General features: G+C 40.6%; 53 protein-coding genes (2 of these 53 only partly in view). 32 read left to right on the top strand and 21 right to left on the bottom strand.

The window, feature by feature from the left end; translation table 11 throughout:
• A protein-coding gene (locus COJ96_RS03695; RefSeq protein ID WP_098571638.1) for an Lrp/AsnC family transcriptional regulator crosses the window boundary here: on the top strand, positions 1 to 324 show its 3' portion. 93 nt of this gene lie to the left of the window's left edge; 324 of the gene's 417 nt are visible here — the last part of the coding sequence; its start codon lies off the left edge, out of view; its stop codon occupies positions 322 to 324.
• Positions 325 to 564: 240 nt separating this feature from the next.
• On the opposite strand, the gene COJ96_RS03690 is transcribed toward COJ96_RS03695, so the two are convergent.
• From COJ96_RS03690 to COJ96_RS03680, 3 genes are all read right to left on the bottom strand, one after another.
• Positions 565 to 1044: a PAS domain-containing protein gene (locus COJ96_RS03690; RefSeq protein ID WP_098571637.1), complete on the bottom strand. Its 480-nt coding sequence runs from the start codon at positions 1042 to 1044 to the stop codon at positions 565 to 567.
• 271 nt (positions 1045 to 1315) lie between these two features.
• Positions 1316 to 1933, bottom strand: a complete 618-nt coding sequence (locus COJ96_RS03685; protein WP_098571636.1) for an NAD(P)-dependent oxidoreductase — start codon at positions 1931 to 1933, stop codon at positions 1316 to 1318.
• A gap of 126 nt (positions 1934 to 2059) precedes the next feature.
• Positions 2060 to 2506 carry a hypothetical protein gene (locus COJ96_RS03680; protein ID WP_251459680.1) on the bottom strand — a complete coding sequence of 149 codons (447 nt, stop codon included), beginning with the start codon at positions 2504 to 2506 and terminating at the stop codon, positions 2060 to 2062.
• On the opposite strand from COJ96_RS03680, the gene COJ96_RS03675 reads away from it, so the two are divergent.
• Complete coding sequence (locus COJ96_RS03675) at positions 2481 to 2720, top strand: TetR-like C-terminal domain-containing protein (protein WP_098571635.1); 240 nt, start codon at positions 2481 to 2483, stop codon at positions 2718 to 2720. The genes COJ96_RS03680 and COJ96_RS03675 overlap by 26 nt on opposite strands.
• Positions 2721 to 2830: 110 nt before the next feature.
• Here COJ96_RS03675 and COJ96_RS03670 read toward each other — a convergent pair whose 3' ends face one another.
• The 6 genes from COJ96_RS03670 to COJ96_RS03645 form a co-directional block, all read right to left on the bottom strand.
• Positions 2831 to 3142, bottom strand: coding sequence for a heme oxygenase (locus COJ96_RS03670; protein WP_098571634.1), 312 nt, complete (start codon positions 3140 to 3142; stop codon positions 2831 to 2833).
• Positions 3143 to 3154: 12 nt separating this feature from the next.
• Positions 3155 to 3859 (bottom strand): ABC transporter ATP-binding protein, encoded by a 705-nt coding sequence (locus COJ96_RS03665; RefSeq protein WP_098571633.1) that lies wholly within the window; start codon positions 3857 to 3859, stop codon positions 3155 to 3157.
• Positions 3859 to 4944, bottom strand: a complete 1086-nt coding sequence (locus tag COJ96_RS03660; protein ID WP_098571632.1) for an ABC transporter permease — start codon at positions 4942 to 4944, stop codon at positions 3859 to 3861. Before COJ96_RS03660 ends, COJ96_RS03665 begins: the two co-directional genes overlap by 1 nt.
• 17 nt (positions 4945 to 4961) lie before the next feature.
• Positions 4962 to 5483, bottom strand: coding sequence for a PadR family transcriptional regulator (locus COJ96_RS03655; protein WP_098571631.1), 522 nt, complete (start codon positions 5481 to 5483; stop codon positions 4962 to 4964).
• Between the two features lie 128 nt (positions 5484 to 5611).
• Positions 5612 to 7027, bottom strand: coding sequence for an FMN-binding glutamate synthase family protein (locus tag COJ96_RS03650; protein ID WP_098571630.1), 1416 nt, complete (start codon positions 7025 to 7027; stop codon positions 5612 to 5614).
• A gap of 2 nt (positions 7028 to 7029) precedes the next feature.
• Positions 7030 to 8442 carry an FMN-binding glutamate synthase family protein gene (locus COJ96_RS03645; protein ID WP_098571629.1) on the bottom strand — a complete coding sequence of 471 codons (1413 nt, stop codon included), beginning with the start codon at positions 8440 to 8442 and terminating at the stop codon, positions 7030 to 7032.
• Positions 8443 to 8603: 161 nt separating this feature from the next.
• Between COJ96_RS03645 and COJ96_RS03640 the strand changes: the two genes are divergently transcribed.
• Both COJ96_RS03640 and COJ96_RS03635 read left to right on the top strand, forming a co-directional pair.
• Positions 8604 to 9350 carry a YqjF family protein gene (locus COJ96_RS03640; protein ID WP_098571628.1) on the top strand — a complete coding sequence of 249 codons (747 nt, stop codon included), beginning with the start codon at positions 8604 to 8606 and terminating at the stop codon, positions 9348 to 9350.
• A gap of 114 nt (positions 9351 to 9464) precedes the next feature.
• Positions 9465 to 9974 carry a hypothetical protein gene (locus COJ96_RS03635; protein ID WP_098571627.1) on the top strand — a complete coding sequence of 170 codons (510 nt, stop codon included), beginning with the start codon at positions 9465 to 9467 and terminating at the stop codon, positions 9972 to 9974.
• Positions 9975 to 10035: 61 nt separating this feature from the next.
• On the opposite strand, the gene COJ96_RS28430 is transcribed toward COJ96_RS03635, so the two are convergent.
• The gene (locus COJ96_RS28430) at positions 10036 to 10194 is read right to left on the bottom strand and encodes a hypothetical protein (protein ID WP_180229969.1); all 159 of its coding nucleotides are present in this window, start codon (positions 10192 to 10194) and stop codon (positions 10036 to 10038) included.
• Positions 10195 to 10568: 374 nt separating this feature from the next.
• On the opposite strand from COJ96_RS28430, the gene COJ96_RS03630 reads away from it, so the two are divergent.
• From COJ96_RS03630 to COJ96_RS03620, 3 genes are all read left to right on the top strand, one after another.
• Positions 10569 to 11756: an amidohydrolase gene (locus tag COJ96_RS03630; RefSeq protein ID WP_098571626.1), complete on the top strand. Its 1188-nt coding sequence runs from the start codon at positions 10569 to 10571 to the stop codon at positions 11754 to 11756.
• Positions 11757 to 11878: 122 nt separating this feature from the next.
• Positions 11879 to 12814 carry an HPr(Ser) kinase/phosphatase gene (gene hprK, locus COJ96_RS03625; protein WP_098571625.1) on the top strand — a complete coding sequence of 312 codons (936 nt, stop codon included), beginning with the start codon at positions 11879 to 11881 and terminating at the stop codon, positions 12812 to 12814.
• 110 nt (positions 12815 to 12924) lie between these two features.
• Positions 12925 to 14067: a glycerate kinase gene (locus COJ96_RS03620; RefSeq protein WP_098571624.1), complete on the top strand. Its 1143-nt coding sequence runs from the start codon at positions 12925 to 12927 to the stop codon at positions 14065 to 14067.
• A gap of 130 nt (positions 14068 to 14197) precedes the next feature.
• On the opposite strand, the gene COJ96_RS03615 is transcribed toward COJ96_RS03620, so the two are convergent.
• The 3 genes from COJ96_RS03615 to COJ96_RS03605 form a co-directional block, all read right to left on the bottom strand.
• The gene (locus COJ96_RS03615) at positions 14198 to 14989 is read right to left on the bottom strand and encodes a 3D domain-containing protein (RefSeq protein ID WP_098571623.1); all 792 of its coding nucleotides are present in this window, start codon (positions 14987 to 14989) and stop codon (positions 14198 to 14200) included.
• A 216-nt stretch (positions 14990 to 15205) separates the two neighbouring features.
• A complete protein-coding gene (locus tag COJ96_RS03610) occupies positions 15206 to 15796 on the bottom strand; it encodes a 3D domain-containing protein (protein WP_098571622.1) in 591 nt (196 codons plus the stop codon).
• A 363-nt stretch (positions 15797 to 16159) separates the two neighbouring features.
• Positions 16160 to 17077, bottom strand: a complete 918-nt coding sequence (locus COJ96_RS03605) for an aldo/keto reductase (protein ID WP_098571621.1) — start codon at positions 17075 to 17077, stop codon at positions 16160 to 16162.
• A gap of 324 nt (positions 17078 to 17401) precedes the next feature.
• On the opposite strand from COJ96_RS03605, the gene COJ96_RS03600 reads away from it, so the two are divergent.
• Positions 17402 to 18946 (top strand): flavin monoamine oxidase family protein, encoded by a 1545-nt coding sequence (locus COJ96_RS03600; protein WP_098571620.1) that lies wholly within the window; start codon positions 17402 to 17404, stop codon positions 18944 to 18946.
• 81 nt (positions 18947 to 19027) lie between these two features.
• Here the strand turns inward: COJ96_RS03600 and COJ96_RS03595 are convergent, their stop codons facing one another.
• Both COJ96_RS03595 and rluF read right to left on the bottom strand, forming a co-directional pair.
• Positions 19028 to 19567, bottom strand: coding sequence for a helix-turn-helix domain-containing protein (locus COJ96_RS03595; RefSeq protein WP_098571619.1), 540 nt, complete (start codon positions 19565 to 19567; stop codon positions 19028 to 19030).
• 32 nt (positions 19568 to 19599) lie between these two features.
• Positions 19600 to 20307, bottom strand: coding sequence for a 23S rRNA pseudouridine(2604) synthase RluF (gene rluF, locus COJ96_RS03590; protein ID WP_098571618.1), 708 nt, complete (start codon positions 20305 to 20307; stop codon positions 19600 to 19602).
• 264 nt (positions 20308 to 20571) lie between these two features.
• On the opposite strand from rluF, the gene COJ96_RS03585 reads away from it, so the two are divergent.
• The 3 genes from COJ96_RS03585 (at position 20572) to COJ96_RS03570 (ending at position 24976) form a co-directional block, all read left to right on the top strand.
• Positions 20572 to 21759 (top strand): L,D-transpeptidase family protein, encoded by a 1188-nt coding sequence (locus COJ96_RS03585; RefSeq protein ID WP_098571617.1) that lies wholly within the window; start codon positions 20572 to 20574, stop codon positions 21757 to 21759.
• Positions 21760 to 23177: 1418 nt separating this feature from the next.
• Entirely contained in the window at positions 23178 to 24359 is a 1182-nt protein-coding gene (locus tag COJ96_RS03575; RefSeq protein WP_098571615.1) for a ParM/StbA family protein, read from the top strand.
• An 11-nt stretch (positions 24360 to 24370) separates the two neighbouring features.
• Positions 24371 to 24976 (top strand): hypothetical protein, encoded by a 606-nt coding sequence (locus COJ96_RS03570; protein WP_098571614.1) that lies wholly within the window; start codon positions 24371 to 24373, stop codon positions 24974 to 24976.
• Positions 24977 to 25214: 238 nt separating this feature from the next.
• On the opposite strand, the gene COJ96_RS03565 is transcribed toward COJ96_RS03570, so the two are convergent.
• On the bottom strand, positions 25215 to 25340 hold the full coding sequence (locus COJ96_RS03565; protein WP_098571613.1) for a DUF4023 domain-containing protein: 126 nt from the start codon (positions 25338 to 25340) through the stop codon (positions 25215 to 25217).
• A 158-nt stretch (positions 25341 to 25498) separates the two neighbouring features.
• On the opposite strand from COJ96_RS03565, the gene COJ96_RS03560 reads away from it, so the two are divergent.
• Positions 25499 to 26440 carry a phosphotransferase family protein gene (locus COJ96_RS03560; RefSeq protein WP_098571612.1) on the top strand — a complete coding sequence of 314 codons (942 nt, stop codon included), beginning with the start codon at positions 25499 to 25501 and terminating at the stop codon, positions 26438 to 26440.
• A 41-nt stretch (positions 26441 to 26481) separates the two neighbouring features.
• Here COJ96_RS03560 and pepT read toward each other — a convergent pair whose 3' ends face one another.
• Together pepT and COJ96_RS03550 are read right to left on the bottom strand one after the other, a co-directional pair.
• Complete coding sequence (pepT, locus tag COJ96_RS03555; protein ID WP_098571660.1) at positions 26482 to 27714, bottom strand: peptidase T; 1233 nt, start codon at positions 27712 to 27714, stop codon at positions 26482 to 26484.
• Between the two features lie 249 nt (positions 27715 to 27963).
• Positions 27964 to 28950 (bottom strand): nuclease-related domain-containing protein, encoded by a 987-nt coding sequence (locus COJ96_RS03550; protein ID WP_098571611.1) that lies wholly within the window; start codon positions 28948 to 28950, stop codon positions 27964 to 27966.
• 196 nt (positions 28951 to 29146) lie between these two features.
• Between COJ96_RS03550 and COJ96_RS03545 the strand changes: the two genes are divergently transcribed.
• The 5 genes from COJ96_RS03545 (at position 29147) to COJ96_RS03525 (ending at position 37123) form a co-directional block, all read left to right on the top strand.
• Positions 29147 to 29773, top strand: a complete 627-nt coding sequence (locus COJ96_RS03545; RefSeq protein WP_098571610.1) for a TetR/AcrR family transcriptional regulator — start codon at positions 29147 to 29149, stop codon at positions 29771 to 29773.
• A gap of 12 nt (positions 29774 to 29785) precedes the next feature.
• Positions 29786 to 30670 carry an ABC transporter ATP-binding protein gene (locus tag COJ96_RS03540; protein WP_098571609.1) on the top strand — a complete coding sequence of 295 codons (885 nt, stop codon included), beginning with the start codon at positions 29786 to 29788 and terminating at the stop codon, positions 30668 to 30670.
• Between the two features lie 6 nt (positions 30671 to 30676).
• Complete coding sequence (locus COJ96_RS03535; protein WP_098571608.1) at positions 30677 to 31474, top strand: ABC transporter permease subunit; 798 nt, start codon at positions 30677 to 30679, stop codon at positions 31472 to 31474.
• Positions 31475 to 31496: 22 nt separating this feature from the next.
• Positions 31497 to 32297 carry an ABC transporter permease subunit gene (locus COJ96_RS03530; protein ID WP_098571607.1) on the top strand — a complete coding sequence of 267 codons (801 nt, stop codon included), beginning with the start codon at positions 31497 to 31499 and terminating at the stop codon, positions 32295 to 32297.
• Positions 32298 to 32545: 248 nt separating this feature from the next.
• Positions 32546 to 37123 carry a S8 family serine peptidase gene (locus COJ96_RS03525; protein WP_098571606.1) on the top strand — a complete coding sequence of 1526 codons (4578 nt, stop codon included), beginning with the start codon at positions 32546 to 32548 and terminating at the stop codon, positions 37121 to 37123.
• Positions 37124 to 37178: 55 nt separating this feature from the next.
• Here COJ96_RS03525 and COJ96_RS03520 read toward each other — a convergent pair whose 3' ends face one another.
• The gene (locus COJ96_RS03520; RefSeq protein ID WP_098571605.1) at positions 37179 to 37889 is read right to left on the bottom strand and encodes a hypothetical protein; all 711 of its coding nucleotides are present in this window, start codon (positions 37887 to 37889) and stop codon (positions 37179 to 37181) included.
• 125 nt (positions 37890 to 38014) lie between these two features.
• Here COJ96_RS03520 and COJ96_RS03515 point away from each other — a divergent pair, with 125 nt between their 5' ends.
• The 11 genes from COJ96_RS03515 to COJ96_RS03465 all read left to right on the top strand — a co-directional run bounded on the left by COJ96_RS03515 (position 38015) and on the right by COJ96_RS03465 (position 51478).
• Positions 38015 to 38755, top strand: coding sequence for a gluconate 2-dehydrogenase subunit 3 family protein (locus COJ96_RS03515; RefSeq protein ID WP_098571604.1), 741 nt, complete (start codon positions 38015 to 38017; stop codon positions 38753 to 38755).
• A 225-nt stretch (positions 38756 to 38980) separates the two neighbouring features.
• Entirely contained in the window at positions 38981 to 40696 is a 1716-nt protein-coding gene (locus COJ96_RS03510; protein ID WP_098571603.1) for a GMC family oxidoreductase, read from the top strand.
• A 76-nt stretch (positions 40697 to 40772) separates the two neighbouring features.
• Positions 40773 to 41123, top strand: a complete 351-nt coding sequence (locus COJ96_RS03505) for an ASCH domain-containing protein (protein ID WP_098571602.1) — start codon at positions 40773 to 40775, stop codon at positions 41121 to 41123.
• A gap of 145 nt (positions 41124 to 41268) precedes the next feature.
• Positions 41269 to 42999: an ABC transporter ATP-binding protein gene (locus COJ96_RS03500; protein WP_098571601.1), complete on the top strand. Its 1731-nt coding sequence runs from the start codon at positions 41269 to 41271 to the stop codon at positions 42997 to 42999.
• A complete protein-coding gene (locus tag COJ96_RS03495; protein ID WP_098571600.1) occupies positions 42999 to 44852 on the top strand; it encodes an ABC transporter ATP-binding protein in 1854 nt (617 codons plus the stop codon). Before COJ96_RS03500 ends, COJ96_RS03495 begins: the two co-directional genes overlap by 1 nt.
• A gap of 270 nt (positions 44853 to 45122) precedes the next feature.
• Positions 45123 to 46328 (top strand): MFS transporter, encoded by a 1206-nt coding sequence (locus COJ96_RS03490; RefSeq protein ID WP_098571599.1) that lies wholly within the window; start codon positions 45123 to 45125, stop codon positions 46326 to 46328.
• A gap of 318 nt (positions 46329 to 46646) precedes the next feature.
• On the top strand, positions 46647 to 47819 hold the full coding sequence (locus COJ96_RS03485) for an ABC transporter substrate-binding protein (RefSeq protein ID WP_098571598.1): 1173 nt from the start codon (positions 46647 to 46649) through the stop codon (positions 47817 to 47819).
• Between the two features lie 329 nt (positions 47820 to 48148).
• On the top strand, positions 48149 to 49027 hold the full coding sequence (locus COJ96_RS03480) for a branched-chain amino acid ABC transporter permease (RefSeq protein ID WP_098571597.1): 879 nt from the start codon (positions 48149 to 48151) through the stop codon (positions 49025 to 49027).
• Between the two features lie 15 nt (positions 49028 to 49042).
• A complete protein-coding gene (locus COJ96_RS03475; RefSeq protein WP_098571596.1) occupies positions 49043 to 50017 on the top strand; it encodes a branched-chain amino acid ABC transporter permease in 975 nt (324 codons plus the stop codon).
• Positions 49992 to 50771 (top strand): ABC transporter ATP-binding protein, encoded by a 780-nt coding sequence (locus COJ96_RS03470; RefSeq protein ID WP_098571595.1) that lies wholly within the window; start codon positions 49992 to 49994, stop codon positions 50769 to 50771. The genes COJ96_RS03475 and COJ96_RS03470 overlap by 26 nt, the downstream gene beginning before the upstream one ends.
• Positions 50771 to 51478 carry an ABC transporter ATP-binding protein gene (locus COJ96_RS03465; protein ID WP_098571594.1) on the top strand — a complete coding sequence of 236 codons (708 nt, stop codon included), beginning with the start codon at positions 50771 to 50773 and terminating at the stop codon, positions 51476 to 51478. Before COJ96_RS03470 ends, COJ96_RS03465 begins: the two co-directional genes overlap by 1 nt.
• Before the next feature lie 48 nt (positions 51479 to 51526).
• On the opposite strand, the gene COJ96_RS03460 is transcribed toward COJ96_RS03465, so the two are convergent.
• The gene (locus tag COJ96_RS03460) at positions 51527 to 53335 is read right to left on the bottom strand and encodes a TIGR04190 family B12-binding domain/radical SAM domain protein (RefSeq protein WP_098571593.1); all 1809 of its coding nucleotides are present in this window, start codon (positions 53333 to 53335) and stop codon (positions 51527 to 51529) included.
• A gap of 273 nt (positions 53336 to 53608) precedes the next feature.
• Here COJ96_RS03460 and ybaK point away from each other — a divergent pair, with 273 nt between their 5' ends.
• Positions 53609 to 54085: a Cys-tRNA(Pro) deacylase gene (gene ybaK, locus COJ96_RS03455; RefSeq protein ID WP_218936493.1), complete on the top strand. Its 477-nt coding sequence runs from the start codon at positions 53609 to 53611 to the stop codon at positions 54083 to 54085.
• Between the two features lie 94 nt (positions 54086 to 54179).
• Positions 54180 to 55283, top strand: coding sequence for a PRK06851 family protein (locus COJ96_RS03450; protein ID WP_098571591.1), 1104 nt, complete (start codon positions 54180 to 54182; stop codon positions 55281 to 55283).
• A 576-nt stretch (positions 55284 to 55859) separates the two neighbouring features.
• Here the strand turns inward: COJ96_RS03450 and COJ96_RS28425 are convergent.
• Complete coding sequence (locus tag COJ96_RS28425) at positions 55860 to 56018, bottom strand: hypothetical protein (protein WP_180229949.1); 159 nt, start codon at positions 56016 to 56018, stop codon at positions 55860 to 55862.
• A 119-nt stretch (positions 56019 to 56137) separates the two neighbouring features.
• On the opposite strand from COJ96_RS28425, the gene COJ96_RS03440 reads away from it, so the two are divergent.
• Both COJ96_RS03440 and COJ96_RS03435 read left to right on the top strand, forming a co-directional pair.
• On the top strand, positions 56138 to 56806 hold the full coding sequence (locus COJ96_RS03440; protein ID WP_098571590.1) for a DNA alkylation repair protein: 669 nt from the start codon (positions 56138 to 56140) through the stop codon (positions 56804 to 56806).
• Positions 56807 to 56877: 71 nt separating this feature from the next.
• On the top strand, positions 56878 to 57671 hold the 5' portion of the coding sequence (locus tag COJ96_RS03435) for a Cof-type HAD-IIB family hydrolase (protein WP_098571589.1). The gene runs 61 nt beyond the window's last position; only the first 794 of its 855 coding nucleotides appear in the window; the start codon lies at positions 56878 to 56880; its stop codon lies off the right edge, out of view.

Genomic DNA, 57671 nt, shown 5'->3' with positions numbered 1-57671 from the left:
ACAGGCCAGGCGGTCGGCAATAGAATTCGCAGGATGGAAGAGGAAGGAATTATTGAGCAGTACACCATTTCAGTTAATGAATTAAAGATTGGAAAGAGTATTCAGCCATTTATTATGGTCTTTTTAAAATCCAACCGTCATCTTGAATTTCAAAATTACCTAAAGGAAAATTCAGATATAACAGAAGTCCACCGTATAAGTGGTGAAGGCTGCTATATGATTAAAGCCAGCATTTCAGATCAAGTGGCTTTAAATAAGACACTTGATGATATACTCAAATATGCTAACTACCGAATTAATATTTCGATTGGAAAAATAAAATAAAAGACGAATAGTGGAGTCTTTAATTCGCTCTGTATTTAAACAGCGGTTTAGGCCTATAGGTAAAAAACTGCCCCTTAAACAAGTGTGTGATGAACCGTATTAAATTGAGGAAAAAGTTGGAGGGGAATAATTGTTCTATTGTTTTACATAGGTAACACCCAATACTTCTATCATAAAGAAAAACACATTGAATGGGGGATTCAATGTGTTTTTCAACAGCTTCTTAAATGAAAAGGTTTTTTACTCAGGCTTAACAGCTATAAATTCCTCAATAGTTTCAGGGGTGTTTTTCCCTTCTTTTCCTTGGAAAAGGTCGATATTAACGGTCACATCCATACAGCCAAGGTATGTTCCATCTTTATCACGTACCGCCATAAATTTTTGGTAAATTTGGCCCTTTTCTTCACCAGAGCGTTTTGGAAACCAAAATTCCCATTCGTCGCGTGCTCCTGAGCGAAAATCATTCAACAATTTTTCAACGTGATGATCCACTTTTGGGTGAAGCTCAAGCACAGGGCGACCAATTGCTTCTTTACGACGACCATGGACACGGTTTGGATTATTTGAATACCAGCGGAAAATATCGTTAGCATCGCAAAAACCCATTTCAAATGGTAAAAGGTTGATAATTGAATCCAGAGTGCTTGCTTTAATTGCACCAGTTTCAAAATTAATAACAGCTTCAGGACTAATTAATTCAGACAATTTATTTTCAGACATATAAAACCCTCCTATATACAATCTCCGGTTATGAGAAGAATAAAATAGTACAAATATTAGCGAGGGCAAGATCGGCTACTTCTAGGTGATTATTATCTAACCCCATTAATAATGATAGCATTATTAATGGGAGACAAATGTGATTTATTACACAGTGCCTGTCAACAACTGCAATTGTTCAATTAATTGACAATAATTAGAGATTATAGGTTTTTTTGTGGGCACTTCGGACAAGGGAATTGATTAGCAAACAACTAGTGGAAGCTACACTTTATTTTGCTATACCGATAGATAAGTTTTCGTATTGTTTATCGCTTAATGCCTTTACAATAAAATGTGCTACATCAGCGCGTGGAATCGTTCTTGATTTAGCTGGTACGCCCGTTTCTGATTCCCTGTACTTTCCTGTTAGGGCATCATTCGTTAATCCCATTGGTCTAATGATTGTGAAATTCAATCCATGAGTTTTAATATAATCAACGGCATTGCGATGATCCGCCAGAGGATTTTTTAACATTTTCATAACTAATTTCCCGCTAATCCCTGGAATTTCTTTGTTAATTCCTGCGGATGCTGTATAGACGATTCGTTTGACATTCTGTGCCTGCATTCCAGCTACAATATTTTTCGTCATCTCTTCAAGCTCCGTTGATTTTTTCATCGCTTGATTTGAACCTAAACATGACACGACGGCATCATGCCCTGCAATCGCTGCAGCGACTTCTTCTTTATTGAAGGCATCGCCCTGCACAATATGTAACTGCTCATGTGCCAATTCTATCTTTGATGGGGTGCGTACAAATGCAGTTACCTCACCCCCTTTTTCTAACGCTTGCTTCACGACATATTGGCCCACTCCGCCAGTTGCACCAAATACAATAATTTTCATAACGCTCCTCCTTTTTTCTACTTACAGTAAAACATCCACAAGGGGAAATTCTCTTTAGACCGTTACTCTTTATCTAACCAAAAGGTTACTTTGCAACTAAGGCAAAATAACCCTTTGTTTTTTTATTTAGCTTTCCTGCCCACGTACTGGTTTGAAAGTAGATAGCAGGTAAATAATTAAGCCTGCAATACCAATTCCTAAAATCGTGTTGAATGAACCACCAGTATAAAAGCCGCTGCCGAAGTAGAAAATCTCCCGTAACCCTTCAGATGCAAAGCGAAGGGGGACCCATGGACGAATAAAGTTTACGAAGAAGCTTGGAAGCATTTCTTGCGGTGTCATAAGAACACCCATACCTAATAGCATCACCACCATGAATAACGTAATGGCTGGTTTACCAATCCACGCTGTAATGGCTGATACCAATAAGAAGAAACAGAATGCAGCGAACGATACGAAGAATGCCACTAGTAAATAACTTGGCATATTAATCCCAGCTAGTGAAGCAAGTGTTGCAACAGTAAAGCCTGAGAATAGTGCAATAATAATGCCGAATAATACTTGGCCGCCCATTAGAGATGCATTTACAGAAAAGGTGCGTTTTAATTTAGAGAAAAATGAGAACTTCGATGGAAAGTTAAAAGCCCCAATGGAATACTTTTTGTCCTTTATTACGTCTGCTTTTTTAGGATTAATTGAACAATGGATTCAAAATGGCTTAGATAAAACTCCTCAAGAAATGACCAGCCTATATATTGAAATTATTTCCTTTATTCAAAAGAGATAAAGTCGTAGAGGCTAAACAAGATATCTTTATAATAATCTTGTTTAGCCTGCTGATTTTATTTAGATTTCAAGGTATTTGACCAAAAGGTTACAAAAAATATGGTCAAGTAGTTATTCTAAAGTGGAGGCAACCTCAGAGATAATGATGTCACTTCCCAAGATAGGCGAATCTTCAACAGTGTTAGAGGGACTTTTATGGGCTTCTTTGAAGGCATCGCTATTTTTCCATTGGGTAAAGTCTTCCATCGTGTTCCAATACATATTTACATTCAGCTCATCATATTCTGAAAGATTTTTAGTAATTAATACTTCGACTTTGACAAAACCCGGCATGGTTTGTAAGGCTCCTGGTCTTGTGAACATTGGAGCCATTTTTGCAGCAAAACCTAATTTTGTTTTAATTCTGTTTGTTACGATGATCATTTTTTATTCCTCCTATTTATCATTTGCAACTTTTTTTTGAAATTCGGACTGCATCAGTTTACCATCTTCCATTCGATACACTTTGTCACAGTATTCCAACATTCGTTCGTCATGAGTTACCATAATGGCGGCCTTATTTCTAGATTTGACCTCTCTTGAGATAAGCTGCACGACCTCATGGGCTCGTTGTGTATCAAGACTTGCTGTTGGTTCATCTGCCAAGATAATCGAAGGATCATTCATCAAGGCACGAGCAATAGCCGTTCGCTGACGTTCTCCACCGGATAAATGTTCTGGAAATTTCTTGATTTTCGATTCTAACCCCAGATGTTGAAGTAACTCTTTGGCATTTTCTTTATCTTTATTTGTCACTTTACCCGCCATTTTTTTTACAACCAGTAATTGGTCGAGAACATTTAAGTAGGGCACAAGATTGCTAGTTTGTAAGATGAATCCTATTTCTTCTAGGCGTACTTTTGATAAATCTTTCGCTTTTAAATCCCCGATTACTTTTCCATTTAGGGTTACCTCTCCTTCAGAGGCTTGCAGTAAGGCCCCTGCGATAGAGAGAAACGTACTTTTCCCAGAGCCTGAGGGACCAACGACGGCAATAAATTCTCCTTGGCTGACGGAAAGGGAAACATCACTAAGCGCAACCACTTGATTTTCCCCTTGCTGATAAACCTTAGATACATGATTAAACGTTATTCCTGACATTACTCTATCCTCCCAATCGCTTGAAGTGGATCTATTTTTGTAATTTTACGGATGGAAATCAATGAACTTAATATGGATATCACGAGCAATAAAATAGCATAAATGACAACAAGCTTAATATCTAGTGTAAACGGCATTCCCTCTGGGAGAATGAGTGCGGTTCCATAGCTTAAGAGTATTCCAACAACGATACTAGTAAGTGAAAGTAAAAATACTTGTGATACGATCGCTTTCCCTAAGAATCCATTACTTGCACCAATTGCTTTTAAAATGCCAAATTGATTGGACTTCTGCAAGGTAAGTACATAAAAGAAGACAGCTAGTACAAAGGCAGAGATGGCTAAAAGGAAGGCAAGCATCATCATAATTGTCCCGTTTTCCTCTTTGTATCCAGGCATGCCTTGGATGGCGTCAGCCTTTGTGACGATTTCCGTATTATCGAAAACATCATTTAATTTCTGCGGATCAATATTTTCTCCCTGAAGCATAATCCCATTTACTGGATTCTTAATGCCATTATCAGCACCAGGTGCTGCAAATTGAATCGAGCGCCATTTATCTAGTGTGGTAAAAATAGCAGGTAAATGATTATACGTTTCATTTTCTACAAATCCGATAATTTCCATTTCCTCTAATGACCCTTCGATGGTGAGCGTATCCCCAATTTTAAAGCCCTTGTCCTTTAGGGTGTCATTAGCGATAACTCCTAGGGATTTATCCTTATTAAGAGGATTTCCTTCAATTATAGTTGGTTCTAAAAAACTCCCAGGAGTGATGCCTAGTATCGTAATATCTACTTTTTCACTTTCATTGGAAGGAGTTGTTTTTAAAACGGTAGCCATTGTGGCCCCCATCGGTGCTGCTGATGTAACATAATCTTGCTTTTCTAGTTCGTCCACAAGTGATTCAGGTATTAGTGAACGGCTCATAGAGGATCTGGAACCTTCTTCAAAAGTAACGTAGTCAGCTTTCATATTTTTAAATGTGGCAGCACTAAGGGTGGATAGTCCGTTTCCTAGACCTGAAAGAATAAAGACTATATAGGAAAAGGAAACCCCATAACAAGGTTTCCTTGGATGTAGCATTACTTATAGAGGGAGAATTATTCCAAATGAGTGGCAAGCTTTCCTATCGACTTTTCAAGGAAGGCAACCTCTGCTTCTAACATTGCCATTTTGTGTTCTACCGCAAGATTGACTCCCGATCTTTCTCCGTGAGATGGGGTTTGTTTGATGAGTTCTAATAACTTCTTATTATTGTTTAATCGTTCCTCCAACGCAGGTATTGTTTTTTCTAAAGGGAGAAAATCAATAAACATTAACCCAATATCTCCATGATAATTCACACTTTCGGCTGAAGATAAATTATTCAATAATAATTCGTAAAAATATTCTTTACCACTATCATTGATAGAGTACACTTTTCGCGTCGGTCTGTTTCCTTCTTGCTCCAACTGAATGTCAATATATCCGTTATGACTGAGTTTATCTAAAGTGGCGTAAGCAGTAGGTTTTTTCATATCTGTAACTGCACTTAAGTTTCTCTCTATAAATTCATTGATTTGGTATCCATGTTGACTTTGGCTCATGAGCAATCCAAGCAAAATAAGCGTGCGTTGTTCCATTGAGATACCCCTTTCTGCTGTCATCTCTTGGAATATATTTTCTCGTATATTTTATTGATAGTCAATTGAGTGCTTACCAAAACTATTCTCTTGAAATAAACCGATTTGCGCCTAGTCTTATTTCTCGTCTATTGCTCAAGTTGTGTGTCTTCCCATGGCCTAAAGGAAAAGGGAATTCCAACCATTTTAGCTGTTAATTCATCATAGGATACTAAGTCTTTTTTGGATAATTCTTTTAAGGATCGTTTTCCTATTGCTCTTAATGCCATTTTCATTTCTTCTACACTCGCGGTTAAGAATTTTTCCGCTGTCTTTTCCCCTTCTTCGGTTTTAAATTGATCCTTGAATTTGCCATCATACCATATAGCTTGTGTAGGAGGTTCAAATGGGAGGGCATTCAATACTTGATCATGAGCAAGAGCAAACAACATGGCAGAGCCTAAATATACAGCGTCAGCTCCGAGTGCAAGCACTTTTAAGAAATGACCGGGTACTAAAAGTCCTCCTGAAACGATTAAACTAATCTTTCCCTTCATTTTTCTTTTTTCTAGATGATTCACAGCTCTAACTACCGCATGTAAGGTCGGGATTCCAAAGTCATCAAATAATATAGGCGGTGCCCCATGCATGGCTGCTTGGCCGCCGTCAATGGCTATAAAATCAATTCCCATTAAGATTAAATGATCAATGTCTTCTTCAATTTTTCCACCTGCGCCAATTTTGACCCCTATCGGAACACCGCCTGATCTTACACGAAGCTCCTCCACAAGTAGCTTTATGTCTATTAACGTTTGATTTTCATAAAAGTTTTCATAAATGACCGCTTCCTCATTTTCCTTAAGTCCCATTACTTTACGGGCACGACCTGTTAAATTCTGCGGAGCGATTTTCTTCCCCATTCCCGCTATTGCACCTTGGCCTAATTTAATTTCTATCATGTCTGCCCGGTTAAATAAATGTTCCTCTTTTGCCCAGTCTGTTTTAGAAAATTGTAAAATATACTTTCCGGCAGCGTCTAATTCTTCGGGTAAGATTCCACCTTGCCCTGAATTGATCGCCGTTCCGGTCTTTTTAGCTGCCTTTGCTAAAGACAACCTTGCCTGTTCAGTAAGTGAAACCCCGTAACCCATGCCACTAATCATAAGCGGAATTTTTATATCCATTGGCTTTTTTGCCTTTGGACCAATGGTAACAGATATATCTACATCTTCCTCACCATCAACCGGAAATGGTGATGTCTGTGCAGGGATAAACGTAATAGGATCCAAATTTGGCCATTTTTTAGAAGAGCCGCCAAGAGGACGATCCAGGACAGTCCCTGTTTCTGCCCGCAGGCTATTTTCTATCATATTTTGAACGCCCATATGCCGGAGACCTGGCATCAACTCCATCACATTTTCTTGATAACTGTCGGATAAAATAATTTTTCCGGCCTTTTTCACCATGAGTTTCATGATCCAGCGCCAGCAGATGAGCATGAATATCAACACGACAAATAAAAGAGTAACCATTGTGAAAGTCAGATAAAATAATAGGTTCGGCATAGTCATTTCTCCAATTGTTTGTCTTCCCATGGTTCAAAGGAAAATGGAATTCCAGCCATTTTGGCAGTCAATTCATCGTAAGAAACCAAATCCCTTCTCGATAACTCTTTTAAAGAGCGTTTTCCCATTGCCCTTAATGCCATTTTTATTTCCTCAATACTTGCTGTTAGAAATTTCTCCGCCGATTTTACTCCTTCTTCAATCTTAAATTGATCCTTGAATTTCCCTTGATTCCAAACCACTTGTGTAGGCGGTTCAAACGGAAGTGCCTTTAATGATTGAGGGTGCGAGACGGTAAACAACATAGCTGATCCTACATAGACTGCATCGGCTCCGAGGGCGAGCACTTTTAAAAAATGGCCGGGTACTAGCAGCCCGCCAGAGGCAATTAAACTAATTTTTCCCTTCATGCCTCGCTTTTCTAAATGATTAGCAGCCCTGACAATTGCATGAAGTGTTGGAATTCCGACGTCATCAGATAAAATAGGAGCGGCGCCGAGTGTTGCTGCTTGTCCTCCATCAACCGCAATATAGTCAACACCAATGTAGATTAAATGATCAATATCTTCTTCAATTTTTCCGCCGGCCCCTATTTTTGCCCCAATGGGAACACCACCTGTAATGCTCCGAAGCTCATCAGCAAGTTCTTTCAAATCATCCAGCGTTTGGTCTTCAACAAAATTATCATAAATGACGGCATCTTCATTTTCCTTTAACCCCATCAGTTCACGGGCACGACCCGTTAAATTTTTCGGAGATATTTTCCCGCCTGTCCCCAATAGTGCCCCTTGTCCCAGCTTAATCTCAATCATATCGGCCCGCTTAAGTAGATCTTCTTCCTTTGCCCAGTTTGTTTTGGAGAACTGTAAAACATATTTTCCGCCTATATTTATTTCCTCAGGCAGGACGGCCCCTTCACCGGAATTAATGGCGGTTCCAACATTATTCGCAGCATTAGCTAAGGAGAGTCTCACCTCTTCACTAAGTGCGATTCCATAGGCCATTCCGCTGATCATTAACGGGATTTTTATTTTCATTGGCTTTTTAGCCTGCGGCCCAATGGTTACTTGCACATCTACATCATCTTCACCGTCAATTGGAAATGGTGATGTTTGGGCAGGGATAAAAGTAATTGGATCTAAATGCGGCCATTTTTTTGAGGACCCCATCGGGCGATGGAGGATATCGCCTGTTTCTGCCCGCAGACTATTTTCAAGCATATTTTGTATGCCCATATGTCTGAGTCCCGGCATCAACTCCATCACATTTTCTTGATAACTGTCAGATAAAATAATTTTTCCCATATGCTTCACCATCAGCTTCATGAACCAACGCCATCCAAAAAGCATGAATATAAAGGTGATAAAAATAATCGCTACCATTCCAAAAGTTAAGTAATAAAGGATAATCTCCATAGTTATTGCTCCATATTCCACAAAAGTTAATAATAAAACCAATTATTCTTAGTATAGTCAAAAAAAGGAAAATATTATAAATCAAGATAGTATTTTTAAAATCGTATGAAATTATCAAATTACTCCAAACTATATACATATAAAAACAGGGGGATTATTGGATGAATATAATGAATGATATTGGTCACCGAGCTTGGCCATTACCATCAAAAAACTGGATTATGCGACAAACTTGGAGAAATCTATTGTTTTTACATTGGCCCATTCCACTTCATTTACTACGGCCGCATATTCCTTCTTCTTTACAAATTGATACTTTTAATGGCTCCGCATGGATAGGTGTCATTGTATTTGTATTGGAGGGGATCTTTCCCCGTGGATTATCTTCTATTTCTCTTACGCCCAAATTTCCAGAAGTTAATGTAAGGACCTATGTTACATGCGATGGAAAACCTGGTATTTATTTTTTATCTATTGATGTTGAGAACTGGGCTTCATTAAAGATTGCAAAAAGGTGGTATCATTTACCTTATTATTCCGCACGAATTTCTCTTCGAAAAGAAGGACAATCCTTTCATTTTCATACCAGTCGGAATGGTAACGTTGATACTCCTATTTCATTTAAGGGGAAGTATGAACCGGTATCGGAGATTTATTCTCCAATGGAAGGAACGCTGGACCATTGGCTCACTGAGCGGTATTGTCTCTATAGTTCGAATAATGGAGTCAACGTTTATTGTGGTGAAATACACCATCTGCCTTGGCCTTTGCAAAAAGCAGAAATAGAGATAGTTGAGAATAGCCTTTTTTCTCCATTTCAGTTTGAACTTTCTCAAGTTCCTCCGATCGCTCATTTCTCCACAGGGGTTGATTCGTTAGTGTGGAATATTAAGAAAAAACGAATCTAGTAAAACAAAACGCAAAAGGAAAAAATATTTAATTATGTATATTTTGGCCAATTGGGATAAATTATATATTTGTGGTAATTATTACTGAAAAGTATCAATTTGAGGGGGAACCCAATGGTTAAGCATAAAACAAAAGTTGCATTCTCTTTAGCCACATTAATACTTCCGTGGCTCACCGTTCCGTTTATGGGGAAAAGAAGTTTTTTTAGATTTTTACCTGTGGCAAGTTTTGTCAATTTAGTTATAAGTGCATTTAGTCTAATTTGTTATAGAAAAAAATGGTGGGTCACGAAAAATCCTATCTCTCCTGGTCCGATCGATTTCACCTATATATTGGGTCCTTATTTTGTAGCTACATTGTGGATTTTTAAATTAACATTCGGAAATTTCCCCAAGTACTTACTTACAAATATGGTATTGGATGTCATTAATGCTTTTCCTTTACCTTACATAGGGGGAAAGTTTGGAATTATCAAATTCATTAAGATGAAACATACTGCCTGGTATTTTATTTGTGTTTTCTTAGCGATCATTATTTATGGCTTTCAGTATATGGTAGAACAATCAATTAAGAAGGCGGGCATTTTTTCTGGAAGAAGGCATAGCGGTCTAGACAATAGATAAAAAAAGGACAAGTCGTTAGCAGGTCAATTGACAACTAACGGCTTGTCCATTTTTACATATGTTAAGCTACTCCCTGCTGGAAACAAGGATCATTGTAGTAAATTACTTCAGATAGAATTTTACTACCCTTCATATATTTGAGAGCCTCTCTTGCTGCCTCTTCCGTTTCATATTCAAACATGGAAATATTCGAGTCTAAGTAACGAGTGATGATCCACATAGTAATTCCTCCTATTTAATAAATAATTTCTGTCCAACAGACAGATGTCTAAAACCTGGCTAAAGATATATAAGATATGTTTAACCTCAAGGATGATTTAGCATGATGAAATTAGCACTCTAAAATTTAATGAAGTAACTATTCCTTTCCTCACACCAATAATAAAGCAAAAGTATAAAAAAATAAAATGCTATAAAATTATAATAACAAATAAAAAAAACTTATATGGAAAAATATAGAAATTTAGTGCCTGACACCTAATTGCAAACAAAGAGCCCTTCCATTTGTTGTATAAATTTCCTGAGTGAATCTTACCATAAAGAGAGGTAGTTTTACTTTGGTAGATAGGTCATAAGATGGGAAGGGAATATTTCATGAAGAAACAATTAATGGAGATGCTAGAAGCGCGGAAAGATGAAATGATTCAAATTCGCCGTTATCTGCATGAAAATCCTGAAGTTTCATTTAAAGAAGAAAAAACGGCGCAATATATTTTAGACTTTTATAAGGGAAAGAATGTTGAATTTCAGTCCAATGTTGGGAATGGTCATGGGATTATCATCACAATTAAGGGTGGAAAGCCAGGGAAAACGATTGCCCTTCGTGCTGATTTTGATGCCCTTCCGATTCTAGAGGAAACAGGACTGCCCTTCAAATCTAAGAATGAAGGTGTCATGCATGCCTGCGCACATGATGGGCATACCGCCTATTTAATGATTCTTGCGGATTGCCTTATTCAATTAAAAGATAAAATACCAGGCACCATCAAAATTATTCACCAGCACGCTGAGGAAGTGCCGCCGGGCGGTGCCAAAAGTATCGTTGATTCCGGAGGGCTTGCTGATGTTGAAAACATTTTTGGGATCCACTTACTTCCCATGGCTCCTGCTGGTCATGTAGGCTATCACAGTGGTTTTTCTATGGCGGGAAGATCCTATTTTAAACTGAAGATTCAAGGAGTTGGCGGCCACGGCTCTTCCCCACACGCAGCAAATGATGCTATCGTCGCTGGCGCTTATTTTGTTACGGCGGTGCAAACGATTATCAGCCGCCGCCTAAATCCATTTGATATGGGGGTTATTACCATTGGTTCCTTTGATGGAAAGGGTACCTTCAATGTCATAAGGGATTGTGTTGAATTAGAAGGTGATATCCGCTACATGACTGGGGAAACAAAGGAAATCATTGAGAAGGAATTACGCAGGATTGTTAAAGGAATTGAAACCGAATTTGGTGTACAATGCGAGTTAACCTATACCTCTGATTATCCGCCCCTTTATAATAGCCCAGAGGTAACTTCAGCAGTGAAAGAAAGCTTGGAAAATGCGAATGATCCCGATATTAAGCAAGTTGCCCCATTCCCTATGATGTCACCATCTGATGACTTCGCTTATTATTTAGAAAAAATCCCTGGATGTTATTTTTATATCGGATGTACGCCAAAAGGTGTGGAAAAGCCATATTTCAATCATAATCCAAAATTTGATATTGATGAAGATGCACTGATCGTAGCTGCTAAATCCGTAGGCTATGTAGTTTGCGGGTACTATGGGTTAGAATGATTTCCCTAGTGGAAGGTGTTGGATTTAATCCTGACTTTCAGGAATTCATTCATAAATGGATGACTGTTCTATTATTCTTCAGTATAATTCAACTATAGGAAGATATTAGGACGGTGAATAGGGTGAAAAAAATAACAGTTGAAAACTTGGTTCGGAAGTTTTCATTGAAAGTACTGGCCGGTGAAGATCAACTGCAAAAAATGATAACGCAATCACGGGTTCATCGCCCAGGCTTGGAATTTGTTGGCCATTTTGATTTTTTTCCAACAGAACGAGTTCAAATTTTAGGGAAAAAGGAAATTACTTATTTACATAAGTTAAGTAAAGAGGAACGTAGAATACGAATTGGAAATATTGTTCATTATCATCCACCATGTTTTATCGTTACAGCTGGCGAAGAAGGACTTACCTATTTAACCCATCATTGTGTTGAACAAGGTATTCCTTTGTTATTGACGAATAAACCAGAGATAACATCAGAATTTATTACCAAATTAGATGCATTTTTAGTAAAGGAATTAGCACCAGAAATCTCTGTGCATGGAGTTTGTATGAATGTGTCTGGTATTGGAATCTTACTTCGCGGAAATTCAGGGGTAGGAAAAAGTGAGACGGCCCACACGTTAATTCGCCGGGGACATCGGCTTGTTTCGGATGATATTATTGTCCTAAAGAAGCTTAGTCCGCAAACGATTCTGGGCACTCATGATGGGAAAACCAAGGAGTTTTTGGCTCTTCGAAGTATTGGCTTGTTAAATGTGGTTCGCCTATACGGCCGTAAGGCGTTTCAAGATGAAACCCGTATTGCTCTTGATATTCATTTAACTAAATGGGAAAAGGATGCCTTATATAATGATCTGGATCAGGAGTTCCACTTTACAGACTATATGGGTGTTAAGATTCCCTCAATGGAAATTCAGCTCCAGCCTGGACGTGATGTGGCGGGGTTAATTGAAGCAGCAGCAAATAACTGGTATTTGAAGCAGCAAGGTTACAGTGCAGCTGAAGAGTTCATGAGCAGGATTGAGGCCGATATTGTAAACTCTGGTATGGAATAACGATTGAAATATTAGTTTGATAGAGAACCGTTGTTTAAGAGAGTTGGTCATCATCGCCATGATGATGGCCAACTCTCTTACATCATATAAAACGTAAAGGACAGATTATTATGAAGTTTGTGTTAGCGCCCGATTCATTTAAAGAAAGCATGACGGCGAAGAAGGCTGCCCTTGCAATGGAAAAAGGGGTGAAAGCTGTTTTCCCTGACGCAGAATGCGTCATTGTACCCATGGCCGATGGCGGGGAAGGAACAGTAGAGTCCCTCGTAAGTATGACCAACGGAGAAATGATAAAGACAGAAGTCATTGGTCCATTAGGAGAAAAAGTGATTGCGGAATATGGCCTTTTAGGTGAAGGACAAACGGCCGTGATTGAGATGGCCAGTGCAAGTGGTCTTGAATTAATCAAACCAAAAGAAAGAAACCCGTTACTGACAACAACCTATGGAACAGGTCAATTAATCAAACATGCTTTAGACAAAGGTGTAAGGCGCTTCTTAATTGGAATTGGCGGAAGTGCCACCAATGATGGCGGGACAGGAATGCTGCAAGCGCTGGGAGTTTCATTTAAGGATCAGGCTGGAAATGAACTGCCTTTTGGCGGGGGAGCATTACAGCAACTGCATTCCATTGATATGAGTGGATTAGATGAACGGATTAAAATGGTTCATATCGATGTCGCTTGTGATGTCACCAATCCACTAATTGGTGACTATGGCGCCTCAGCTATTTTTGGTCCTCAAAAAGGAGCAACTCCGGAAATGGTAAGAGTTCTTGACCAAAATTTGGCACATTTTGCTGATGTGATTAAAAAACAATTAGGTGAAGATATTGCCCAGTTGGATGGTGCTGGAGCTGCAGGCGGACTTGGTGCGGGGCTAGTGGCTTTTTTAAATGCCCAGCTAAAAAAAGGAATTGATCTGGTCATTGAATATACAGGCCTCGAGGTGCAAGTCAAGGAAGCAGACTATGTTTTTACAGGGGAAGGCAGCATTGATGGCCAGACCTTGTTTGGTAAAACACCTTATGGCGTGGCTGCGATCGCTGAAAAATATTCCGTTCCGGTGATTGCGTTTGCCGGCCGAATTGGCGATGGAGTAGAGTCCCTATACGACAACGGGTTTACTGCCATTATCGGGATCTTAAAGGGTGTGACTACATTAGAGAAAGCACTCGAATGTGGGGAAGAAAACTTAGCTTTTGCGGCAGAAAATGTATGCAGGGTATTGAATACGTTCGGCATAAGGTTTTAAAAGAATATCCTGGTTTTAACAAAAGGAATAATAGGTGGATTTTAAATCATGGGGCTGGGCATCAAAAATTTGAAAATAAAAAAGTTGAACCGTTTTGATTAGGTTCAACTTTTTTTATTTTTTAGACAGATTAGTCTATAATAGTTACCTTTAATTGTTTTACACCAAACTCAACGGCATCTTGATGGGAAGGAATAAAAACATCAATTCTGTTTCCTTTAATTGCACCGCCAGTATCTCCAGCGATTGCTTCACCATAGCCTTCTACATACACTTTACTGCCAAGTGGTATAACAGATGGGTCAACGGCAATCACTTTCTTATCTGGGTTTGCCTTTAGGTTAATTCCAGTAGCGGTAGTGCCAGAACATCCCTCACATGAAGCTGTGTAAGCTGTAGCTCTCACAGTTATTTCCTTTGAACTCTTATTCTCTGTTGACGCAGCTTCCACCTTAGGTTCACTTTCCTTTGGTGCCTGTGCAGTCGGCTTTGCAGGTTCTATTTGTACGGCTTCCTTGATTGGTTTTTCTGTTACAACCTTAGAAGAAGTTGTTGTAGTAGTATTTAAACCCTCATAGATTAATAGATTTAATCCAGGATGGATGAGATCGGTAGTTAATTTGTTCCATTCTTTAAGTTGCGGAACAGTTACTTGATAATCCATGGCGATGTCCCATAATGCATCACCTTTTTTAACAGTATAATGTTTTTCTGGAGCAATTGTTAATTGATCACCAGGGAAAATTAGGTCTGAGGTTAGATTATTCACCGTTTGGATATTTTCTAAAGATATATTATTTTCGCGTGAAAGATCCCAAAGGGTATCCCCTTTTTGTACAGTAATCGTTGCAGCTTGTACATTAGCACTTACAGTTACTGAGAGTACAGCAACTGCTAAAATTGATAGTATTCTTTTAAGCATTTCTTTTACCCTCCATGTTCTTTGGTTGCTAAGTTTTCTAAATAGTAACATAGAATTTTCTGAAACAAAGAACAGGGAGATGTTAAATCGTTTACATACATGGCATTTATATTGCAATAATATTTCTAAGGGCAAATAAAAAACACTGCTACACTATAGGAAAAAGTAGTGTCTGCAGTGTTTTGTCTGGATATTTGGACGGTTCTCTCTTTGGTGTTAATTTAAGATAGTCACCTTTAATTTTTTTACACCAAAATCAATCGCATCCTGTTCAGATGGAATAAACACGTCAATTCGATTTCCTTTGATTGCGCTGCCTGTATCTGCGGCAATCGCTTCACCAAAGCCTTCTACATAAACCTTACTGCCCAGAGGAATGACAGATGGGTCAACAGCGATGACCTTTTCATCTGGGTTATCTTTGATATTAATACCGGTCTTGGTAATTCCTGAACATCCTTCACATGAAGCTGTATAGGCAGTGGCCTTCACGGTAATTTCCTTTGCACTTTTACTTTTACTTTTACTGCTAGTTACTTTTATGACAGGTGTACTTTTCTTTTTTGCATGTGCAATAACGGGCTTTGCAGATACCGGGAATGGTTCAGTAACGGCTGGTGCCGCAGGATTCACAGGTATATCTGTTTCAAGCATATCCGCATCCTTTTGGATATTTTCTAAGGTTTGATTATATTGATCCCATCGGGTATTGTCTTGTTTTACAGTTATCGTTGCGGCTTGTACATTAGCACTGACAGTTACTGAGAGTACAGCAACTGCTATCAATGTTTTAAATGTTTTTAGCATTGTTTACCCTCCCTGTTCTTTTGGCAGCTAATTTTTCCTAATCGTAACATGGATGTTGCTGAAACAAAGAACAGGGAAATGTTAAAAGCTTTACATCTATGGCAATTATATTGCAATAATATTTCTCAGTTTACCTAATAATCTGAAAATAGGACTATTTTACTGCCTTTAAATGATAAGGGCCCAGTAGTGACAACCACTGAGCTTAATTTCCGTTTATTACAATTATGTTACAAATTACATAAGAATCATCATCTAACAACGGATAATGGGTATATTTACCTACAAATTTTAGTCCGATTTCATTTCTCCGATGTTCTAATCAGCACATTAACGTCTCATGGTATTCGACAAAGCGTTACTTTACGGAAGAATATTGCCGGCGGCGCGATAAATACGATACCATTCCTCACGAGTTAATTGTATGTCACTTGCTTTGCAGCAGTCCTTTAATCTGTCGATATTCATTGTCCCGATGACTGGCTGCATATGGGCTGGATGGCGTAGTAGCCAGGCGATTGCGATGGTAGTGCTGCTGACTCCATATGTAGCGGCAATTTCATCAATCTGCTGGTTCAATTCCGGAAACTTTTCGCTTCCAAGGAAAACGCCTTCAAAGAATCCGTATTGGAATGGGGACCAGGGTTGGATGGTGATATCGTTCAAACGGCAATAATCGAGAACGCTTCCATCCCGGTTTATCGCAGAATCATTCTCCATGTTGACATTAATTCCATTTGAGATCATTGTAGCGTTCGTAATACTTAATTGCAGCTGGTTAGCTACGAGTGGCTGCTTCACAAACTTTTTAAGCAATTGGATCTGCATTGGATTTTGGTTGGAAACGCCAAAATGACGGACCTTTCCAGAAGTTTCAAGGATATCGAAGGCCTCAGCCACTTCCTCAGGCTCGACAAGTGCATCCGGGCGATGCAAAAGCAGGACATCGAGATATTCAGTCCTCAATCGTTTTAATATCCCATCGACAGATTCCAAAATATATTCTTTAGAAAAATCAAACATGCCCTTACGGATCCCGCATTTAGATTGCAAAATAATGTTCTCGCGAATATCTGCATTCATGTGGATCGCATCTGCAAAAATTTCCTCACATACGCCGCCGCCATAAATGTCGGCATGATCAAAGAAGTTTGCCCCTTCTTCTAAGGCAGATTGAATAAAATGCTCTGACTCTTTCTTCTCTAGCGAGTTAATACGCATACACCCAACAGCTACGACGGGCACTTCTAAAGAACTGCTTCCGAGTTTCATGGTTCTCATCAACTATTTCCCTCCAATATGTGATTTTTGGTGAATGATGCCGATATGTAAATGGATTATTTAATTTTTGCTTCCGGCAACATTACCAGACCCATTCCCTCCTTATTTTGTCACACACGATGAATGTATAGCAATTTTTTAACACAATAGGAGTTTCTATTTCTGTAGAAGCAACAGTTTTTTTCGGGAATAAAATTATTAAGGAACCGGCTACTTGTCTCAGGCAGATTAAAACGCAGTGCATATTTTATTGATAAGTACTATCCGGCGATAGTTAATCAATCATTTAGCAAGGCTTATTTTTGCAAAAGGGGCTGGTTTTTCTTGGCACGAACACCATTAGCAAGTATACTGCAGAAATCATTTGCGATGGCAGGTATTGAAATGGACAAACAATCTGGTACTGGACAAGCTTTTACACTAAAACATAATAATTCACAAGATACTTTTCTTACACACGATATGGTGCATAACGGTGTGCAATTGAATCAAAGGATTGTCATTGTGGGAGCAGGTTTGGCGGGTCTTACATGCGCGTATCGTCTAAAACAGGCGGGGATCATAGCAACAATTTATGAAGCGTCTGAACGGGTTGGCGGACGTTGTTGGACAAGGAGGAATTATTTCAAAGACGATCAAATGGTCGAACGAGGCGGGGAATTGATAGATACGTGCCATACGGAGATCCAGGACATTGCGAAAGAATTAGGCTTAAAATTAGACCATTTAATCATGTCAGAGGCCATTGGTACCAAGCCATTTTATTTTTTTGATCAACGTCCGTATTCCTTTCAGGAAGTAACCGATGATTTTATCAAAATCCTCCCCCAACTACAAAGGGATCTGAAAGAAGCGGGTGAAACGACTCTTTATAATTGTTATACGGAACGAGGATATGAGCTGGATCATCTGTCGATTGTTGACTATATCAATGAAACGGTACCTGGAGGCATCAGTTCTCGTTTTGGCAAGCTATTAGCCTTGGCCTATACCGTTGAATTTGGAGCAGACGCCAGTGAGCAGAGTGCACTAAATCTTCTTTATATGTTAGGGGCTGTAGAAAAAATGAACTTTCAAATGTACGGCGATTCAGACGAATGTTTTCATATTTGCGGTGGCAATGATCAAATTCCCTCCTTATTAGCAAAAAAGCTTCAAGAACAAATCCATTTTAATGCTGAACTAATCAAAATAGACCAACACAGTCATCATAAGATAAAGCTCGTTTTTAAAAATAATGAAAAAGAATGGGTGGTCTTAGCGGATAAAGTAATTCTTGCTATCCCATTTAGTATTTTAAAAACGATAGATTATCAGAATGCAAGATTTTGCCCATTAAAGGCGGTGGCGATTGAAGAGCTTGGAATGGGCATCAATACAAAGCATCATGTTCAATTTACCAATCGATTTTGGAACGAACTTGGAAATAATGGCGAAACATTTGCGGATACAGGCTATCAGCAAACGTTTGAATCATCACGGGCTCAACCAGGTCAATCGGGGATTCTGGTTAATTATACAGGAGGTGAAAATGCGGCTCAGCAATTTGCGGTCACAGATGAAAAGTTAACAGAGACGACGCGTAACTTTTTGGACAAACTAGAACCTGTATTGCCAGGCAGCGTTAATAATTGGAACGGGCTAGCAACCATCGACCATTGGCTTAGTAATCAATGGAGCAAAGGGGCCTATTCGTATTGGAGGGTAGGGCAGTATACGAAATTTGCTGGTATTTTAGGGGAACGGGAAGGGAATATCTTTTTTGCCGGTGAGCACACATCAATCAAGTATCCAGGGTATTTGAATGGTGCAGTCGAGACGGGTGAGAGGGCTGCACAAGAGGTCATCCAAGATTTGAAAATACAGTAGGAACATAAATAAAAGGCTAACATATATGGAAGCTGCTTGTTCCTATTTGTCAGCCTTTTTTTGAATAGGGAGTGGGTTACATTAAAAAATGTCTCTTAGTTCACTATCAGAATAAATCGAAATGAGGACAACTGCTTTTCCATCACCAATATTTTTAACAAAATGGGGTACACTAGCGTTCCAGCTAAAGGAATCCCCTTCTTCAATGATCATGGAGTCCTCGCCTTGTTCTGCTAGGACTTTTCCCTCTAACACCAAATGACACTCTTCTCCTTCATGAGCATTTAATTCACCCATAGAAGCGCCAGCAGGAAATTCGACAAGCATCATTCTTAAGCCGCCTTTAGAGGTTAAATGTTCGATCTTTAAGTGGTTAAAAGTGGAATGAGTCCGTTCATTTTTTCTAACAACCCGCATATGCTCTTTTTTTTCTAATAATAAATACGGTAAAGGAACCCCAAGAAAGGTTGCAATTGTTTGCAGCGTGCTAATAGATGGAGAGGTATTATTGTTTTCAACATTGCTGATAAATCCTTTAGACAGCCCTGTTCCTTCACACATTTGCGCAATGGTGATTCTCTTTCGATTTCGTATCGCACGAATTTTTGCTCCGATTTCCAAATGATTCACCTCTGGTGATCGTATATTCTAGCTTACCATTCTTTCGGCTGGTAATTTAAGTCAGAAAATAATTGATTCTTTTCTTTTTTCGATAAGTCACGCCATTGTCCAATTGGCAGGTTGCCTAAATGGATGTTCATGATCCTTGTCCGCTGTAAGCGGACAACCCCGTAGCCGAGAGCTGAGCACATCCGGCGGATTTGGCGATTTAACCCTTGTGTTAAGATGATTTGAAATACATATTTAGATAGTTGGGTTACTTTACATGGAAGGGTTTTTGTATCGAGAATTTCAACTCCGGCCGCCATCTTCTGTAAAAATTCAGGAGTAATCGGTTTGTCGACGGTAACGATATATTCCTTTTCATGCTTATTTTCGGCACGTAAAATTTCATTAACTATATCACCATCGTTCGTTAGAAGGATGAGTCCGTCAGAATCCTTATCCAATCGCCCAATATGGAAGATTCGTAAGGGATGATTGACTAAATCAATGATATTTCCCTTGATATGCCTTTCCGTCGTACTCGTAATTCCGACCGGTTTATTTAAGGCAATATAGACATAATTATGGGCAACTTTAATCTGGCTCCCGTTGATTCGAACATCATCCCCCGGTTCCACTTGACTGCCCATTACCGCCACTTGCCCATTAATCGTAACCTTTCCTTCACTAACTAACTTATCGGCCCCTCTTCTAGATGCCTTCCCAGACTCGCTAATAAACTTATTAATACGCATGATACACACCCTAAACGGAGAATTGTATTTTTACCATACCCAACTGCCATCGTTTTTTCAAGTCCTTCTGGTGCCTGACACCAGGTAGAGGAGATATTTATCTTTTAATGTAGAGAGAAGATTGTCGAATAGAGAGAGAATTTCCGATTAAATTTCTTAAAAAACAGGTAAGTAGGATTACTTTTCCTTTGATTTTTTGACAAAATATTCTGATTACGTATGTTACTTTTATTAGTAATAATGACATAAATTGGGGAGATTACGATGAAAAAACTTTCTATTATTTTTGTTTTGTTATTTAGTTTATTCCTATTTACGAGTCAAGCAGATGCTAGTGGCGGTTCACAGCTAATTATTATTAATAAGAAGACCAACACTCTTGCCTTTTATGATAGTGGAAAACTAGTTAAAACATTTAGAGTGGCTACAGGTCGAACCAGATCACTTACTCCGGAAGGCAAATTTCGAATTGTTACGAAAATCGTTAATCGGCCCTATTATAAATTGAAAATCCCAGGGGGAGATCCACGGAACCCTTTAGGTAACCGCTGGATGGGATTGGAAGCAAGAGGAACCTATGGGACAACCTATGCAATTCATGGGAATGCCAATGAAAATTCAATCGGTACCTACGCCAGTTCAGGCTGCATTCGGATGCACAATTCAGAAGTACGCTGGCTCTATAGTCACGTTAGTAAATATACATCAGTTATCATCACCCATACCGATAGCAGCTTTGATTCCATTGCCAAAGCGAACGGATACGGGAACGGCTGGGCTGAACTAAGCGGGAACAAGTATTATTATGTTGATGGTGAAGTAAAAACCGGCTGGCAATCGATCAGTGGGGAAAGCTATTTCTTTAATGATAAAGGGGTTATGCAGACTGGCTGGCTTACCCAGAATGGACAGAAATATTATCTCAATAAAAAAGGTGTCATGAAAACCGGCTGGCTCGAAAAAGACGGTAAGAAGTACTATCTCGACCAAAGGGGTGTGATGAGAAAGGGCTGGATTGCTGACAACGGAAAGAATTATTATCTCGACAATAAAGGGGAGCTGCAAACCGGCTGGTTATCGCTGGATGCGAATCGGTATTATCTTGATCAAAGCAGTGCAATGAAAACAGGTTGGCTTGCTGATAGGGGAGAATGGTACTATTTCGATGATACAGGGCTGATGAAATCAGGTTGGATCAACTCTGAAGGCAGATGGTATTTCCTTAATGATCAAGGTGTAATGAAAAATACACTGGAACTCGTTAACAATAGTCAGTGGGATTATCTCGATAAAAGTGAGAAAACCGAATTGGAGGGGGCAAATGTTTTAGCAGAAAGGTACAAATTAACCAGCCATGAGTCCGTCGTGACTGGCTGGTTGAATTACAAGGAGAAATGGTATTACCTTTACGTAAGTGAAGATATGGTTGCCAGTGCGATGAGTGAAGGGTGAATAGAGTTGATGGGATAAATTACCTTATAGATTAATAGACTTCTGGAAGCGCCCCCATGGGGTGCTTTTTTTGTAATATAGACCTAAAAAAGAAAGATAAATTGCTGGTTTACATTTTTGTCTACATGTTTACATTATGTATACTTTTTGTTTACAAAAGCGTAAACATGTAGACAAACTCGTACACATCAAGTAATAGCGCTGTGTATACAGATTTGTAATCTTTGTTTACAAATATCTTAATAACATTGGGACAATAAAATAACGTTAGTTTACTGATTACAAAGGGAAATGGTATTACCACTATGTTCGTGGAAATTTGGATGCTGGCGTCATAAATGATAGATAAAGGACTATCCCCTTTTCCCTTCATTTGATGATTATGTTCAACTTCTATGGAGTATGTATGTGTGAATGAGTAAGGATTAAAGAACAAAGACTTGAGGTTTTTTAAGAAGTTATAGGACTTGTATGCAAATTTGTAGACGTGTTTACCAATTTGCTTACCTGTTTACGTTTTGTATACTTCGTGTTTACAAAAATGTTTTCAAGTAGACAAACTGGTATACACCGTATAACCAAACCAAGTATATTTGGTTGTTATTATTGAATACAGAAGTTTGATAACGTTATTGTGTGAATTCAAGTTGGATAGCGAGGTTAGAGGAATGTTATTCTTCCAATCCTACATCATGAAAACGCTCAGGGCAGCTCTGAGACAAATGGGAAAGCTGCTACTTCTACGTATGAAAGAGGTAGAAAGAACACTCAGGCTCTCCTCAGCAAAAATCAGTGGGGATCATCTCAATAAAGATGACGGAAATGAATTCAAATGGGTCAGATTTATTTAAGGAAAAGTACAAGGATATTTTTTGGGGTTAAAGGTCACTTTGTCACGAAGTTGTTGGAACGGTAATCCTCATATAAGGTTTATACAGCTTATATCTTAGTAAGGATAGTTTGGTCTGCTAGGTCGATGAGTTTAGGTCAGTACACTATGCCCCCTTTTCTTCCTCATTATCCTAGAATCGGTAAGGCTCAGCTTTGATGGTATGATTTTTTTGTCTAGAACTATACTTAGTGAAATAGTGAATCAACCATGAGGAATTATGGTAAGTTTACATTATTGTGTACTTGTTTACAAAGTTGTATACTTAATGTTTACAATTATGTGTACATGTAAACAAATCCGTACACACTCTGATATGAAGCTTTGTATACAGATTTGTCATTGGTGTTTACAAAAATGTATACAACGTACTAAAGTTTACATATTGTTTACATCATTACAGTTATATTTTTTTTTGCTGAGAAATCTTGAAGAATCTATTAATCTTCTATAACCTAAGAGAAGGAACTAGAATTACATACCCAGTATAAAAAATAATAAATCTATAAATTGAAAAGGAATGATATTAATGACTAAATCCAGAGTTGCAGCTATTGATGTAGGGAATGACTCTATTAAGGCCATTTTCGGAGAACTTGAATATGAATTAAATATTCCTAACATTATTGCTAGAGATACAGAAGATCGACCTGTTATTGGGATTGAAGAACTTGATAATAAAAATCCATTAGATGGCATTCACATCAAAGTCCACTCCCCTGCTTTAAAAGAGAACAACGGAATTTTCCGTATTGGTAATCTAGCTACTAAAAGTATTAATGCTACTGAGTTAGACCCTGGCAGCAGCAAGTCAGAAGAAGATCAAACATTAATCATGCTATTTGCAACATTAGCTTTAGACGCAGTAAGGGAAAATAACTCAAATGCTTTCCCGCGCACTAAAAATATAATTGATGCCAATTATACGTTAGGAACAGGTCTTCCCCTTCGCGAAGTAAAAGAAGGAAAAGATGCAGGCTACCGCTCTAAACTAGTAGGTTCAGTCCATCAAGTTGAATTCCTTGTCACTCCAAAGTACCAAGGGTTAAAAGTTAATATTAAATTTGATGAAGTAAAAGTATATCCTGAAGGTTTCGCCGCATTTATCAATCTTGTTTTGGATAATAGCGGGAAAATCATCAATAAGGATCTAATTGATAAGCGCATCTTAATTCAAGATATCGGTGGATTATCAACAGATATCGCTGTCATCAAGAATCGTAATGTTGATGATGATAAAGCCCAAGGGTTTAATCTAGGGGTTTCAGAATCATTAGAAGCAATTCGCGAAGAGATTAGAACAAAGCATGGCGTTGAGCTCGATAGCCGCCGTGATGTAGTTGAGATTATTACGAAGAAAAGTGACCGCAATCATATTATGGTAAAAGGAAGCCGGACAAGCGTGCATGATATTACCGACCGCATCCTGCTTGATCTAGCTAAAAAGCAATATCGTTTGCTGCGTAATGTTTGGCAGAGAAACTCCCAAACAGAAATTTGCTACTTTGTTGGCGGCGGAGCTAATGTCTTAAAGGAATATCTTAAAACGTTAAACAACAATTTAGACGGTTACAATATTGATTTCTTTGAAGATGAGAAAGAAAGTATTTGGATGATGGCTAACGCTTATTATAAACTCATCATCGACTTTGTTCGAAAGTCAGAAAAACAACAACCAGCGCCTAGAGTTGAACCTGTAAAAGCTAAATAAGGTGATTATATATGAAAAAGCCAGCCTCAAATGAGGTTCAGAGGGGTCAAGCTATATCCTTTCGCATCCCCTCTGATACACCTGACCATATCTTAAAGCATTTACAAAAGTTGAAGGATACAGAGCGAAGGAATTTTTCTAGTAAAATTGCCGAGTTTGTGATGCAAGGTGTGAGTGGTTCTGTTTCGCGGGAAAAGGAGACCATTACGATCCCCCTCCCCCACAAGTTAACGAAAGCCCAGCGGAATTGGTTGAAGCATGAGCATTCAGAAGCCTTGCTGGGAAGTATTCTTTATCAGCTGATTTCTGATCCAGTTCGTTCGACTGCACTGCTGGCATCATTAAACAGTCATTCAATCGATATCGATGAAGCTTTGTATCTTCAGGAAGAAGTATTTCCCGAGAAACTCCAAAAAGATGACAGTTATCTTCAGATTGCTGCCGGTAAGGAGGATCCGCCATCCCCTATCGACTTAAGTGATATGGATGATGACCTCAGTGATTTTGACTGGGAAGATGCAAAAGAAAAGCAGCCTTCACCTGAAGAAGAGGAAACTGAAGTCGAGTTGGATATCGACGACCTACTTGGTGGTTTTCTTGCAAACATGAATAAGTAATTTAAAAGGGCCAGCCTCACCGTATCGCGTGAGGCCGGCCCTTTTCTTATTATGAGAAAAGTATAAGTTTTTGAACTTAGATTACTGTCTAGCTCCAGCGCCCTAGCGGCTAGTGTCCTTCGCTCTCCGCCCTACGATAAGTCAACATCGAATCGCCTCCGGCTCTTCGTGTTTCCTTTATCTCAGTTGGAGCGCTCCAGGCCATACGCCGCTGACCAGGGCGCTTGCGCTTTTCTCATTAATGCTGTTTATTCGGCATTCTCTGGCTTTTTTGACTCGTTGCTTGACGTTGTTTATTTTTCTGATCTTTTGCCTGCTTTTCATGGAGCTGTTCTACAAACTCATGTGTGCTACGGTTATCCATTCTGCCTAACCTCCTTGAAAAAATCGAACCAGTGTTATTTTGACCAAGCTGTTTGAAAATATTCAGTAATGCATTTCACTTGTTTTGCATAAAGATTACCAATATATTTTTAGTAAAAATAACTCTATTAAACTATTAATAGATTTGGTGGTGTGTTAATGGAGCTGCCTAACAATATTGTTGAGGCCAACGGGGGTTTAAATGAGAAGTTAATTTTGAAAAAGGAAATCCTTTATAAAGGAATGAATGGGAGATTTGTCGAAAGATTTTATCTGACCCAGGATTCAAGCTATATTTTTAAGCCACTAACAAATAATGGTCAATTAGGCAAAGAGGTCTGGGTTTATGAACATATCCTTCCCCATTTCCCAGCCATTTTTCCAAGAATTATTTCTTACTCCATAAATGACTGCACCGAACTGAACTGGATGATTCTTGAGGACCTCGGCCAGCTCTCGCATGAATTTAATGAGGAGATAGTATTAGATGTTATAAAGTGGACTGCATGGTGGCATTCTCTCCCGGTTGAACAATTGGGGAATGTACCACTTAATGGACTGAAGCCAAGAATAGAGGAAATTATAGCTGAGGTCTTTGGTAAGAAGAATGAAGTATATCGTTTAATGTCTGATTTGACCATGAAGCAGGAACTCGTCGATGCTATTTTTGAGAAACTAAGTGATTGGCAGTTGTCAAAGCTTCAAGTGTTGACCCATGGCGATTTACATACCGGAAATTTTGCAGTTGCTGGTACCGAATTGAAGATCTTAGACTGGGAGCACGCCCATCTTAATTCACCACACTGGGACCTGTACCACCTGATTGATATGTCCCATCCTCTTTTTCCAAAAAAAGTGACAAGTCCATTGCGGGAAAGAATCTTGAGAACGTATCTTGATCTGGTTACATATGAGCATGACCGGGAATGTTTTTTTACGGAGTATTATTTAGTGGCAACTGTGTTTTCGATTTGGATGCTGTTATTGATACAAAAGGATCTAAAGGGAAATGGCGGGAAATGGTCTGTTGAGCAGCTAAATAATCAGTTGGAAGAAACGGTGTCAAGTCTTCGACAATGTACCGCAGCACTGTTTTTATGAAAGAAAGCTCACTTTGAGTTAGTCAAAGCGAGCTTTTTTAGTTACGCTTTTTGTTCCGTTAATTTGATGATTTCAATGACAGTGTTAGTGGCCTTGATCATATTATCCACGGAAATAAATTCAAATTTACCGTGGAAATTTTCCCCGCCAGTGAAAATATTCGGTGTCGGCAGACCCATATAGGAAAGCTGTGAGCCATCGGTGCCGCCACGGATTGGTTTAACAATTGGCGTAATGCCAAGGCTCACCATCGCTTCATGAGCAATATCAACAATTTCCATCACCGGTTTAATTTTTTCACCCATGTTGTAATATTGATCATTGAGTTCGAGTTGAATGGAGTCGCTGCCGTATTTGGACTTAAGCTCACTCACGATGCTTTCCATTAATGTCTTACGAGCCTTGAAATTGTCCATATCATGGTCTCTGATGATGTAGTGGAGCTTGGTCAGTTCTACATCACCATTGAATGCTAATAGATGGAAGAAGCCCTCGTATCCTTCGGTATTTTCTGGTACTTCCTGGGCTGGGAGCTTGCTATGTAATTCCATCGCAATTTTCATCGAGTTGACCATTTTGTCTTTTGCGGAGCCTGGGTGAATGTTGTTTCCTTTGATTGTGACTTTTGCCGCCGCTGCGTTGAAGCTTTCGTATTCTAATTCTCCGAGCGGACCGCCATCAACGGTATAAGCATGCTTGGCATTGAACGCCGCAACGTCAAACTTATGTGGTCCCCTGCCGATTTCTTCATCTGGGGTGAACGCAACGCGGACCTTACCGTGTTTAATTTCTGGATGATTCAACAGATAAGCCATGGCGGTCATGATTTCGGTAATGCCGGCTTTGTTGTCTGCCCCTAGCAACGTTGTGCCGTCTGTTGTGATCAGGGTGTGGCCTTTATAGTCAGGAAGGCTTGGAAAATCCTTTGGTGACATCACGACTTTAAGGGCCTCGTTTAAGATGATTTCGTTCCCATCATAGTTTTCAACGATTTGCGGGTTCACGTTTTTCCCAGTAAAATCTGTTGCTGTATCAACATGGGCGAGGAAGCCAATCGTTGGGACTTCTTTATCTGTGTTCGACGGTAAGGTCGCCATCACATAAGCATTTTCATCAATCGTGACCTCTTGCATCCCAATCGCTTGCAATTCTTCAACAAGCATGCGGGCTAGTGTCCACTGACCTTCGGTGGATGGACAAGTTTCGTTGTTTTCATTGGACTGGGTGTCCACTTTAACATAGGAAGTAAATCTTTCAATCAGTTCGTTCTTCAATTCCACTACACTCCTCTTAATTGAGTTGAATTCATGACTATCATATCACTATGGGAGAGCGGTTACACGTTTTGTAGTGAGTGGTGGGCGGGTTAGTGGCGGATGACGGGACTTTACTGGCTGATAGCGGTAACTTACTGGCGGATAAGCCCACATTACTGGCGAGAGCGCAAATAACTGGCGGATAGGCACCAAATACTGGCGGATAAGCCTCTGTTACTGGCGCATAGAAATCATTTACTGGCGACATTACGGAACAATAATCGTCTCCCGATCATTGGTTTGGTTAGTAGATCTTAAATCCATAAAATAGTACCGATCTCGATAGGTTCCCTCACTTTGCATATCCATACTCAGCAAAATACGCTTGGCTGCATGAATATCATCCACCCCCAAAAACTCCCGGCACTCTCGATTTGTGATTGTTCGCTTAAATATCAAAAACCACTCGCGTAATGTCCTTTGGTGGGCAATGTGGTCGACCGCACCGCAATGCGGACAGCACCATGTCCGGGGCTGCTTAATCATGCCAAATCTCCCGCAGGTCACACACCTTACACCAGGCTGAAAATCACCGAAAGGAATACCATAAGTTTCACATAGTGGTTTAGGAATAAAAGGTCGATGACTTTTCAAAAGTTCTGCAGATAGCCAGTTAAAGGTTTCGTGGTCCAACTTATTTCCATGTTGTGGGATGCTTTTCAAAAAAGAGGGAATCAAACCGGGGAATAAGATGTTTGTGTTCTTAGGGGGAACGGCCACAATTTGTTTAGGGTAGGCCAATACAACGGCACCAAATATCGGGATATCAATATTTCTATCCCATAGCCAATCACTAATTAGTTCGCGTTTATGCTCCAATTGGACAACCGGGCTCTCATACCCATCCTGGTGTCCATCCTCCTTTGTGCGGATCAATTGGGGCGGTTTATCCTTGAATTCCAGGACCCCGCCAATATTCTTCACCTCTAAAACTGTACCAAACCAAGGAGTCAGCACAAAGGAATCCATTTGGAAATGCTCGCGCCATGCAGGAGATAGATCGTGGAAAATATGGTGTTCATCAGAAAACGGGTGCTTCCGGAAGACTTCTGCCACCCTCTCCTCTCCACCAATCCCCGCCTCGACTGAGCCTCGCTTTGCCGCCAAAACCGACTGTAGCGAATGGTCAACGGCTAACCGCTGCTGCGCGGCAATTAATCCTTCCAACGTCAATGATGCATCTAGGTCTTTCATTAAAATTGTCCATCACCTCACAAAACAGTACCTTCACCCTGCATCGTAGCACATCCCCAAAGGCCATACTATACATCAACTGACCATTTCATAATTTTGTAAAAAATATAGCTTGACCACTATTGACCAGTTGAGTCAACGGGAGTACAATGTGATTGACTGATGTGGTCAATGCAAAAAAAGGAGGGCCGCAACCATGTTTTCGAAGTTTCTCAACTTAGATAAAGAAAAACAAGATCGAATAATAAATGCTGCCATTAAGGAATTTGCCGGGAAAGGATATGACCGGGCATCGACGAATGAAATTGTCAAAGAAGCAGGTATTTCCAAGGGATTGCTGTTTCATTATTTTCAAAACAAGAAGCAATTGTTCCTTTATGTCTTTGATTACTGCTACGAACTGATCATCGACGAATTTTACAAAAAAATTAATCTTCAAGAGACGGATTTCTTTATCCGAATGCGTCAAGCCATCATCGTTAAAATGGAAATGCTCTCAACTTATCCAGATATCTTGAAGTTCATGCAAGAGGTATTTATGGACGAATCGGCTGAAATAAAGGCTGAGTTTGATAAAAAAAAGTCAGAACTGACGCATATCAATATTGAAAAGGCGTATGAGGGGATTGATTATTCGAAATTTAGGGAGGATGTCGATCTCAAGAAAATCATAAAAATGATCAGTTGGACATTTGAAAAAATGAGTGATGAAGCGATAGAAAAAGCAAAGTTAACCCCCGGCCACGAGATCGATTATCAAAAAATCCAAGCCGAAGCAGAAGAGTATTTTGAGGTCATGATTAAATGTTTTTATAAACAGTAGGAGGCTGTCACAATGAATGTTATTGAAATTAACCATCTTACCAAGACCTATGGGAAATCAAGAGGGATTACTGACATTAGCTTTCATGTGGAAGAAGGCGAGATTTTTGGATTCATTGGCCCAAACGGTGCAGGTAAATCAACCACCATTCGGACCCTCCTGTCGCTGATTTACCCAACCAGCGGCAGTGCTGCCATCTTTGGTAAAGACACCGTTCAATTTGCGCCTGAAATTAAAAAAGAAATTGGTTATTTGCCTTCTGAAGTTTTTTACTATGACAATATGAAGGTTAAGGACCTATTAAAATATTCAGCTAGTTTTTATAAAAAAGATTGCAGTAAAAGAATCAAAGAATTAGCTGCGATTATGGACTTGGATCTTAATAAGAAAATTGATGATCTTTCCTTAGGAAATAAAAAGAAGGTTGGCATTGTTCAAGGGCTGCTCCATGAGCCAAAGTTGATTATTCTCGACGAACCAACTAGCGGCCTTGACCCGCTTATGCAGCAGAAATTCTTTGAGCTCTTAGAAGAAGAAAATAAAAAAGGGGCTACCATTCTTTTTTCATCACACATCCTCAGCGAAGTGCAGCGTTTATGTAACCGGGTGGCGATCATTAAAGAAGGTAAGATTGTAACCGTTGAAAAGATTAGTACCTTACAAGAAAACAATTATAAGAAGTTTAAAGTGGAAACGAAAGTGCCGCTCGATACGGACCCTTTCAATATCAGTGGCGTCAACAATTTAGAAGTCAAAGGCAACATCATCAGCTTTTTATTTAAAGGGAATATTAATGCCATCATGAAAAAACTTGCCGATATTGAACTCGTGAATTTATGGATAGAAGAGCCAGACCTTGAGGAGATCTTTATGCATTATTATGAGAAGGAGGCCTAGAAAACTATGAATATATTTTTTCATGAGTTGAAGGCGTACCGGAAATCAACGATCATCTGGACTGCTTCCTTAGTGCTGATCATTGCTCTGTTTATGTCATTTTATCCTGCCTTTGCAAAGGATGCAGATGATTTTAAAAAGATCATGGAAGGATATCCTGAGGCGATTAGAAATGCGATCGGTTTTAACCTCGGCAATTTCTTTACGATTTTAGGCTTCTATTGTTTTCCATTATCGTTCATTACCTTGTGCGGGGCGATTCAGGGGATGAACCTGGGCACAAGCATTGTCAGCAAGGAAGTCCGCGAGAAAACGGCTGATTTTCTATTAACCAAGCCGGTTACGAGGACAGCGGTATTGACATCGAAACTGCTTGCAGCTTTTTCCTCAATTGTCATCACAAATGTCATTTACCTGGTGGTTACAATTATTGTGACATTTCAAGTCAAGACAGACGCTTTCAGTGTAAAAATATTAATCATGCTTTCACTTACCATGTTTTTTATTCAGTTGATGTTCCTTGCGTTAGGAATAATGATTTCAGTCATTGTTCCAAAGATTAAATCTGTCCTTTCCGTTTCACTTACAACCGTATTCGCGTTTTACTTTTTGGGGATGTTTAGCAGCACGAATGGTGAGGAATCGAAACGCTATATTTCGCCATTTAAATACTTTGACACCGCCTATATCATCAAACATTCTGGCTATGAAGTGTCCTTTTTAGCGGCTGGTGCCGTGGTTATCATTTTGGCAGTCGCTGTGAGTTATTTCGTTTATTTAAAAAAGGATATCCATGCTGTATAGCTGTGAAAAGGAGGATTAGGTTATGAATATATTTGTAAAGGAACTGAAATCGTACCGAAAATCGCTGATTTTTTGGAGCATTGGTGTCTTGCTTATGGTAGCTTCAGGAATGGCTAAATACGCTGCCTATTCCTCATCGGGCCAATCCATCAATGATCTGATTGCTGATTTGCCTAAATCGCTAAAGGCGGTCATGGGGTTTGGTGTGGTCGATTTATCGAAGATTAGCGGGTATTATTCATTACTGTATATATATTTGTTATTAATGGCGACCATTCATGCGGCGATGCTTGGGGCTTCGATTATTGCGAAAGAAGAGCGTGACAAAACAGCGGAGTTTTTATTCGTCAAACCGGTTTCTAGAACGAAGATTATTACGGCAAAACTATTAGCTGCGTTCACGAATATCGTTATTTTTAATATGGTTACCTTGATCTCAGCCATAACCCTTATTGAAAAATACAACAGCGCGGGTGAAGCTGTTAATGGTGAAATTGTCCTTACCCAGGTGGGCATGTTTATTTTACAAGTCTTGTTCTTGGTTATTGGCAGTGCGCTGGCAGCCGTAAAAAAGAAACCGAAAACATCCCCATCGCTGGCAACGGGAATCTTGCTGCTAACGTACATGTTATCGATTGTGATTGATTTGAACGAGAACATGGAAGGCATGAAATATTTTACCCCGTTTAAATATTTCGAAGCTAAGAATCTAATGTTAGGCAGTGGGCTTGAACCTTTATATATTGTTATATCAGTAATCGTAGCTGCCCTATTATTAGTGGTTACCTTCACTTTTTATAAGAAGAGAGATTTGAATGCATAGCGAATAGACCGATTTTCGGTCTTTTTTTAATATGAAAAGCGAGTAAAAAAACAATATGTAAAAAGACTCACCATATTCCAAAAAATAGGTGAATAAATATTTGAAATTTATTGACTATTTTATTAATTATAAATAAACTTAATTATGCAAGAGAATAGGACAAATAGGGGGGATAAGGTTATTTTGCTTATCACTTTATTCTAGTAGAGTGATAAATTACTAGAAAAATAATAAAGGGGGAAAAGTGGTTGAAAATCAGAAGAGTTTTACCGTTACTTTTGGTCTTTTTAATGGTCTTTTCGAGCTTTGCATCGGCAGCAGCACCTTCACTGCCAAAGACTAGCAAGGCAAGTAAGACAACAGCAGCAGCTAAAGTTAGTACCTCGAAAAAACTTCCAAAATCAGTAAAAGTAAAAGAGGCAGGAAAAAATTACCGAAAATCAGATAAAGTTCGTGTAATTGTTGAAGTTGATGGTGACCCTGCGATTACATATGCAACAAAGCAAGGGAAAAAATATAGCGAGCTATCAAAATCAGTCAAAGCACAACTCCAAAATAAATTACTAGATGCCCAGCAGGCTGTAAAAGGCCAGTTTGCCAAAAAGGCGATCAAAATGCAGTTCAAACAAAACTTTACGACTACATTTAATGGATTCAGTGGTGTGGTCGAATATGGTCAAATCGCTGCCATTAAAACAGTAGATGGGGTTGCAAATGTGTCGATTGCAACTGAATATCAACGTCCCGAAATTGAGCCAAACATGTTATATAGTAAAGAAATTGTAGAGGCTCAAAAAGCTTGGGAAGACTTCGGTAAAAAAGGTGAAGGAATGGTCGTTGGTATTATCGATACCGGGATTGACCCGAGCCACAAAGATTTTATTTTAACAGATGGTTCCAAAGCGGCACTTACCAAAGGAGAAGTGGATGCTGCTGTTGCCGAAAAGGGCTTGCAAGGTAAGTTTTACACTGAAAAAGTTCCTTACGGTTATAACTATTATGATGAAAATGCACAAATTCTTGATCTAGGTCCTGATGCTTCCATGCATGGTATGCACGTTGCTGGAACGGTTGCAGCAAACGGGGATGAAAGCAAAGGTGGCATTAAAGGGGTTGCACCAGAAGCTCAAGTGCTTGCTCTGAAAATTTTCGGTAATGATCCAGAAATGCCTTCTACATGGGGCGATATTGAAATCAAAGCGATCGACGATGCGATTAAGTTAGGCGCAGATGTCATCAACATGAGCTTAGGTTCGACAGCTGGTTTCGTTCAGCCGAATGCACCAGAGCAAGAAGCTGTCCAAAGAGCAGTGGATAATGGTGTGTTAATGTCCATTTCCGCTGGTAACTCTAACCACTTGGGAGATGGCTATAGCAATCCGTTAGCTGAAAATCCTGATTATGGTGTAGTTGGTACACCTGGTAGTTCAAACAGCTCATTACAGGTTGCGTCCCTCGAGAATAACTATCTCGATCTTTATGCTGCTACTTATTCATTTGACGGTACGGAAGCTGGGAAGGCTCCATATCTTTCTTCAAGCAGCGTAGATCCAAATAAATTAGAGCAAAAGAAATTTGATATTCTTGATGCGGGAATTGGACAGCCCTCTGATTTTGCAGGTAAAGATTTCACTGGGAAATACGCATTAGTTAAACGTGGAACCCTTACGTTTGTTGAAAAAACGATGAATGCCCAAACGGCAGGTGCGGCAGGAATTATCGTTTATAACAACACAAGTGGTTTACTCAGCATGGCTACATCTCCAGAAATCAAGATCCCACAGCTATTTGCTTTAAAATCTGATGGGGATGCAATGAAGGCAGCATTAGATGCGGGCAAGAAAGTATCGATTGAATTCCAAGGAGATAAGAAAACAACACAAAATCCATCTGCTGGACAAATGTCTACGTTCACTTCTTGGGGCGTGACATCTAATTTAGATTTCAAACCTGAAATCACTGCTCCAGGTGGAAATATCTATTCCACACTTAATAACAACTCTTATGGTGTGATGAGTGGGACATCGATGGCGGCCCCGCACGTTTCTGGTGGATCTGCACTTGTTCTTGAACGGGTGAAGGAGGACTTTGCTGATCTTTCAGGTGCAGCAAAAGTGGGCATGGCCAAAAACATTTTAATGAACACAAGCAAGGTAATTGATGATAAGGGCACATATAATGTGGCGTATACGCAAAATCCTTATTCACCACGTCGTCAAGGTGCGGGTGTGATGCAATTACATGCTGCATTAAGTACACCAATCGTGGTAACCAACGCTGCCACAAATGAAGCAAAAGTTGCACTAAAAGAAATCAAAGGGAACAAAGCAACATTTACCCTTAAAGCACAAAACTTCTCCGACAAAGCTGTTACGTATAAAGTGGACGGAAGTGTGTTAACAGATTTAGTGCTAGAGGATGATAATGGCTACCTTGTAGATCAATTGGAGTCTCAAGGAATTTATAAAAACGGAACAGTAGCAGAAGCAGCGCCATGGAAGGGTGAATTCCCTATTTCGTTCAGCCAAGATGAGCTGACGATCCCTGCGAAAGACAGTGTGACATTAGATGTAACTGTTGATTTAACAGATACTGTTGACTGGGCTTATAACGTCCCGTTAGATGTCCTTTTTGCTAATGGTTATTTCGTGGAAGGATATGTTACGTTAACAGATGTTAACGATATAAATCCGACGGTTTCTGTACCATATGTAGGATTCAATGGTGATTGGAATAAGTCACCAATTATTGATTCAATGATTTACGATGATAAATTTGCTGATTCCTTCTATGGCTGGACTGGTATGCTGACAGCAACTGGCACGGACGAAGATGGTAATCAGAACTATAACTATTTAGGTGTCAATCCTGCAGATGATTCAGCAAAGGCTGATAAAATTGCTATTTCGCCAAATGGTGATGGCCAGAATGATAATGCCATTCCAATCCTGTCTTTCTTGCGTAATGCTAAATCAGTAGAATACAAGATTGTTGATAAAGATGGTAATGTTCTTCGCAAACTTAAATCTGATAATCTTGTCTCTAAAAACTTTAACGATGGCGGAAGAGGAGCTCAATACTACTTAAATCCTGCCAATGCTTGGGACGGAAAAATAAAGAACAAGCTAGTTGCAGATGGTGAATATTTCTACGAAGTAGATGCAACTATTGATTATGCTGGTAAAGATGCACAAAAAGTGACATTCCCTGTCCTAGTTGACACAGTTGCACCTACTGTAACAGCAAGCGTAAATGGCAACCAACTAACCGTTGCGTCGACAGACAAAACTGGTTCGGGTGTGGCTTATTACGATATTACGGTAAATGGTAAATCTGTATATGGTAATGACGAACTCCCATTAGCGGGCAATAAAACAGAGTATACATTAAAAGAAACTCCAGCAGCTGGTGCGTTAGTAGAAGTCGCTGCCTATGACTTTGCAGGTAACTCTAGTATGGCCGAAGCTACCGTAACAAATGGTGCAAATGATGGTACAATTCCATTTATTCATGTTACCTCCATTGGTGCAACAGGAGTCTACAATTCTCATAAATTGCCTGTTGAGGGATATCTAACAGATGATTCAAAAATTCGTGAATTAACTGTTGAAGGGAAGCCTGTAAAGTTAACATTTAATGCTGAGGAAGCACGTTATGAATTCAGCACAACTGTCACTGTTGCATCAGATGGTGTTCATAATATTAAAATTTCTGGTACAGATGTGGCCGGAAATAAGATTTCCTACCTAGTCCGAGATCTGATTGTTGATACAACAGCACCAAAAATCAGCGTGGATGTTCCGTCAAAAGTAAAACCAAATGTAAGCTCTGTTGACCTTAAAGCAACGATTTCTGATAACTTTGACAAGATTCGCTACTTTGTTGATGGAAGCGAAGAATTCTTTAATGATACTAATCCAGATCATTTTGAGATGAAGGGTATTAGCAAAGAAGTCTCTACCAAGCTTGATCTAGCCCCTGGTAAAAATACCTTTACTCTTGAACTTGTTGATATTGCAGGCAATAAGACAATCAAAGAGGTAAATATCTTCCAAGGCTATCAAGTAAAATTCTACAACGGAAGCACTCTTGTTAAGCAAACGGACGTAGTTAAGAATTCAAAGGCAGCAGCTCCAGCAGCTCCAACTAAATCAGGTTATACCTTCTTCGGCTGGTATAAAGATGCAAGCTTTAAAACCAAGTTTGACTTTAACGCGCCGATTGTGGCAGACACTAACGTATATGCACGTTTTGTTAAAAATCCTTCTACACCAACATCTGTAAAAGCTGCTTCTTCTGACTACAATAAATTAACCGTCAGCTGGGCAAAGGTAACTGGTGTAAGTGGTTATGAAGTATACCGTGCCACATCTAAAACCGGTTCCTATAGCAAAGTAGCAACCGTCAGCGGAAGCACAGCTAGCTATGCTAATAGCAGCTTGACTACAGGTAAAACCTATTACTATAAGGTTGTTGCATATACAACTATTGAAGGTAAAAAACTGGTAAGTCCAAGCTCAAGCATTGTAAGTGCGAAGCCAAGCCTTAAAACACCTACAAGTGTGAAGGCTGCGAAAGCAAGCAGTACGTCTATTAAAGTTTCTTGGGCTAAAGTAAGTGGTGCAAGCGGTTATGAACTGTACCGAGCCACTTCAAAATCAGGCAGCTACAAAAAAGTAAAATCGACCACTTCTTCAAGCTACAAGAATACGAAATTAACCAAGGGCAAGACTTACTACTATAAAGTAAGAGCTTATCGTACGGTAAATGGTTCTAAGGTTTACAGTTCCTATTCTAGTGTGGTATCCAAAGGGTTAAGTAAATAATAAGAACAAAAAGGAACGCTCGGATCACTTTTGATTCGAGCGTTCCTTTTTGTGTTTACTTTTCACTAGACATTTTCACAAGAGTAATAATATCACTTGAAAGCTTGCTGTAGGATGGATTTTTCGCCTTGATATTGGCTTTGATTCCATCAATCAGCGTCAATGCTTTAGGGTTTGTAATCGTTAAAACCTGAACATTACCGTTAAAAGCCTTATCAATCACTTCTTTTGCTCGATCCAGATTATCGTCATTATTTAACTTATCTGGGTCCACTCCGTCAAGATTCCCCTTTCCTGAGGAGCCGGAGGTGCTTTTTAACACCTTATTTTGAAGTTCATCATAACGAGTTGAAGTGGCTTCATGTTTGGCACGAGCCAAAATAACAGTATCATCTAGGACAAATACTTTGATCCCAGGGATGCCCTCCCCAGATAGGCGTGATTCCAAATGAGAGGATATCCCGCCGTCATGAAGACTGGAGCTGCCAATTAGGCTATATACATTAGCGCCCATCCCCTCGGTTGTTTGGCTGTTCCGATTGGTTGTACTTTTCTTGGCTCTGTCGACACTTGGAATCACATTAACACTATTTGGGTTTTGGACATGTCCATTTCCTTTGTTGTTCACTGACTGATCATGATAATTGATATTTTCTGCAGCCCCTACTTCATTTTCCTTTATTCCGTTTTGACTTGCACAAGCTGTTAGCATCATTACCGCACCAAAGAACGGGAAGCCCCAGATTTTCCATTTTCGTTTCAACATAAAAATGCCTCCTTTTTTTAAAATTATTCTCTCCGCTGCTATTTCTAAGTATTAGTGGATTATTTTGGGAACATATTAAAATTAGTTGATTGAGAATAATGTCGAAAAATCATGGAGGTTTAAAAATGGCTGAAGAACACAAACAGAATCCTGAAACTTTATCAAGAAGGAAGTTTTTACGTAATACAGGCTTCACTGTTGGCGGTCTAGCTGTTGGTGGTGTATTGGGCAGTCTCATCCCTCGAAATAATGATAAACAACAGAAAGCACCACCGCCTGAGGCAGAAAATTTCAATCAGGCACTGATGTATTTTACACCTGAACAATATCAACTAACCGAGGCTGCAACGGAACGGATTTTTCCTGAGGATGAGTCCGGACCGGGTGCGAAAGCCCTTGGGGTAGCTTTTTTCATTGACCACCAGTTAGCTGGTGATTGGGGCTTTAATGCTCGGGAATATATGCAGGCTCCTTTTTATAAAGGAGAAAAAGTCCAAGGATATCAAGGCCGCTTAAGGCGCAGGGATATTTTTGATATTGGACTAAGGGAACTTCAAAATCACAGTATGGCGGTCCATAAGAAAAAATTCACGGAACTAAAAGGGGAAGAACAGGACGCCATTCTGAGTGATTTTGAACAAGATAAGGTGAATTTGACCACCATTTCTTCAAGTGGATTCTTCCAATTACTTAGGAGCGCAACGCTTGAAGGAGCCTATAGTGACCCGCTCTATGGAGGAAATAAAAATATGAATGGCTGGAAAATGCGGAACTATCCAGGCAGCCAAATGGCTTACACAGATATTATTGAAAAAGACTTTAAAAAAATAAATCCACAAAGCTTAAAAAATCATTTAAATCACTAAGAAAAGCGGCAGCGCCCGTTTAGCGGCGTATGGCCTGGAGCACTCCAACCGAGATAAAGGAAACACGAAGAGCGTAGCGATTCGATGTTGACTTATCGTAGGGCGGAGAGCGAAGGACACTAGCCGCTGGGCGCTGGAGCTAGACACTAAGAAAAGCGGCAGCGCACGTTTAGAGCTAGACACTAAGAAAAGCGGTAGCTAACTAAGAAGAGGCAGGTGGCAGCGATGGCAAGGAAATTACCGAAAGTCGATGTAGTGATTGTTGGTGTAGGTTGGGCAGGTGGCATCATTGCTTCTGAACTGACCAAAAAGGGACTGAAAGTCGTTGGTTTGGAAAGAGGTAAGGAACGCAAAACGGAAGATTACTTTATGGTTCATGACGAACTTCGTTATGCATTACGATATGGAATGATGCAAGATCTATCGAAAGAAACGATTACTTTCCGAGGAAATGAAAGAATTCGTGCCTTGCCGATGCGGCAGTACGGTTCGTTTTTGCTTGGCGATGGTCTAGGAGGTTCGGGAGTCCACTGGAACGGACAGACTTTCCGCTTCTTGCCCTACGATTTTGAAATCTATAGCAAAACAGTCGAAAGGTATGGGAAAAATAAAATTCCAGCCGGGATGACCATCCAGGATTGGGGCATTACCTATGATGAACTAGAACCCTATTATGATAAATTTGAAAAACTGACTGGTATTTCCGGGGAAGAGAATCCGCTTGCTGGTAAACGGTCGGATAAGTATCCTACGCCGCCAATGAAAAAGTCGCCGCCGCTGAAGATGTTTGAGGAAGCGGCGAAAAAGTTGAAGTTGCACCCGTATATGATGCCGTCTGCGAATCTTTCAGAATCCTACAAAAATCCAGATGGAGTGTCTCGGGCAGCCTGTCAATATTGCGGGTACTGCGAGCGCTTTGGATGCGAATATGGAGCAAAGGCAGATCCGGTGGTGACCGTTATTCCGGTCGCCCACAAAACAGGCAATTTTGAAATAAGAACCCATTCCAATGTCAGAAGAATCCTAAAAAAGGGCGATAAAGTAACGGGGGTTTTGTACACGGATGTGACCACCGGTGAGGAAATTGAGCAGCCGGCTGATATTGTCGTCATGACTAGTTATGTGTTTAATAATATCCGTCTATTATTAATGTCGGATGTAGGTAAAGCTTATGATCCACAAACGGGCAAAGGTGTCATTGGGAAAAATTATGCGTATCAAGTTATCAAAGGAAATGCGGTTGGCTTTTTTGATGATAAGGAGTTTAATACCTTTGCAGGGGCAGGATCGCTTGGCATGGTTTTGGATGACTATAATGGGGATAATTTTGACCACTCTAAGGTTAATTTTATCCATGGCGGAATGGTATCACTCAGCCAAACGGGCATGAGACCGATTCAAAATAACCCGGTTCCTGGCGGCAAACCAACCTGGGGAAAAGAATTCAAGGAGAAGTCGGTCAAATATGCGAACCGCTTTTTATCCGTAGGTGCCCAAGGTTCCTCCATGCCTTTTCAACACCATTACCTGGACCTTGACCCAACCTATAAAGATGCTTATGGAGATCCATTAATTCGCATCACCTTTGATTTTGAAGATCAAGATCGAAATCTGGCCAAGTTCCTTGCCTCGAAATGTGCAGATGTCCTCAAAGAAATGGGAGCAGATCATATTGATACAATGAAGGATTTAGGTCCATATGATATCACGACCTATCAATCCACTCACAATACTGGCGGGGTCATCATGGGGGCTGATCCTGCAACCTCGGCAGTAAATAAGTATTTGCAAATGTGGGATTATGATAACTTGTTTGTTGTAGGGGCAACTGCGTTTCCGCACAATTCCGGTTATAATCCTACCGATACAGTCGGTGCATTAGCCTACCGTGCGGCTGAAGGCATTCTTAAATATCGTGATAAAGGCGGGCAAGTGGTTTAAATTCTTTTCAAAATTGGATTTAATCATCTCAATAGTGTTAATATAGAAAAATGAATTGGAAATAGGAGGAGAAAAAATGACAACTGTAAACGATAACAATACCCTGCCGCCAAAAACTTGCTCGGTCGATCGCTTAGTAACGCTGGAAGCCGATGTGAAGAAAGTTCTTGCGGGTGAAAAAACAGCGACACGCCGTAATGGCCGCTATGCAGACCCTGGTGAAATCATGACACTAGAAGGCCGTGATTTTGTGGTCGATCGCGTTTATTCCCAAGCGTTAGGTGAACTAACAGATGACGATGCCCGCCGCGAGGGCTTTGAGACGGTTGAAGAGTATAAACAGTCGATCCTAAGCTATCACCCTGGCATGCCTTGGCTGCCGCAAATGCGAGTTTGGGTGCATGAGTTCAGCCCTGTTCAAAAGTAGATAAATCAGACAAGTGGTCCATTCATCAATGGACCGCTTTTTTTATGGGCATACCAAGAAAATAGCAGGTCAATTAGTTGGTTAATCATGGGAAAAAATTTATAATATCTCTAGAGAGGGATTTCCGACAGGCTGGAGTGATAGGATGGGATTTTTATCAAAATACATAAAGACATACTGGAAATCTTTTAGCATAGCGGTTCTATTTCTTACGTTGGAAGCCCTAAGTGATTTATTGCAGCCCACCATTATGGCGAAAATTATTGATGAAGGGGTAGCTAACAGGGATATTCATTATGTGTTGAAAATGGGTGGTGTGATGCTGCTCATTACAGCCGGCGGCGCTGTGGCTGCTTCGACTAGAAGCGTGGTGGCTAGTATTGTTTCTCAAAACTTTGGGACCCAGTTAAGATCGGACCTATTTAAAAAAATTCAAATGCTTTCATTTAAAAATATTGATAAATTTGACCGCGCCTCATTGGTGACAAGGCTGACCAATGATGTAACTCAGGTTCAGGTGTTTGTCAACGGGTTAATGAGAATTTTCGTGAAAGCTCCGTTACTCGCAATCGGCGGGTTGATTATGGCGACGCGGTTAAACTTGCAGCTCTCGGTTGTTCTGGCTGTAGTGGTCCCGATTGTTGCCTTGTTAATTATTTTTAACCTGCGATTAGGCTTTCCCCGCTTTTCTCGCGTCCAAAAAGCGCTGGACCGGGTGAACAGTGTGATGCGAGAGTACTTATCCGGTGTCAGGGTGGTGAAAGCCTTCAATCGGTTTGATGTCGAGGTTGACAAGTTTAAAGTGGTGAATGACGACTATAAATGGCAATCAATCGCAGCAAACCGCTTGATGGCCACCTTTAGTCCGCTGATTATGTTAACGGTCAATCTTGGTATTGTTGCTGTCCTTTGGATCGGCGGAAACGGCGTAGATACTGGTGAGATTCAAGTCGGACATATTATTGCCTTTATCAACTATATGACACAAATCTTATTTTCACTGATGATGATTTCCATGGTTTTTAATATGTTTGTTAGAGCCAAAGCCTCCGCTGGGAGAATCAATGAAATATTTTTGCAAGAGGAGCACTCAACTTGGAAGGAATGGGCAGACGAACCTTTTACGGAAAAGGGACGAATCGAATTTGAGGATGTTTCTTTTTCTTATGAAGGCGGTGTGGGCGATCCTGTCTTAAAAAATATTAATCTCACTATTCTTCCCGGAGAAACGGTTGGCATCATTGGTTCAACCGGATCGGGGAAAAGTACGCTCGTCGGACTGATCCCCCGCTTTTATGATATTGTGAGCGGTACGATTAAGGTCAATGGTGTGGATAGTAAACGGGTGGACCCAAAGATTTTACGAGAGAAAATTGCAATGGTGCCGCAAAAGAATATTTTATTTACGGGCAGTGTCGCAGAAAATATTCGCTGGGGGAAAGAAGACGCAACTGACGCGGAAGTAATAGCTGCCGCGACCATCGCAGGGGCCCATGACTTTATCGAGGGATCTCCGGAAGGTTACCAAACGAGAATTGGTCAAGGCGGCGTTAATTTTTCAGGCGGACAAAAGCAGCGGATTTCGATTGCCCGGGCGTTAGTGAAAAAACCAGAAATATTGATACTTGATGATAGTACAAGTGCGGTGGACGTCGCGACAGAGGAAAAAATCAAGGAAGCCCTGAAGAAATATGCGAAGGGGCTCACATGCTTGTTGATTGCGCAGCGGATCACTTCGATTATCGATGCCGATAAAATCGTCGTCCTCGACCATGGCAAGCTAGTTGGCGTGGGAACCCATCAGGATCTATTGAAGGATTGCCGCGTCTACAAGGAAATCTATCAATCACAAGTCGGTAAGGAGGTGTCGCCTTAATGTCAAAGGAAAACGTACAGGCCGCCTCCACCCCGCCGCCGATGAGACCAGGTGGATTTGGCGGTGCCCATCGCCGCGGGCCAGTTGTGAAGCCGAAGAACTTTAAAGGCACACTTAAAAGACTGTGGGCATACTTCGGCGAAGAACGAAAAATGCTTTCGGTCATTTTTATTTTTATCGTGGTCGATTCCGCATTGATGCTGCTCGCCCCCTTCCTGATTGGGAAAGCAATTGATGCAATGAGCAGTCAGGGCGGCAAAGTTGATTTTAGCTTTCTTGAGGTGATGATTGTCATTTTGATCGCTGTCTATGTGATCGACAGTCTGCTTACTTTTTTACAAGGCTGGCTGATGGCAGGTGTATCGCAGCGGATTGTCAAACGCTTAAGAGATGCTCTTTTTAAAAAGTTACAAAGATTGCCGGTATCGTTTTTCGATGCTCGTTCACACGGAGAGTTAATGAGCAGGCTTTCCAACGATGTGGATAATGTGAGTAACACCATCTCTCAATCGACGACGCAATTAATGTCTGGATTGGTCATCATTACCGGGTCATTAATATTGATGCTCTTTATTAGCCCGTTATTAACGCTGGCCAGCTTAATCACTGTACCACTTGTCTTTTTATTGACGAGGACGATTGCGAAACGGACCAGTGTCTTTTTTAAAGATCAGCAGATCCAGCTGGGAAAATTAAATGGACATATTGAGGAAACCATTTCTGGAATTGAAATTGTTAAAGCTTTTAATCATGAGGGAAAGGTCATCGAAGAGTTCGAGCTGGTCAATACGAAACTGCGTGAGGTCGGCCTTAAGGCGCAAATCTGGTCTGGGTTTTTGATGCCAATCATGAACGTAATTAATAACCTAGGCTTTGCCGTTGTCGCTGTGGTAGGCGGAATCCTAGCGGTGAAAAGCATCATCACGATTGGGGCGATTGCCAGTTTCATAACCTACTCGAGGCAATTCGTCCGACCGTTAAATGATTTGGCAAACATTTTCAACATCCTTCAGTCCGGTGTTGCCGGGGCAGAGCGTGTCTTTGAAATCATTGATGAACAAGAGGAACCGCTCGACCATCCACAGGCCATTCGTTTGGAAAATCCAAGCGGACATGTTGTTTTTGAAAATGTTAGTTTTGGGTACCGGCCGGATGTTCCCATTTTAAAAAATGTCAGCTTTGAAGCGGATATCGGCAGCAGTACCGCCCTGGTTGGTCCAACTGGTGCGGGAAAAACAACGATCGTAAACCTGCTGACGAGATTTTATGATGTGACCGGCGGCCGCATTCTGCTTGATGGTCATGATATTCGTGAGTACACTCGTGATAGTTTGCGGAGATGCTTTGGATTTGTTCTCCAGGATACGTACTTATTCTCAGGAACCATCAAGGAAAACATCAAGTATGGAAATGCCCAGGCCACTGACGATGAGGTCGAGCGTGCGGCGATGATGGCAAATGCCGACACGTTTATTAAGCGGCTGCCTAATCAATACGAAACGGTCTTAACCGAAAATGGCGGCAATTTAAGTCAAGGGCAGCGGCAGCTGTTAGCGATAGCCAGAGTAATCCTGGCGAAGCCTGCTTTGCTTATCTTGGATGAGGCAACGAGCAGCATTGATACGCGAACCGAGTTACATATTCAAGAGGCCTTGCTATCCTTGATGGAGAACAGGACCAGTTTCATCATTGCCCATCGCCTCAACACGATTCAAGGTGCTGATACCATCATGGTCATCGACCACGGGGAAATCATCGAGAACGGTAATCATGAGGAATTAATGAGCCGAAAAGGTAAATATTATAGTATGTTTTATAATCAATTCAAAAATGTGGAAGCGGATTTAGAATGAGGTGGAGACTGGGGGACCAGTCTCTTTTTTGTGCTCTATATAGCTTTCATTGCCTGTAGAGACTGTTTATTTGAATAAATGGTTGATGCCCCCCATTTCATATCCCTTCCTAATAAAATCCCAAAACCCTCTATCAAAAAACGACAATAAATAATGACAACTGTAAAGACACCTGATAGAATACTAATGATTAATAGAATTATTCTGTACCTAATCTTAAGAAATATAGGGAATAATGTTAAAAATGGCTACGAATTTAGGGGGATCGACATGAACAACAAAAAGGAAATATCGGGCCGGAAATTGCTAGGTATCGCCGGGATGGGCTGGATGTTCGATGCCATGGACGTCGGCATGCTTTCATTCATCATCGCAGCCTTAAAAATAGAATGGAATCTAACGCCTGGACAGATGGGCTGGATTGGAAGTATCAATTCAATCGGGATGGCCGTTGGTGCCCTTGTTTTTGGCCTAATGGCAGATAAAATTGGCCGAAAAAATGTATTTATCATCACCTTATTATTATTTTCTATCGGGAGCGGTCTTTCCGCCCTTACAACCACACTAGGAGCCTTTTTAGCACTAAGATTTTTCATTGGCGCAGGTCTTGGGGGGGAACTACCGGTTGCCTCGACCTTGGTATCAGAAAGTGTCCCTGCTGAAAAACGCGGCAGAGTGGTTGTCCTGCTGGAGAGTTTTTGGGCAGGAGGATGGTTAGTATCCGCCCTTATTTCCTACTTTATCATCCCCAAATATGGCTGGCAGATTGCTTTAATTATCAGTGCTATCCCTGCTTTGTATGCCTTATATTTACGAATGGGATTACCTGACTCGCCACGCTTTACGGCATTAAAGAAGAGCGAAAGAATCTCAGCATTTCAAAGCTTTGCAAAATTATGGTCGAAGGAATATCGCCGTCAGACTGCGATGCTGTGGATTGTCTGGTTTTGCGTCGTCTTTTCCTATTATGGGATGTTCCTATGGCTCCCAAGTGTGATGGGGATGAAGGGCTTTAGCTTAGTAAAAAGCTTTGAATATGTGTTAATAATGACCTTGGCACAGCTGCCAGGTTACTTCACAGCCGCATGGTTTATCGAAAAATTGGGGCGGAAATTTGTCTTAGTCGTTTATTTACTCGGAACAGCAGTCAGCGCCTATTTTTTTGGAACGGCAGATTCCACCGCCCAATTGCTGACAGCAGGAATCCTATTATCATTTTTTAATCTTGGAGCCTGGGGCGGACTTTATGCCTATTCACCAGAACAGTACCCAACGATCATTCGTGGAACGGGTACAGGGATGGCTGCTTCGTTTGGTCGGATTGGCGGGGTTCTAGGGCCATTATTGGTTGGGTCGCTGGTGACAAAAAACGTGTCGATATCAACCATCTTCACGATTTTCTGTATCGCCGTCCTTATTGGTGCTCTTTCGGTCCTCTTTTTGGGAAAAGAAACGAAAAGAAAAGAATTAGTATAATAATTTTAGCTATAGAGATTCCTTAATTTGGAGTCTCTATCTTTTATTGTAAATAGGGAAACGTATTCAACTAAAATATTTGAAAAACAGTACTTTTCCACTGAATAAAAGCAAATCCTTTTCAACTTTAGTGAAATAAAGAGTTTGTTCAGATAAAACAGTATTTTTACCATATTGCAAATTATTTTAAAATAATGTACAATACCACTAGACGAACCCCTAAATATTTTGTACAATGTTTTCAGAATATTATCTTTTTTTAAAACAGTTAGACAAAAAGTAGTTGGGAAAATTTCCAAGAGAATTAGGGGGAAAGTCATGAGGAAGAGAAAATTAGCTGGTGTATTTATGTCTTTTATGGTAGCAGCAGGGGTGTTGGCAGGATGTAACTCAAGTACTAGTGGTGATGGGGAAAAAGGCGGAGATATTAAAATTGGTGCCAACCTCGAACTATCTGGCGGAGTAGCTTCGTATGGTCAGTCAGCAAAAGAAGGTATTGAATTAGCCATCGAAGAAATCAACAAAGAAGGTATTAATGGCAAAAAGTTAAAATTAGTGACAGTCGACAATAAGTCGGATGCTGCTGAGGCAACAAATGGTGCACTAAAACTTGCCACCCAAGATAAAGTAGTGGCAATGATTGGTGCAGCAACAAGTACAAACACACTTGCTCAAGTACAGATTGCTCAAGATAACAAAATTCCATTAATCACACCAACTGCAACAAACGCTACGATCACAAGTAAAGACGGAAAGCTAAATGACTTTGTCTTCCGTACATGCTTTATCGACCCATTCCAAGGGACAGTTGCCGCGAACTTTGCAACCAATGATTTAAAGGTTAAAAGTGCAGCTGTTTTAATTGACAGCTCAAGTGACTACTCTAAAGGTCTTGCAGCTTCTTTCAAAAAGAATTTTGAAGCCAATGGCGGGAAAATTGTTAAAGAAGAAGCATATGTGGCAAAAGATACAGATTTCCGTGCTACTTTAACAAATATTAAAGCGGCAAATCCAGAATATATCTTTGTTCCTGGTTTCTATGAAGAAGTTGGGTTAATTATCAAACAAGCTCGTGAGCTTGGCTTAAATGTACCAATCATGGGTGGTGACGGCTGGGATTCTCCTAAACTAGTAGAAATCGCTGGGGCACCAACACTTAATAACACATTTATTACCAACCACTACTCTTCAGGTGATAGTGATAAGAAGGTTCAAGAATTCGTTGCTGCATTCAAAGCAAAATACGATGGTAAATCACCGGATGCCTTTACAGCTCTAGGTTATGACACAGTATACTTCCTTGCCGATGCGATTAAGCGTGCTGGAAGCAGTGAATCTAGTAAAATTCAAAAGGCACTTGAAGAAACTGATGGATTAGAGCTTGTATCAGGGAAAGTGAAGCTTGATAAAAACCATGACCCAATCAAAGCCGCTGTTATCCTTGAGTATAAGAACGGTGAACAACAATTTAAGACAAAGATCAACCCTTAATAGAAAAGCGGAAGCGCCTTGCCCAGGGGCGACAGGCATAAGACGAGCCGGCGAGAAGGTTGCTCTATAACCTTCTTGACGGATTGGCTTATGACCCCGAGCCCCTAGGCGCTGCAGCTAGACAAATAGAAAAGCGGAAGCGCCTTAGAGCTGACGCTAGCTCAATTGTATCTGCTAGACAAATTTTCATAGTTTGCCAAAGGGATAGGGAGCGTAACGTCTCCCTATTCCACTTTCTAAAAGAAATGTAAGTTTCCCACTATGCAAACGTTGTTTAATTGTATTTAAAAAAAGATTCGTTGAAGTCGGTCCAGAGGAGTGTAAGACATATGGAATTAATACAGCAGCTTGTCAATGGAATTTCCTTGGGCAGTATTTATGCACTAATCGCCCTAGGGTACACAATGGTATACGGTATTGTAAAACTAATTAACTTTGCCCATGGGGATGTCTTCATGGTTGGTGCATTTATAGGTTTTTATTCCATTACTATTCTTGATTTAGGATTTTTCCCAGCATTACTTATTTCAATGGTTGCCTGTGCAATCTTCGGTGTATTAATTGAGAGGATCGCCTATAAACCTCTCCGAAATGCAACCAGAATCGCTGCCCTTATTACAGCGATTGGGGTTTCGTTGTTTATCGAGTACGGAACCATTTATATTCGCGGTGCTCAGCCGGAAGCTTATCCAGATGGAATCGTTCCACTAAAAACCCTTGAGATTTTAGGGGTAAAAATCAGCGGTCAGTCCATCCTTATTTTAGGAACATCCGTCATCTTAATGATTTTGCTTCAATTTATCGTGCATAAAACAAAAATTGGTAAAGCCATGCGTGCTGTATCACATGATATGGATGCCGCAAGACTAATGGGAATCAATGTAAATAACACGATTTCAGCAACTTTTGCAATCGGATCTGCCCTAGCAGGAGCGGCGGGCGTCGTCTTTGGGGTATACTATACAAAAATTGAGCCGTTAATGGGAATTATCCCTGGCCTTAAAGCGTTTGTTGCCGCTGTTTTAGGCGGAATTGGAATTATTCCTGGCGCGATGACCGGTGGTTTATTGTTAGGTGTCATTGAGTCACTTGTAAGTGCTGCTGGTTACTCCCTATGGCGTGATGGTGTAGCATTTGTTGTGCTAATCTTAATTTTAATTTTCAAACCAGCTGGTTTATTTGGTAAAAATATCAGGGAAAAGGTGTAAGGAGGTCTTTTAGCAATGGCAATTTTAAAACAAGCAAAATTTTTCTGGACCTCGATCGTTTTAGCCGTTATATTTTCGGTCGTCATGCAATTTTTAATTAATGGTGGTTCATTGAATCAGTTTTATGTAAATACGCTATTTTTTATTGGTATTAATATTATTCTTGCAGTAAGTCTTCATTTAATTATTGGTATTACCGGTCAGTTTTCGATTGGACATGCCGGGTTCCTTGCCGTTGGTGCCTATGCCTCAGCTATTATGACAATGAAATTAAGTCTCCCATTTCCAGTGGCCCTTCTTGTTGGTGGTGTAGCTGCAGCAGTAGCCGGTCTCATTATTGGGATTCCCTCCCTTCGATTAAAAGGTGATTATCTAGCGATTGCTACACTTGGATTCGGAGAGATTGTAAGAATTGTCTTCTTAAATATTGATTATGTCGGTGGAGCAAGTGGAATGACAGTCTCCCACTTTACCACATGGCCATGGTTGATCGGTTGTGTTATTTTAACAATTGTAGTGATTGCGAACTTTACAAATTCGACTCATGGTCGAGCATGTATATCGATCAGAGAAAATGAAATTGCTGCCGATGCGATGGGGATTAATACAACCTATTATAAGGTAACAGCTTTTGCCATCGGTGCGTTTTTTGCCGGAATTGCCGGTGCATTATATGCGCATAACTTTTATATTATCCAGCCAACAAACTTTGGCTTTTTGAAATCATTTGATATTTTAATATTCGTTGTTCTAGGCGGGCTAGGTAGTATGTCAGGAGCAGTGATTGCTGCGATCCTGTTAACGATCATTTCAACTTACCTATCTAGCTATCCAGAGGTTCGGATGGTTATATACAGTCTTGTCCTAATCGTGATGATGCTTTTCCGTCCGCAAGGCCTGCTCGGCACAAAAGAAATTACCTCATTCTTTAAAGTTGGTAAGGCAGCTAAAGGAGGAGTACAGCATGACAACAAAAAAACAGTTGCTTAAAGTTGAAAATGTCGGGATCCGTTTCGGCGGTTTAAAAGCTGTATCAGATGTAAACGTGGTATTAAATCAGGGTGAACTCGTCGGTTTAATTGGCCCCAATGGTGCAGGGAAAACCACATTTTTTAACTTGCTGACAGGTGTCTATGTTCCAACGGAGGGAACCATCTCGTTAACAGGCGATAAACTTAATGGCTTAGCACCGTATAAAATCACCAAAAAGGGAATCAGCCGGACATTCCAAAACATCCGCTTGTTTAGTGATCTGTCTGTTCTCGATAATGTAAAAGTTGCTTATCATTCGCTGGCAAAGCATTCGATGGTAAGCTCGATCTTCCGCTTTCCAACTCACTTTGCTGGTGAGAGGGAAATGGAAGAAAAGGCCATTGAGTTCTTGAAAATCTTTAAGTTGGAAAATGTGATGCATGAAAAGGCGAAGAACTTACCGTACGGCCAGCAGCGCCGCCTTGAAATTGCCCGGGCATTGGCAGCCGGCCCCAAATTATTGCTGCTTGATGAACCTGCTGCCGGAATGAATCCACAGGAAACAGAAGAACTAATGAACTTAATTGCGTTAATTCGTGAGAAGTTTTCATTAACAATCCTCTTAATTGAGCATGATATGGGCCTTGTAATGGGTGTGTGTGAGCGCATATATGTGCTTGATCATGGTCAATTAATTGCGGATGGGACACCAGAACAAATCAGAAATAATCCAAAAGTCATCGAAGCCTATCTTGGAGAGGAGGTCTCCTAATGCTAAAAGTGAATGATATAAATGTTTATTATGGTAATATCCACGCGTTGAAGGGTGTTTCCCTCGAGATCAATCAAGGAGAAATTGTTACATTGATTGGTGCCAATGGTGCGGGGAAAAGTACGCTTTTACAAACCATATCCGGACTATTGAAGCCAAAAAGTGGTGAAGTATTGTTTGAGAGTGAACATGTAGCCGGTAAGGTCCCGCAATCAATTGTAAAACGGGGAATTTCACAAGTACCGGAAGGCCGCCGCGTGTTCGCGAACATGTCAGTGGAGGAGAACCTTGAATTAGGTGCGTACTTAAGGAAAGATAAAAAGGGAATTCAAGAAGATTTTGAAAAAGTTTATCAGCTGTTCCCACGGTTATTAGAGCGTAAAAAGCAGCAATCTGGGACCCTTTCAGGGGGGGAACAGCAAATGCTTGCGATGGGACGAGCATTAATGGCTAGGCCGCGTCTATTACTGTTAGACGAGCCGTCCATGGGCCTTGCACCGCTATTAGTAAAAACGATCTTCAAGATTATTGAGGAAATCAATAAAACGGGCACAACAATTCTATTAGTAGAGCAAAACGCCAATATGGCCCTCTCGATTGCCGACCGTGCTTATGTTATTGAAACAGGAAAAATTGTCGCTTCTGGTACAGCTGCAGAGCTTAACTCAAGCGACCAAATTAGAAACGCCTATCTTGGCGGACATTAATTCAGTTTGACTTAAAAAGGAGTTGGGGCCCCCCAACTCCTTTTAACATTATATTTTCATTTTCCGTTGTTCAGGATCTAGCCGGAATTGCTGACGCCGTTTCGGCTGCAGTAAATGTCTAATCTTGTTCGCATAATCCTCATATAGCTGTTCAAGGCCAACTAATGTTAGTGAAAAGAAGTTAGCATAATTCTTTTGGACTTCCCACTTTAACTCGTTCTTTCCACAAATACTATATTTATTTAGCTCTTCTGTTTCTACTCGAATCTTCGCCAATTCAATTCCTTGCTGCTCTTCGGGAAGCGAGAGAACATGGTCTATCTTTTCAATATAATGAATCGATTTCTCAATCTTCCAATTAATTTCACGATACCCTTCTACATCAATCAGCCCATTTTTTAATTTAAATTCATTTAGTAGTTTAGCAGATTCATAGGTCAAATTCACAATATCATCACGGGTCATATCCTTCGTTTCATAGCTGAGCATATGCTTCCAAGAAGGTTGAATGATCGCCTTGCGGTGGTCCTCAAGGGTATGGCAGAACTTTTTATAGCCGTGCAGTTCTGGATGTTCAAAGGCTGGGCTGGCAGGGTCAAGGAACGGTGCAAGCGGTGCGACAAAATAGAAAATCCGTTTGTCCTGATGACAGGCAAGATGAATCTTTTCACAGAAATCAATGTTTTCTAAGGCGCTGTCATACGTTTGTCCTGGAATTCCAACCATGAAGAATAAATCGATTTTTTTGCAGCCGTGCTTTAAGGCAAACAGGAGCGTATCGATGACTTTGGAGTTGGTACAATTAAATTTCCCATTATAGTGTCTAATCTTTTCATCATGGGTTTCAAGCGTGATCTCAATACTATATTTTGGAACACTTTCATTCATTTGCTTAAAGAACTCTTCATCCGCATACTGGAATAATTCAAACACGACTTCATTTTTAAGATTGAGTTCTTTCAGGCGGCTAAAGAACTCTTTGACATATTCACGTCCACCCTGGCGCAAATCATGGAGGATAAAAATGGGTGCCCGGCTAAACCGGGAGATGAATTTAATATCTTCAATGAGCTTTTCAGGTGACCGTAAGGCGAGCGCACCACGGTTGCAGTTCTGATTATAAGCATCCTTCGAACCACCGCATATCAGGCAGTTTTGTGAGCAGCCCCGCGCCGTCAATAAGGCGGTATTCGGGTACTGCAGCCAGCCATTGTAGGGCAGCGGGTCAAGGAAGTTCCGATATTTAAAGACCGAGCGTATCGCATAGCGATATCCTGGCACATCCAGATCATCTAAATCCTTTGGTACATAGGTAAGCGGATTGCAGCCAATATCGCGGCCCTTTTTCCACGTTAAATTGGGGATGTCAGCATAGTGGGTATTTCCTTGTTCGATTTTATTCATCAATAGCAACATCAGTTTTTCGGTGGAATCGCCGCGCATTACAAAATCGATACAGGGATATTCTATCAATTCCTTATGATAATAGGTCGAAGACAGGCCGCCAAAGATCACGGGGATATCAGGATGCAGCCTTTTAACCACTTTGGCTAATTCGATACTGCCGTGTGCATGTGGAAGCCAGTGTAGGTCAATCCCGAAGGCCCTTGTTTGGACGTTCTTTAACTTTGCCTCGACATCAAATTTGTCACTCATGAGCATTCGATTGGCAATATTAATGATTTTTACTCGAAGACCGTACCTTTCCAGGTATTCCGCGATACTGGTAATACCAATTGGGTACATCTCAAATACGGGTGATGAGGGAACTACATCACTGATGGGGCCGGCAAGCAGGGAGTTTTTTCGAAAATCATAAACGCTTGGTGCATGCAAAAGGACTAAATCGTATTTCATTTATTTCACCTCATGGAAAATAGGATAGAAACATCATCTTTCATAGGCTTAAAAAGATCGTATGTGAAGTATGGAATATACGATTTTTTTAAAGAAGATATTATCTATTTTGGAAATGAAAGTAATTTATTATTGTTGATTTTAGTGTACTATAATAATTGTTTATTAGAGTGACAAATGGGTGACAGATTTTGGGTGATTTTGTGTAAATCCTGCTAAACCTGTATGCTTGAAACTAGTTTAGAGTCTTCAAAGTCAGGGAGGAATGATAACGTGGCACAAGCAAAAACGAATGCGATGCGCATTTTAGATGCAAAAAAGGTCAGCTATGACATGCTTACCTATGATCATAAAGACGGAAAAATTGACGGTGTCTCTGTTGCCGAAAAAGTAGGCAGGGATCCTAAGGAAGTCTATAAGACGCTCGTGGCACAGGGCGCCAGCAAGAATATTTATGTCTTTGTTATTCCGGTTGCTGAAGAATTGGATTTAAAAAGGGCGGCAAAGGCAGCTGGTGAAAAGAATATAGAAATGCTCCCCGTCAAGGATATTCAGAAATGGACAGGATATATCCGCGGCGGCTGTTCACCAATTGGTATGAAAAAGGAGTATAAGACATTTATAGATGAACAAGCAAGGGATCTGGATACCATCATTGTCAGTGCCGGGAAAATTGGTGTCCAAATTGCGTTAGCCCCTGCCCGCTTGCAAGAGGTCACAAAAGCTGACATTGTCCCAATCATTAAGTAAGATTTTTTTCCTAGGCACTCACCTATAGGTGGCAATCGCATAAGATAGGGTGAAATTATCTTACGAGTGTCACGATAAAAGGGAGTGTTGCTCAGTGACAGGAAAAATTAAAAATTACTTTGCTGGCGGTAATACAGCTAGAGGTTTCCATAATTTATATGATTCCAATCTTCAAGATCTAGACCGGTTATTTATTCTAAAAGGCGGACCAGGAACAGGTAAGTCCTCACTCATGAAAAAGATCGGCAATGAGTGGCTTGAAAAGGGCTATGATGTTGAATTCTTACATTGTTCTTCTGATAATAATTCCATTGATGGCGTGTTAATCCCTGCGTTAAAGGTGGGAATTGTCGATGGAACTGCCCCGCATGTGATTGAACCCAAAGCACCAGGTGCAGTGGATGAGTATATTAATCTTGGCGTGGCTTGGAATGCGCGTGCCTTAGCGACCCATAAAAGTACCATCTTGAAGTTAACCAATCAAATCAGCCAGTCCTTTCATAAGGCCTATGATACGTTTAAGGAAGCATTGGATATACATGATGATTGGGAAAAGATCTATATTAATAGCATGGATTTTAAGAAAGCCGATCAATTAACGACCAAATTAATTGATTCCTTCTTTGGAAAAATGAAGCTTAGTAAGAAATCAGAAATTCGTCATCGCTTTTTAGGGGCAGCAACGCCTAAGGGAGCGGTCGATTATGTTCCGAATTTAACCGAAGAGATCCCTAAACGTTATTTCATTAAAGGGCGCCCGGGCTCTGGTAAATCAACGATGCTGAAGAAGCTTGCGGCAGTGGCTGAAGCTAGAGGGGTGGATGTTGAAGTTTACCATTGCGGCTTTGACCCGCACAGTCTAGATATGGTTATTTTCAGGGAGCTTGGAATTGCGATTTTTGATAGCACGGCACCACATGAGTACTTCCCAAGCCGAGACGGCGATGAAATCATCGATATGTATGAATTACTAATCGCTCCAGGGACAGATGAAATTTTTGAAGATATCATTACTAAAATCTCAACCAATTATAAAAATAAGATGAACGAGGCAATCTCTTATTTAGCGCGGGCAAAGGAACTTCATGATGAGCTAGAGGAAATCTATATTGCGGCGATGGACTTTTCCGTTGTTGAAGGAATCCAGAACAAAATAGCCGAGGAAATCAGGGAGTTAGCGGCGAGTAAAGTAGAGTAACAAAACTTTCAATGATACTTCTCACCAAATTAGGCACGGCGCATACCTTAAAGGGAAAATTAAATAAAAGGGGCTAATAACCTTGGATCATTTCAATTACCCTCAGGGTCATGGAAGAATGCCTAATTCTCCTTATGAACACACCCTCCGGCAACAAACACAAGCGCCGCCGCACGGAGGAGGCNNGGAGGCCATCAGCCGCCGCCACATGGGGGAGGTCATCAGCCGCCGCCGCATGGAGGAGGATATCAACCGCCATATGGAGGCGGTCCACATTATGGCAGTGCCCCGACTGCACCACCGCCAGCCTTTATTCCACAAGAATCAGTCGGCTTATATGCGGTTGACCCAGGAGGAATTAGGCACTGTCTGTACCGTTATACCTATATTTGGTTAAGAAATGGAAGTAGCTTCTGGTATTATCCAACCTACGTGGGCAGAAACTCAATCGGCGGGTATCGCTGGAGTGGAAACCACTGGGTATATTATGGAACGGACTTAAATAGAATCCGTTCATTTAGTTGCCACTAATAAATAGGAACTGCCCTGAAAAAATGGGCAGTTCTTATTTTCATTCTAAGAATTTTGATTTGTTTTGCTGCTTTGTCCCTTGTTGCGTTTATTACCTTTGCTGTTATCACCGCTGACAAATTCGCTGGAAAATTCAGCTTCCGACTGTCCTGCTTGCGGGGAGTTTTGATTCTTGCTGCCTTTGTTGTATTTCTTCGTCATCATTGATCCCTCCTTTTCACTATGGTTTAGTTTGCTTTCGAGTACGTTGTTTATTCAGGTAAAATAAAGGTAATAGTTGAATGATGAGATAGCCGGTGGGAATTTTTTGAAAGGGTGATTGGATGCAGTCAAAGATCGATTTGTTAACACAACTATTTGAAAAGAATCGCAACGAAGCAAATGCAGGACCGATGAAGAAATACATGAAAGACCACTTCCCCTTCCTTGGCATCAAGAAGCCGGATCGGAGTGTGCTGGAGAAGCAATTTTTTCAAGAAACAGGATTATTAAAGGAGCCGTTTAACCAAGCATTTATTCGCGAACTTTGGGCGAAGGATGAACGTGAGTACCAATATACAGGATTGGTTTATATGGAAAAATCGCTGAAAAAGCTAGAGAAGAGTGATTTACCCTTTATGGAGGAATTGATTCAAACGAAATCGTGGTGGGATACGGTTGATGCAATTGCTCCCAAACCGGTTGGGGAAATTGCCAAAAGGTTTCCTGAGGTCGTGGCAGAAACGATTGATAGCTGGGCGACCCATGATTACCTTTGGCTGCGCAGGGCGGCACTTCTTTTTCAATTAAAGTATAAAGAGAACACGAATGAAGAGCTTCTTTATCAATACATACGTCTGAATGCAGACAGTAAGGAATTTTTTATCCAAAAGGCCATTGGCTGGGCATTACGGGAATATTCAAAGTCCAATCCTGCTTCCGTGAAAAAATTTATCGAAGCGACGAAGCTAGCACCGTTAAGTGTTCGGGAAGGAAGTAAGTATTTAGGTTGAGCATCTGGGAGATAATGTATTAGATTATCTGTTAAAATAGCAATAATGAAAAGGGATAGAGGGTGAACAGCATGATTAAATGTATTGCAACAGATATGGATGGGACATTATTGAATTCAGTTCAACAAATCAGCTCAGCAAATAAAGATGCTATCTTAAAAGCGCAGTCACAAGGCGTTGAAGTGGTGGTCGCGACAGGCCGGTCGTATCAAGAGGCTACTTACGTACTTTCTGAGGCGGGCTTAACCTGCCCGGTTATTTGTGTGAATGGCGCGGAAGTACGTTCCGAAGAGGGGGATATCCTTTCAGCGACGCCGATTGGGAAACAATTAGCTCGAGAGGTTGCTGCAAGACTTGCAGAAAAGGACGTGTATTTCGAAGTTTACACAAATCAGGGTGCCTTCACGATTGATCCCGACAAGGCCGTTTCCATTCTTGTTGATATCGTGATGAGTGCGAACCCAGAAGCCAATCAAGCTGAGATCACTGAAGCAGCAGGGGCAAGAATCCGTGATGGCTTAGTCCAAACAATTGAAGATTATGAACAGCTGTTTGCGAATGATCAGTATCAAATCTATAAATTTCTTGTCTTCTCGTTTGATGGGGAAAAATTAGAAGCGGCAAATCAAGCATTAGCAGACTTAGAAGAACTTGCTATCGCTTCTTCCGGTCATGAAAACCTCGAAATCACGAATCGTGAGGCTCAAAAGGGAATTGCACTTGAATCGTTTGTAAAAGCAAGAGGAATTGATTTAGCGGAAACGATGGCGATTGGTGATAATTATAATGACGTATCGATGTTTGAAAAAGCAGGCAGATCTGTGGCGATGGGAAATGCCAATTACGAAATCAAATCTCTTTGTGA

It is taken from the genome of Bacillus sp. AFS073361, from assembly GCF_002567005.1.
In the GTDB taxonomy this organism is placed as follows: domain Bacteria; phylum Bacillota; class Bacilli; order Bacillales; family Cytobacillaceae; genus Neobacillus.
This window is presented reverse-complemented; position numbering and strand designations above follow the sequence as displayed.

Bases quoted from the DNA above. Each gene is read 5' to 3' on its own strand.
- COJ96_RS03690 (WP_098571637.1), bottom strand. From the start codon at position 1,044: ATGTCTGAAAATAAATTGTCTGAATTAATTAGTCCTGAAGCTGTTATT.
- COJ96_RS03685 (WP_098571636.1), bottom strand. From the start codon at position 1,933: ATGAAAATTATTGTATTTGGTGCAACTGGCGGAGTGGGCCAATATGTC.
- COJ96_RS03675 (WP_098571635.1), top strand. From the start codon at position 2,481: ATGCCGAATAATACTTGGCCGCCCATTAGAGATGCATTTACAGAAAAG.
- COJ96_RS03680 (WP_251459680.1), bottom strand. From the start codon at position 2,506: ATGGGCGGCCAAGTATTATTCGGCATTATTATTGCACTATTCTCAGGC.
- COJ96_RS03670 (WP_098571634.1), bottom strand. From the start codon at position 3,142: ATGATCATCGTAACAAACAGAATTAAAACAAAATTAGGTTTTGCTGCA.
- COJ96_RS03665 (WP_098571633.1), bottom strand. From the start codon at position 3,859: ATGTCAGGAATAACGTTTAATCATGTATCTAAGGTTTATCAGCAAGGG.
- COJ96_RS03660 (WP_098571632.1), bottom strand. From the start codon at position 4,944: ATGCTACATCCAAGGAAACCTTGTTATGGGGTTTCCTTTTCCTATATA.
- COJ96_RS03655 (WP_098571631.1), bottom strand. From the start codon at position 5,483: ATGGAACAACGCACGCTTATTTTGCTTGGATTGCTCATGAGCCAAAGT.
- COJ96_RS03650 (WP_098571630.1), bottom strand. From the start codon at position 7,027: ATGCCGAACCTATTATTTTATCTGACTTTCACAATGGTTACTCTTTTA.
- COJ96_RS03645 (WP_098571629.1), bottom strand. From the start codon at position 8,442: ATGGAGATTATCCTTTATTACTTAACTTTTGGAATGGTAGCGATTATT.
- COJ96_RS03640 (WP_098571628.1), top strand. From the start codon at position 8,604: ATGAATATAATGAATGATATTGGTCACCGAGCTTGGCCATTACCATCA.
- COJ96_RS03635 (WP_098571627.1), top strand. From the start codon at position 9,465: ATGGTTAAGCATAAAACAAAAGTTGCATTCTCTTTAGCCACATTAATA.
- COJ96_RS28430 (WP_180229969.1), bottom strand. From the start codon at position 10,194: ATGTGGATCATCACTCGTTACTTAGACTCGAATATTTCCATGTTTGAA.
- COJ96_RS03630 (WP_098571626.1), top strand. From the start codon at position 10,569: ATGAAGAAACAATTAATGGAGATGCTAGAAGCGCGGAAAGATGAAATG.
- COJ96_RS03620 (WP_098571624.1), top strand. From the start codon at position 12,925: ATGAAGTTTGTGTTAGCGCCCGATTCATTTAAAGAAAGCATGACGGCG.
- COJ96_RS03615 (WP_098571623.1), bottom strand. From the start codon at position 14,989: ATGCTTAAAAGAATACTATCAATTTTAGCAGTTGCTGTACTCTCAGTA.
- COJ96_RS03610 (WP_098571622.1), bottom strand. From the start codon at position 15,796: ATGCTAAAAACATTTAAAACATTGATAGCAGTTGCTGTACTCTCAGTA.
- COJ96_RS03605 (WP_098571621.1), bottom strand. From the start codon at position 17,077: ATGAGAACCATGAAACTCGGAAGCAGTTCTTTAGAAGTGCCCGTCGTA.
- rluF (WP_098571618.1), bottom strand. From the start codon at position 20,307: ATGCGTATTAATAAGTTTATTAGCGAGTCTGGGAAGGCATCTAGAAGA.
- COJ96_RS03585 (WP_098571617.1), top strand. From the start codon at position 20,572: ATGAAAAAACTTTCTATTATTTTTGTTTTGTTATTTAGTTTATTCCTA.
- COJ96_RS03575 (WP_098571615.1), top strand. From the start codon at position 23,178: ATGACTAAATCCAGAGTTGCAGCTATTGATGTAGGGAATGACTCTATT.
- COJ96_RS03570 (WP_098571614.1), top strand. From the start codon at position 24,371: ATGAAAAAGCCAGCCTCAAATGAGGTTCAGAGGGGTCAAGCTATATCC.
- COJ96_RS03565 (WP_098571613.1), bottom strand. From the start codon at position 25,340: ATGGATAACCGTAGCACACATGAGTTTGTAGAACAGCTCCATGAAAAG.
- COJ96_RS03560 (WP_098571612.1), top strand. From the start codon at position 25,499: ATGGAGCTGCCTAACAATATTGTTGAGGCCAACGGGGGTTTAAATGAG.
- COJ96_RS03550 (WP_098571611.1), bottom strand. From the start codon at position 28,950: ATGAAAGACCTAGATGCATCATTGACGTTGGAAGGATTAATTGCCGCG.
- COJ96_RS03545 (WP_098571610.1), top strand. From the start codon at position 29,147: ATGTTTTCGAAGTTTCTCAACTTAGATAAAGAAAAACAAGATCGAATA.
- COJ96_RS03540 (WP_098571609.1), top strand. From the start codon at position 29,786: ATGAATGTTATTGAAATTAACCATCTTACCAAGACCTATGGGAAATCA.
- COJ96_RS03535 (WP_098571608.1), top strand. From the start codon at position 30,677: ATGAATATATTTTTTCATGAGTTGAAGGCGTACCGGAAATCAACGATC.
- COJ96_RS03530 (WP_098571607.1), top strand. From the start codon at position 31,497: ATGAATATATTTGTAAAGGAACTGAAATCGTACCGAAAATCGCTGATT.
- COJ96_RS03520 (WP_098571605.1), bottom strand. From the start codon at position 37,889: ATGTTGAAACGAAAATGGAAAATCTGGGGCTTCCCGTTCTTTGGTGCG.
- COJ96_RS03515 (WP_098571604.1), top strand. From the start codon at position 38,015: ATGGCTGAAGAACACAAACAGAATCCTGAAACTTTATCAAGAAGGAAG.
- COJ96_RS03510 (WP_098571603.1), top strand. From the start codon at position 38,981: ATGGCAAGGAAATTACCGAAAGTCGATGTAGTGATTGTTGGTGTAGGT.
- COJ96_RS03505 (WP_098571602.1), top strand. From the start codon at position 40,773: ATGACAACTGTAAACGATAACAATACCCTGCCGCCAAAAACTTGCTCG.
- COJ96_RS03500 (WP_098571601.1), top strand. From the start codon at position 41,269: ATGGGATTTTTATCAAAATACATAAAGACATACTGGAAATCTTTTAGC.
- COJ96_RS03495 (WP_098571600.1), top strand. From the start codon at position 42,999: ATGTCAAAGGAAAACGTACAGGCCGCCTCCACCCCGCCGCCGATGAGA.
- COJ96_RS03490 (WP_098571599.1), top strand. From the start codon at position 45,123: ATGAACAACAAAAAGGAAATATCGGGCCGGAAATTGCTAGGTATCGCC.
- COJ96_RS03485 (WP_098571598.1), top strand. From the start codon at position 46,647: ATGAGGAAGAGAAAATTAGCTGGTGTATTTATGTCTTTTATGGTAGCA.
- COJ96_RS03480 (WP_098571597.1), top strand. From the start codon at position 48,149: ATGGAATTAATACAGCAGCTTGTCAATGGAATTTCCTTGGGCAGTATT.
- COJ96_RS03475 (WP_098571596.1), top strand. From the start codon at position 49,043: ATGGCAATTTTAAAACAAGCAAAATTTTTCTGGACCTCGATCGTTTTA.
- COJ96_RS03470 (WP_098571595.1), top strand. From the start codon at position 49,992: ATGACAACAAAAAAACAGTTGCTTAAAGTTGAAAATGTCGGGATCCGT.
- COJ96_RS03465 (WP_098571594.1), top strand. From the start codon at position 50,771: ATGCTAAAAGTGAATGATATAAATGTTTATTATGGTAATATCCACGCG.
- COJ96_RS03460 (WP_098571593.1), bottom strand. From the start codon at position 53,335: ATGAAATACGATTTAGTCCTTTTGCATGCACCAAGCGTTTATGATTTT.
- COJ96_RS28425 (WP_180229949.1), bottom strand. From the start codon at position 56,018: ATGATGACGAAGAAATACAACAAAGGCAGCAAGAATCAAAACTCCCCG.
- COJ96_RS03440 (WP_098571590.1), top strand. From the start codon at position 56,138: ATGCAGTCAAAGATCGATTTGTTAACACAACTATTTGAAAAGAATCGC.